Here is a 57,671-nt window from a genome sequence, read left to right on the forward strand (position 1 = left end):
ATTTCATACCTGTCACATAACAGTTCTTAGACATTAAAAATCTGTATAAAACTGCTGAACTCTTCTACATTTTTCCTACACTGTATCTTTATACCCAAAAAATAACCTTTTTCACAACAACTTAGAGAACTCTATACCAAGTGCGGGACAAAATGCAGAAATAATCGCTATAGATGTTTAGGTCACGGGTTAGTGGCTTTTATGTACAGCTATACATAGTTTTAAGAGTTCGGATAATATAAAAAAGCCTCATAGTTTACACTATGAGGCTCGGAAGATTATGTGCGGTTATCGTCGTTAGTTTTCAATGCCGCGTGATTTAAGGAATTCAGAATACGTGCCCTTAAAGTCACTAATCTTGTTGTCTTTGATCTCGATGATGCGTGTCGCCAAAGAGTCAACAAATACACGGTCGTGAGACACGAAAAACAGTGTGCCTTTGTAGTTTTCAAGCGCCGTGTTAAGTGACTCAATTGATTCCATATCCATGTGGTTGGTTGGTTCATCCATTAGCAACATATTAGGTTTGTGCATCATCAACTTGCCTAAGAGCATGCGACCTTGTTCACCACCAGAAAGTACTTTGACTGACTTTTTGATGTCATCTTGCGAAAATAACATTCGTCCAAGGAAGCTGCGTATGACTTGCTCATCATCACCTTCCTGACGCCACTGCCCCATCCAATCCATAAGATTGAGGTCTTCTGCGAAGTCTTCCGCGTGATCCTGCGCATAGTAGCCAATATTTGAGTTTTCCGACCACTTAAATTCACCAGTACGCGGTTCAAGCACACCAGCTAAAGTGTTAAGAAGTGTGGTTTTACCCACGCCGTTTTCACCGATAATAGCGACACGCTCGCCAACTTCAAAAATCGCATTGAAGTCGCTAAACAGATCGTCTTCAAAACCTTGGCTTAAGTTTTCAACGATCAATGCATTACGGAACAGCTCTTTAGACTGTTCAAAACGAATGAACGGGTTTTGGCGGCTTGATGCTTTAACTTCAGCCAATTGAATTTTATCGATTTGCTTAGCACGAGACGTTGCTTGTTTTGCTTTCGATGCGTTAGCCGAGAAACGAGCAACGAAGGTCTGCAATTCAGCAATCTGCGCCTTTTTCTTTGCGTTGTCTGACAACAGTCGATCGCGAGCTTGTGAGGCTGCGGTCATGTATTCGTCGTAGTTACCCGGATAAACACGCAGTTCACCATAATCTAAATCAGCCATGTGAGTACAAACTGAGTTTAAGAAGTGACGGTCGTGCGAGATGATGATCATGGTACAGTTACGTTGGTTTAGCGTATCTTCTAGCCAGCGAATGGTATCCATGTCCAGGTTGTTGGTTGGTTCGTCAAGTAGCATGATGTGAGGGTCAGCAAACAGAACCTGAGCCAATAGAACGCGCAGTTTCCAGCCCGGGGCCACTTCACTCATCAATCCGTAATGCTGCTCTTCAGGAATGCCCACCGCTAGTAGCAATTCGCCCGCTTTGGCGTCGGCCATGTAGCCGTCCATTTCAGCGAACTGCACTTCAAGATCAGCCACCAGCATGCCTTCGTCTTCACTCATTTCTGGTAACGAATAGATACGGTCACGCTCTTTTTTTACTTCCCACAGTTCCTTGTAACCCATGATCACAGTATCGATAACGGTGAACTCTTCGTAAGCAAATTGATCCTGATTCAGTTTGGCAACGCGTTCATTAGGATCGTAACTTACATTACCGCCCGTTGGGTCAAGCTCACCACTTAGGATTTTCATAAACGTTGATTTACCACAGCCGTTTGCACCGATAAGGCCGTAACGGTTACCTTCACCAAACTTAACAGAGATATTTTCAAAGAGTGGCTTCGCGCCAAATTGTTGTGTGATGTTGTTAGTGGAAATCAATGTCGTTACCTATTTAATGTGAAAAACCGCGCCACACTACTGCTTCAAGCTAATAACTTCAAGTGTTGTTTTAGCTTTGCTCGATGAACACTTGATGACAACGAAAATTCACTTCTGAAAACGTCATCACATTTGCGAATCGGTTTAAGTACGACTCAATTGGCTCGCAATCAGCACCATTCTTGCTAAACTAACTCTAACTTTATAAGTTTTAAGAGATTTCATGAGCTATACGATACGTTTATTGCTGGTGGGCATCGCCTTTCTTGCGACTTATGCTCACGCGCAGTGGGATTATGACTTGGCGCCTACGCCGTCTGCCTCGTCAGTGGCTAGCGATATAAGTCATGAAGTCGAACAGTTACCCGATCCACTTTTCATAACCACCAGCGAAGCACAGAAAGTTGAGTTACTTTTAAATGCTGCTCTCCACGAACAAGCTAAGCAGCGAGCTATTTTTGACAACCAATTGAAAAACTACCGTGTTACGGGAACTGAAAACGCATGGTTTGATGTACAAAGCAGTTACCTGACCTTGTCGAGCTTAGCGCAAAGTAAACAGCGCTTACTCGAGTTATCCGACACCGCGACACGTAACCGTTTAACAGGATTCGGTCCCCTCGGCGTCACTGAGTTTAAAGGAGAGCTGTACCAAACTAAACTCAACATTCAATATTTGATTCATTTCCAAGTACGCAGCTTTCAGGCGCTGTTCAAAGACCTATTAATATCGCCCGTGCCAGTCATCTGGGCAGGCGTTAAAGTAATGTTCATCTATTTGACTTTAATCTGGTGGCTTGCGAATAATTCACGAATCATCCAATCATTCAAGAGCTCATCACTAGAAAGCAATTCCAATCCCCCCATTTGGGTTCGCTCTTTGTGGTACTTAAGCCGAGCGAATATCGCACTAGCTTGGTTGATAACGATTACCCTATCACTAAGGGTACTGGCAGAGATCGCCAGTTTGCAGCATCTCATTATCTTAGAAATTTTCACTTGGTGGATATTAGGCGGCGCTATAACGATCAGCTTTATCTTAGAATTTACTTATCATAATAGCCGCACTTCCAATCCAATGTTGACGGCACTGCGTTTATCAACCATTCGCCGTTATGTTTGGAGCATCATATTCGCCGGGGTCATACTGCAAATTTCAATTCGTACCTTAGGCAAAGGGACGATTTATTATTGGATCCACAGCGCGCTGCTTTTATGGTTCGTTTTGGTGACGATTTCTGCCCTTTATATGTGGCGAGAAACCGTTTTTGAGCGCGTGAAGCAGATAGCCGAGCGTCCTGTATGGATTCAATGGGCACAAGCAAAAAAAGAGACGTTCTTAGTCAATATCGTCGCAACAGCTCTCGCGTCGATATGGCTGTTGCTGCAGCTAATCCAACATAAAGTGATCGCTGCCCTGTCTCACTTTCAATTCTTCCGTCAGGCACTAGCGTATCTTTTTCGGGTCGAAGTCGCCAAACAAACCAATAGTGACCTCAATAATCAGCTCGTACGCCTGCGCGGTGACGCGGTATTTAATTATGTGCTTCCCGGCAGCAGTGACAGCCAGTTGATTGATTATGCAAATGAGGAAATCAAACAACTTTCCAAGTATCTGCTCACCGATAGTCCAGCGGTATGCGTTGTGACGGGCGAACGTGGCGTCGGAACGACAACTTTACTTAGGTCACTGCTCAATCGCGTCAAAAATGCCGAGCCAATTTACTTAAACTGCCCTTATGCTGGCTACAGCGCTCTGCTGACACATTTAGCCGTCAGTATTGGTCTTGACGAAGACGCGAGCGACACACAAGTACTCGCCCACTTACGCAAAAGCGACTCTACCTTTTTAATCGCGATCGATAACAGCCAGCGCTTAGTCCGGCCTATGGTTGGTGGGCTAAGTGATCTTATTCGCATCACTAACCTTTTACGCCGTTCACGCAAAAATCATCGCGTGGTGTTTGCTATCGAGAAAGCAAGCTGGCGCTTTGTGGATAGAGCGAGAGGCGAACGTTTGTTGTTTGATTTAGTCTCGTTTCTGCCCCCTTGGTCAGAAAGACAAATCGGCCAGCTACTGGATACTCGCATCAACCAAGACGACCAATATCCGCTGAGCTTTGAAGGGCTATCGGTACCAAAACAATGGGATCAAGAAGACTCAACCGAAGAGCAGCGGGCGAAAAAAGGGTTTTATCGTATTTTATGGCACTACTCCGACGGCAACCCCACGGTAGCGCTACGCTTTTTCCGCTTTTCTCTGCATCGTGATAAGGAGACAGAACAAGTCTATGTACGACTGTTCAGTACCCCCGAGTCACAGGAATTAGAGAAAATGCCCAAACCCATGTTGGCGGTGCTGCGCTCTATTCTACAACTTGAGATCGCATCTCCCGATATTCTTTCTGAGTGCACCCAGCTTACCATTGCCGAAATCACCGGCATACTGCGCTATTTTCAAAGCCGCGGATATATAGAGTGGTCGGAAGACAAAGCGAAAATTTCAGACCACTGGTTTCGCCACATTACCAACGTTTTAGACCGTCAACATTTATTGGTGAAGTAGTATGATTCGATATTTATCTGTTCTTTTTGCGTTAATGTTTTGTGCGACTTCGCTTGCGTCTGAGTCAACAACAGGTGTCGACAACATTGCCCAAATCGCAAGTTTGGTTCGATGGAGTGGCGTGCTGTTTTCACTGGTGATTATCGCCGCGACTTGGTTGTTACTCAAGTTCATGAATTCACTGGTCGAAAGTGTCGGCGGGCAATTCGCTCAATATCGTCTACCTCTGCAAAAGCTACAGTCTTTCATGCAGTTTTTTATCTACATGGGAGCAGGTATTCTGGTGTTCATGTTGAGTTTTCGCATTAACGATCAAATTCTCGCTTTGATAGGCGGGACGCTTGCGGTGTCAATCGGCTTTGCGCTTAAGGACTTAGCGGCTTCTTTCATTGCTGGCATGACCGTTATGGTTGATCGTCCCTTTCAAGTTGGTGACCGCGTCACGTTTGAGGGCAATTATGGTGACATTATTACGATTGGCTTACGCTCAGTCAGGATGCGTACCTTAAACGATGACATCATCACTATCCCGAACAACAAGTTTTTGAATGAGGTCACTGTCAGTGGCAACTACGGCGCTTTAGATATGCAGGTGGTGATCCCCTTTTTCATCGGAATGGATGAAGACATCACCCTCGCCCGAGACCTAATTCAAGAAGCGGCCTCTTCCAGTCGCTATATTCATCTGCCCAAACCTGTCACCGTACTTGTTAAGCAAACCATCACAGATAACTACCTCGCTATTCAACTGACGTGCAAAGCGTATGTGGTTGACACTACTTACGAAAAACTGTTTGAAACCGACATTACGCTAAGAGTGATGAAGGAATTTAGAAAGCACTCGATTAAACCGCCTCAGATCGCCGTCCAGAGCCAGCCCTAACGTATCCATTGCACACAAAGCTTAAAGATTCATGACTTTAAGCTCAGGTTCGGCGCGCTCTGGAAGAAAAATACTGAATTGGCTGCCTTTGCCATATTCAGAGCTCACTTTAAGTTCTCCGCCGGATTGGCTCAAAATACTTTGCGATACCGACAGGCCAAGACCAGTGCCTTCCCGCTTAGTCGTATAGAAGGGGGCAAAAATGCGCTTCAAATTTTCTGGCTTAATACCGCAGCCCTCATCTTGGACATGAATCACCGCGCCCCATGTTTTGTCATCTTCAACCCAATCCTCACTTGAAATGGTCAATTTTCCCTTTCCGCTCATCGCATGAATCGCGTTCATCTGCAGGTTAACCAATATTTGTAGCAGTTGATGGCGATTGACTTCGACACACGTCTCAGCATTCAACGCAGTATCAAATTGGACTTCACGTTTTTTCGATCCTGTTTTGACCAGAGTAATACTCTCTTCAATGATGGGATTGATGTGTTGCCAAGTGATCTCATCCTGTACACCACCCTGGCGACTGTATTGCAGCAAACTGCGTGTGATATTACGAATGCGATCAATTTGAGCGTGGATGGCATCTATTTCTTCGCTCACTCGCGCTGAGTCAGCGCCTAACTCAAATTGGATCAATTCAACATTGCCAAGTATCACCGCTGTCGGGTTATTAATTTCATGCGCGATGCCCGCGGTCAACTCCCCCAACGCAGCCAGTTTTTCATTCACCACCAGTTTATCTCTGGTTTGATTGAGCAGTTGAATGTGCAGCTCAAGCTGTTGGGTTTTCTCTTTAAGGCTCGCCGTTCTATCATGCACTTTGCATTCGAGCTCATCGGCAGCACGCTGAATTTCGGTGTTGCGCTGTTTAAGTAGGTCAAGCATGTTGTCAAACTGCTTAGCTAGCAATGCCAGTTCATGGCCATCATCAAGACCGAGCGGCCCAATACGGGTCTCTTTGCCTAACTGTATTTGTTTAATGACCCGATGAATATGTTCAATAGGCACAAACAAATCGCGCGAACCTCGATAAACAAGCAAACTCGATAGCAGCAGCAGTACCACAGTCGTGATTGAGATTTCAGCAATATTGGTCATGTAGGTCGCGATAAACGGCCACAGTAAATAGCCAGTGTAAAGCATGCCGATTTCGTTGCTGTATTGATCATACAGCGGAGTGTATGCGGTGATGTACCAAGCATCATAGACGAAAGCTAGGTTGGTCCAATCATGCCCTTCAATCAACACGGTTTGCTTAACTTCGTCCGATACCCGCGTGCCGATTGCGCGTCCAAGTCGATCGTTGCTGTCTAACGGAACATTGGTACTGATGCGCAGATCGTCCAAAAACACCGTTAAAGTACCGACAGGCCGGAGGTGATCTTGCTTAGACGGATAGATAAGGTCACGTATCGCATCGACCAGACCGGTACTGTTATTAAGCAGTAGACCGCCATCAAGAAAACCGATGATGTCGTTGAGTTCATTTCGTACTGGAATCACAGTTCGACTGACCAAACCGCGTTTTTCGACGCTATCGTTACCAACGATTGGCGTCTGCGCCCGAGCCGCGAGACCTGTGTCCAACTCAAGCAGCTCTTGTTCTGATAAGACATCAAAAAAAGATTCTCGATGAGTGAGATCCATAAAACGAAACTTATTGTCTATGCTGTCAACACGATGAAAACGGAGGAAGTCGAGTTTATACTTCTCTCTTTGCTGGGCGACCCATATCTCCAAATCAGAGTCCGCGAGATTAGCTTGACGTGCGCGGCGAATAAACTGATATGAACTGGCAAAGGCCTTAACATGATTGGCTTGTTTCTCTTGAATAAGCGCAATGCTGTTTTCAGCGAACCCAAGCCGTTCTGATACATCGACAAGGGCACTTTGCCAAGTGTAATGGATAGACCAATAAATCGTTATACCAATCAGTGCAAGCAGCGTTAATACAATCGGTGCAGAGGTTAAAATCATCAACCGATAACGCACCATGGTTTTGAATCGATAGCGCCATTTTGACCATATATTGGGACTATTCGGCATAGCTTGATTCCTCACTATCCCACTCTTTGAATTTACGCTCTAACGTTTTACGCGCTACCCCAAGAACGCGAGCGGCGGCTGATTTGTTGCCATCATGATGATCAACTAGCTGCTGAATATGAGCTTTTTCCACTTGTTTGAGCGACCAGCTATTCGGGTATCCCTCATTTTGCCAATGACTTCCCGTCAGCTCGACGACCTCAGCGCCACTGGATACCGATAGAGTGACCGAAGGTTTCAGCGTATCGCCATGGATTTCACGCCAATAATGCGCAGGCGGCTTGCCTAGCAGAATGCAACGCTCGATTAAGTTTTTCAGCTCACGAATATTGCCTGGCCAGTCGTACTCTCTCATCGCGAGAATATCTTCATGGGCCCAGTTGGGATTTGGCATACCTAACTCAGAGGCGAGCATTTTAGTAAAAAACGGCACCAAGTCGATTAAGTCAGCTTTACGCTCTCTAAGTGGTGCGACATCGATCTTAAGCACATTCAGGCGATAAAACAGATCGGCGCGGAAACTTCCTTTACTAACCTCCTGCTGCAAATTTCGGTTGGTTGCTGCCACAACTCTTACGTCGACAGCTATCTCTTTTTCTCCCCCAACAGGGCGAATGGTTCTTTGTTCTAACACTCGCAGCAAGGCTGACTGCATAGCCAGAGGCATTTCACCGATTTCGTCTAAAAATAAGGTTCCGCCACTTGCGACACGAAATAGTCCCTCGCGGCTTTTTTTCGCGCCGGTAAAGGCACCAGCGTTATGACCGAACAATTCACTCTCAAGCAGCTCAGGGGCTATCGCACCGCAGTTTATCGCGACAAAAGGACCACTGCGTTGGCTGGCTTCATGGATTCCCCGTGCCACCAGCTCTTTACCTGTGCCTGATTCGCCCTCGATTAATACCGAAGCTCGCGATGGCGCAAACTGGGCAATCAGTTGCTTTAGCTGCGCAGTCTTTTCAGAACTACCGACCATATCTGTCGCAATGTGGCGTTTAAATTCATGACGTAGCGCAAATTGATGTCTTTGCGCCAACCGCTTGTCAACACAGCGCTGCACTGCTTGCAACATCTGCTCTAAGTTGAACGGCTTGAGGATAAAGTCAGATGCACCAAGTTTAAGCGCCGAGATGGCTGTTTCGAGATCCGCGTAGCCTGTCATGAATATGATATCGGCCTTCTTGTCGGGATCGGTAAAGGCTTCTTCCCATTCAATACCAGAGCGACCCGGCAAATTGATATCTAAAATTATCAGATCATAGTGGTTTGTGCAGCGCAGCTCCTCTGCGTGTTCAATGCTGCCGACACAATCCACTTTTGAAAACCATTTGCTTAGCGCTTTATTAAGGATCGTTTGCATCCCTATTTCATCATCGACAACGAGAACAGCAAAGGCTTGATATTGTGTGGCTTTATTTAGATTGGTTGATGTCGGCATGATACCCACTTTCTTATTATGGTGATTAGGACAGAGTGTACCAACTTTATTCTGCCACGACCCAACAAATGTGAGACATTTTGTCCGTCATCAAACTTTAGTGACTCACCTCATGCAAAATTCCTTTGAAAACAGTGACTAATTCTTGGCATTAAGATTGCTATTTATGCGAACCAGCCAATAGAATGAATCTAATCGCATAGGCTCACATTGTTAACTTTTATCAAGCCCAAGTGGCAAAAATGGATTAATGACACTATGAAAGCTATTACTGTCGCCTTAGCGACCGCCTCACTCAGCCTGTTTTGTTACTCAGCCTCTGCCGAAGAGGTTCAACACGTACGTTTAGCCACCACAACCAGCACTTATCACTCAGGGCTGTTAGATTACCTGTTACCAGAGTTTGAACAAGACACAGGTTACAAGGTAGATGTGGTTGCCGCTGGTACTGGCAAATCATTAAAAATGGGCGAAAACGGTGATGTGGATTTGGTGATGACCCATGCACCTAAGGCGGAAGCTAACTTTGTCGAGCAAGGATTTGGCGTGTTGCCGCGTAAATTGATGTACAACGACTTTGTCATCGTCGGCCCACACGCTGACCCAGCTAAGGTGGCGCAGCAAAAAGATATTGCCGAGGTATTTAAAAGCATCGCAACAAGTGACTCTACCTTCGTTTCTCGCGGTGACGACTCTGGCACACACAAAAAAGAAAAAGGCATCTGGCAACAAACTCAAATGGAGCCCAACTTTGCAGGCTATCGCAGCGTTGGTCAGGGTATGGGGCCAACCCTAAACATGGCCAATGAGATGCAAGGGTATACCATGACAGACCGTGGAACTTGGCTTGCTTACAACAATACGCTTGATCTCGAGATCCTATTTGAAGGCGATAAGAATTTATTTAACCCTTACCAAGTGATTCTGGTCAATCCACAGCGTTACCCGCGCATTAACTACCAAGGAGCGAAAATTTTCAGTGATTGGCTAGTTACCGCCAAGGGTCAGCAGTTGATCAATGAGTTCAAACTCAACGGTAAACAATTGTTCGTTGCCAATGCGAACGAGCTATAACGCTGAATGAACCTGTGGCAAACAACCCTTGATGCACTAGCCTTATTGGTCAGTTTTGACCAAGAGCTGTGGGAGATCGTCGCGGTCTCCTTCAGCGTCTCGGTCTCGGCGATTTCTATAGTGCTGTTTCCAGCCATACTATTGTCATTCGTCTTGGCTTATAGCGACTTTACAGGCAAGTGGTTGTTGCTGTCATTGATCAATACCCTCCAAGCGATCCCGACCGTGGTGATAGGTTTGCTACTCTATATGTTGCTGTCTCGCGCAGGTCCACTGGGAGATTGGCAGATGCTGTTCACTCAAAAGGCAATGATTGTCGGGCAAATGTTGATTGGTTTTCCAGTTCTGGTTTCGATGATGCACGGGGCTTTGCAATCGAGTGACCGACGCGCGATTGAAACCTCGATAACACTCGGTGCTTCGGTGCCACGTACTGTCGCTACCATGATATGGGAGACCCGATTTCCTTTGCTTGCGGCGGCGATTGCGGCGTTCTCGCGTATCGTGACAGAAGTGGGCTGCTCGACCATGGTGGGCGGCAATATTATGGGCATCACGCGTAACATTCCGACAGCGATTGCGATGGAAAGCCACAAAGGCGCCTTTGCACAAGGTGTGGCGCTAGGCATTGTCTTGTTGACGCTCGCCCTCGTGCTCAACTTTATGTTAACCAGCATGCGCGGCAAGGGCTATTTAAGGACGTAGGCGAACGATGACAATAAAAATCACAGCCGAGCAACTCTCGATGCGTTTCAAACAACGTGTGCTGTTTCACATCCCGAGTCTCTCCATTGGTCCTAACGACGCTATCTATCTCAAAGGTGATAATGGTGTGGGCAAAACCACCTTGTTAAAAATACTATCTGGGTTAATCAAACCGACTACGGGCGTGGTGACTGCGCCTAGTGATACTTGGTTGCAACGCCTATTCTCTCGCACCGGCCGTAAAGGCGTTATCTATCTTCACCAGTCCCCCTATTTATTTGATGGTTCGGTTTATGAAAATGTCGCTTATGGGCAGCGATTTGAACGAGACGCAACAAAAGATAAGCGAGCGCAAGTTATCACAGCATTACGCATGGTAGGCTTAGAAACCTTAGCTGACGAACATATCTCTGTATTGTCTGGTGGTGAAAAACAACGCGTTGCAATGGCAAGAGCTTGGATACTCAAACCTTCGATTCTACTGATGGATGAGCCAAGTGCTTCGCTTGACCAAGAATCTATCGAGCGCCTAGTGACGATGGCAAAAGACCTGCTAGAACGCGGCGCGAGTTTGGTGATTACCAGCCATCAGCAGAACGCTCTTACTGCACTGTGTAACAAGCAGTGGCTAATTCACGCGCATCAGCTCACAGAGTACGCTAACAATGAGCGAACCTCTAGCAATGTCGTTGTTTTAAAAGACAAGTCTCATGACGTTAAGCTAAAATTGCGCTAAACAATAGGGTAATTTTACATTTCAGATCCTGTCGGTATCGAAAATTAGCTAGCGTTCCAAAATTAATAACATAAGGAGTCAAAGACTTCATCTATGCTTCAATCAAGACAGACAAGTTGGATAATCTTAGCTGGCGGTCAAGCGAGTCGCATGGGAGGACGAGACAAAGGTCTAGTGCTACTCAACGACAAGCCACTGATTCAACACGTCATTGATCGCCTATCACCGCAAACTGAGCACATTTTGATTAACGCCAACCGCAACCAAGATGCGTATCAAGTGTTTGCACCGGTTTTCTCCGATCAATTTCAAGACTTTCCTGGCCCTATGGGTGGCATTCATGCTGGGTTGGTTAATGCCAGCACAGACTGGGTAGGTTTTGTGCCTTGCGATAGCCCACAAATTAATCCAGATTTAGTTGAGCGCTTTTGTCAGGCTGCAAGAAACGACACTGATATTCTTGTTGCTCATGACGGAGAGCATCAACAACCCGTCTTCACTCTCTACCATAAGCGTGTATTGCCTAAGTTGACGGCATTTCTCGAACGTGGCGACCGAAAAATCATCCTGCTTTACCAAGAATGCAGCACTCAATACGTCGATTTTAGTGACTCACCCAACTGCTTTGTTAACTTAAACACACCCGAAGAATTGGCCCAATTTGGAACCATCCGCGATGATATTTGATTTACCCATTCCTATTTTAGGTTTCGCTGCTTATTCAGGTACCGGAAAGACAACCCTGCTCGAAGCTTTAATGCCAAAACTCACGCAAGCAGGGTTGCGGGTTGGCATGCTCAAGCACGCGCACCATAATTTTGATGTTGATAAGCCCGGCAAAGACAGTTATCGATTAAGAAAAGTAGGCGCCAGCCAAATGGTGATCTCTTCGCGTAACCGATTTGCTCTAATGACAGAGACACCAGAGCAAGAATCAGAATTTAGTTACCTGCTAAGTCGTTTCGATTGCGACAAGCTGGATGTGATTTTAGTCGAAGGTTGTAAGAACATTGCCTTCCCTAAAATAGAACTTCATCGCGAGGCCGTAGGTAAACCTTGGCTGTATGACAATGATGGTAATATTATCGCGATTGCTGCCGACACTCGGGTTGAAAGCTGCCTCTTGCCACAAATGGACATCAACGATCTTGATGCGATAGCAAGGTTTGTCCTCGATTACGTTAATAGTGCCCAAGATGTAGATAAAAACGTCGCGGCATGTTGCGATACCCTTTCGCCCGCTTATTTATCTGTCGAACAAGGCCGAGATAAGATCCTCAACTTGGTCAGCCCGATTGCCGAGCAAGAAACGTGCGCCATCGAACGTGCTTTCGGACGAGTTTTAGCCCGAGATATACTCTCACCAATAGATGTGCCTCAATATACCAACTCAGCCATGGATGGCTATGCCATTCGCGGCGAAGACATTGGCTTGGAAAGTTTTGAGGTTGCGGCACAAGTGATGGCTGGAGAGGCTTATGAGCAACCACTTGGCAAAGGGCAAGCAGTAAAGATCATGACAGGCGCACCTACCCCATCCAATGCTGACACGGTAATTATGCGTGAACAGGCCAAGCAAACTGGTCAATCAGTAACGTTCACGGCGAGTGCGAAGGTTGGACAGAACGTGCGCTTAGCGGGGGAAGATCTGGCCAGAGGCGCCGAAGTCTTTTCAACTGGGCAGCGCATCGGCTCTGCCGAAATGGGGATGCTGGCATCACTCGGCTTTGCGTCCTGTAATGTGACTCGTCGCTTAAAAGTGGCAATTTTTTCGACGGGTAATGAAGTTCAAGCACCCGGTGGCGAACTGCAATCGAACACCATTTATGATTCCAATCGTTTTACCTTAATTGGGATGCTGCAAAATCTTGGCTGCGAGGTGTTCGATCTGGGTATCATTGAGGACGATGAATCTTTGATGATTGAAGCAGTGCAAAATGCAGTGAGCCAAGCCGATGTAGTCATTACTTCAGGTGGAGTGTCTGTCGGTGACGCGGACTACATTAAATTTGCATTGGAAAAACTCGGCCAAATTGATTTTTGGCGGATCAATATGCGGCCTGGTCGCCCGCTCGCTTTTGGTCAAATTGAGGGGAAACCCTTTTTCGGTTTGCCGGGGAATCCCGTCGCAGTTATGGTCTCGTTTATCAACTTTGTCGAACCAGCGCTGCGTAAGATGCAAGGCCAACTAGGCTGGCAACCGCTTAAGTTAAGCGCTATCGCCAGCGAGCCACTGCGCTCTCGCCAAGGACGTACCGAGTTCAGTCGCGGGGTTTATCAGTTAGATTCACATGGACAACTGACTGTTCGAACCACAGGTAAACAAGGTTCTGGTATTTTACGCTCAATGAGTGAAGCAAACTGCCTGATCGAGATTGCACCGTCAATTGATATAGTAAAAGTCGGTGAAAGCGTGACAATCATCCCACTTCAAGGCAGAATCTAACCCTTCAAGCACAAGGTCAGCCTAGCTGGCCTGTTTCGTTTTATCGATTTGGACACATTTATGGCTCGCACAATCCTATACACCTATAAGGAAGAAGAGAAAACGCTGACCTTCTCTTACCAACAGCACCGAAATATTCATGAAGCGGTAGCAGAAGCAGAAGGCATTGATATCTCAGGCTATTTGAAGATGGAGCAACAAATCGAAGCGATATCGGATACGAAAGCGGTCAGAAACTATCGTGATAATCATTTCAAAAAGCTTGGCTTTGGTCGTATCACTCTACAGCAGAAAGAGAACCTAGGTGTGGGTAAGAAAAATAGCTAGAATGAGCGATTAGCAAATTGATCAAAAAGGGCTGCATACGCAGCCCTTTGTATTTGAGGTGTTAACTTTTTACTTGATGTTTAAGAAAGCAGCACCACGGACACCGCCTGAATCACCGTGCTTAGCTTTGATGATTTTTGGACACTTGGCGACAGATAGCAGGTATTTCGGGATACGCTTTGGCATCTCTTCATAGATCAGTTCAAAGTTTGACAGACCACCACCTAGCGCAACCACGTGCGGGTCATTGGCAGTAAAGATGTTGGCGAAACAGATAGCAAGCAACTCCATAAAGCGCTCGACATGCTCAACCGCCTTAGCTTCGCCCGCTTGGTACGAAGTAATAATATCGATCGCTTTCTTCTCTTCACCAAAGTAATGAGCATAAATTAACTCAAAACCACGTCCCGACAGGTAGCTGTCTAAACAGCCTTTTTTACCACAGCCACAACCAAGCAGCGGAGCGTTATCACCTAGGTGGAACCAAGCATCAATTGGTAAACGCATATGGCCAAGTTCGCCAGCAACATGGTTTCGGCCAGAGAAGACTGTACCATTGTAAACCAAACCACCGCCGAAACCGGTGCCAAGAATTAAGCCCATGACAGAAGGCTCATCTTTCAATTCGTCGTCCCAAGCTTCAGAGAGAGCAAAACAGTTGGCATCATTTTCGATCTTTACGCTACGGCCAATCTTCGCTTCTAAATCTGCACGTAGTGGCTTACCTTTTGCCGCAGGAACATTCACCGTCAGCACGGTAGCGTCTTCTGCATCTTCCATTCCTGGAAGACCAAGTCCAATTTTACCTTCGCAACCAAACTCTTGATCGTATTTATTCACCAGACCCGCAATCGTATCAACCAATAGCGCGTAGTCATCCGTTGGCGTTGGTACTCGCTCAGTTGCAACTCGCTCCAGTTGTTCGTTAAATGCACCAAATTCAATCTTAGTGCCACCAACGTCAAAGCCGTAGTACATCTCTTCTCTCCCAGAAAATAACTCAAAAAATTGATTTAATTGATGCATTATCCATATAGCTACGCCTACAAACTGTGATTTAGTCGAGATTTAAGCTTGAGGTGCGGCTAAGTGCGCAGCGTCTGTACAACCAGATGCCAATAATTAGAGGAATTTCTCGTTTCTTATCTGATTGATGAAATGATTCAGTGCTGGCCTTGTCTCATCTGGCCTATTACGAGTTTTGCTGTTCATATAGCTTTCACGAAAGACCGCAAACCAAGTGGCCAATGTATGCGACAGTTGTTGCTCATCCAATGCACCAAACACTAAGCTGGCGACCTCTGCAGTGGCGAGGTGTTGTTCATTGTCAGAGCGACGCATCATGTACTGAGAAACCGAGTCGGGGCTAATTGACATAACAGGCAAGGAGTCTAAATAAGGCGACTTATTAAACATTCTGCGTGCTTCTCGCCAACTGCCATCAAGAAAGATCAGCAACGGAGTTTTATCCTCGCACAGCGCGGCCACATTAGGTTCAATCAGTCTACTTGAGTCAGCTACATACTCTTCGGGAAAGACCACTATCGGCTGATACTTAGTATCGTTGAGTACGCTGAGCATCTCTGCGCTTGGTTCGGTTCGGCTCCATTGATAGGCATAACCATTTTTAACAACATCAAGGATCAAACGGCCGGTATTGCTGGGTTTGAAAACCTCATTGTCAGATAGCAGCAGCATTACGGCAACATCGCTGTCAATATCGGGCTGGTAAGCGCACAAGCAGTCTTTCTCTGCCACTTGACAGTAGCGACATCGAACCACCTTACTCCCGCGTGCAGCAAAGGGTTTGGTTGAACGTGCTAAACGTTGATGGTAGAGATGATGAAAGGCGTGGATTCTCATGGCTGATCGTAGATAATGATTTAGGCGAGCCAGTTTACTCACCCCACCAACAGTTGCAAGGAATAGGCAATGCAAAACCCCGAGATGATACGTCTGAGCTTCTTTCTCTCTGTGCTAATTTTGTGCGGATTATGGGAATGGGTGACGCCGCGTAAACAACTTACCCAAAATAAAGGTTGGCGTTGGTTAAATAATCTTGGCCTGATTGCTTTTAACTCGCTATGTTTGAGCATGTTAATGCCGATTGTCGCCTTTGAAGCGGCCATCTATGCATCCGACAATCATCTGGGCTTATTCAATCAACTCGCGTTACCTTTCTACGCTGAAATTGTTTTGGCGGTGATTTTGCTCGATTTTGCAATTTATCTGCAGCATCTTGTGTTTCATCGCGTACCAATACTATGGCGCCTGCACAGAATGCACCATGCTGACCAAGATATTGATGTCACCACTGGCACGCGTTTTCATCCGATTGAGATCATTTTATCGATGTGGATTAAGGTCGCTTTGGCTATTTCGCTTGGCATATCACCGCTGGCTATAGTGGTGTTTGAAGTTATTCTCAACGCCAGTGCCATGTTTAATCACAGTAATGCCTACCTGCCGCTTAAGCTTGATCGATGGCTGCGAAAAGTGATTGTGACACCTGACATGCATCGAGTACATCATTCTGTCATCAGCAAAGAAACCCATTCTAATTTTGGTTTCTTTTTATCGATTTGGGATCGCGGGTTTAACACCTACCGGGCGCAACCTGAACAGGGGCACGATAAAGTAAAAATAGGCCTGCCCATTTTCCAAACCGCTCAAGAGCAACGCCTTGATAAAATGCTCACCCAGCCGTTTAGGAAGCAGTAAAAAAGGAGCATCTCGCTCCCTTTTCACTCGTCACAGCTTATTCTAACTCGCTGTTTACACAACATATTTGTGCAGCATCGCTTGTTGGTGACCAGCAATATCAGCGACTTGTTCGGAACTCTCAACCATAGATTCCAGTTGCAGTTTCGTCTGCTCACCCTGCTCAGACACACGAGTTATCGACTCACTGACATGAGCCGTTGCTCGCTCTTGCTCTTCAGTGGCGACAGAAACCTGTTCCACGCGCGCCTTAATATGCTCAACAGCAGTTTCGATATTAACGAAGGTCGCTTTAACCTGTTCGCTCGACTGCAACGCGTTGGCCATTTCAAGTCGTGACTCCTCAACGGCCACTCTCGAGCGCTCTGCTGCGCCAACCAATTGATTCATGCGATCGCGTATTTGAGTGGTTTGAGTGGACGTGTCGCTGGCCAACTTACGTACTTCGTCAGCAACGACTGCAAAGCCTCTGCCCTGCTCTCCTGCTCGCGCCGCTTCAATTGCTGCGTTTAGGGCGAGTAAATTGGTGTTTTCCGCAATCCCAGAAATCAAATCGACCATTTCACGGATCTGTTTGACTCGCTTATCCAGCTCAACCATTGAAGACTCGTTGGTGTTTAATGTGTTTTCTAATGCTTGCAAACGCGCCTGATTCTCTTCAATCGCCGAGACACCCTGGCTAGAAAGTACGGAGGCCGATTTAGATTCTTCGTATGACTCAGTAGTGACGCTCGAAATTTCACGAATCGAAGCTTCTAACTGAGTAATCGTGGTAACCATGCTAGCCAAAGATTCATTCTGTTCACTTAAACTCTGATTTGACTGCTCCGCTGCGCCATGACTGATTTCTGCGGTTTGATAGAGGGTTTCGCAGTTTCGAGTGACTGTTGCGATAGATTCATTGGTTGAAGCCATAACTTGATTAAGCTTACTTGCAATCTCTTTCATCTCCAACGGGCCAAGTAGCTGCGCCTGACCGGTTAAGTCGTGCGAGGTCATTTTATTAAGATTGTTTAAGATGTTTTTCAGCCCACGATTAATCCACTGACGAAGTAGCAGCCAAGCGATCAGAACAACCGCAACTAGCACGCCACCACTGATAAGCAAAACGTAAGTAATAGTCTGCATCGTCGTGGTGACAACGTTTTGGCTCTCTTGAATTAAAGATTCGGCGGTAGAAGAGATTTGATTTAGCGTCTCAATAGTTTGGTTCGCTACCAGCGCGACTTGCTCAACTTGGCTCGACTGTTTGGTAGCAAGTTCAAGCTTGGCTAAAATTTGATCGACCACACCATCGTTTTCAAACCCCGACAATACCATGTCATAACCCGCTGTGAGACTGGCGAAGTCAACCACATCTGGGTGCCATTCTTTAAAATCATCGTACGCTAAATTGATCCCTGCCAATCGATTCCTTATTTCACGAAATTCATTTTGCGCCTTGGTGAGATCCGTATGCATCATCAATTGCACAAACGAGCTTTCCATTGAGCTTACATTAGCAATAAATCGATTTGCTGCATCGGCTGATTCTGGGTTGTCGCCGACCAGAAACGAGGCGATGCGGTTCATCTCTGGGCCAACGGAACCCAGACCATAGCGGAAGCCATCAAGTTCAGAGTCGATTTGTTGCTGCTTTGTGATGATGTTGCTTTGCGTATCAATTACGCTAGCCGTCAAAGTGTTCAACTCTAAAATGGACTGTGTTAGCTGCTCGGTTTGTTGCTGTGAAATCGCCTCACTAAAGTGCGATGAAACGGCGAAAACTTGCTTGGTAAGTTGTTCGATTTCTGCCTCTAAAAGCGCGATTTTATCCTGATGCGCAGCTAACGTTACCTGATCCTGCGTCTGCGTCAGAAAGCTGAGCTGCTTAGCCTGCTCTAAAATATTTTGCGTCAATTGAGCATTAGTCAGTGCAAGTGGAAGTGCCTGCTCTGATAGCCCGTAAAACTGAAAGTTAATTCGTTCGAGACCCTTGATACTGGTGACAGAGAGTAGAATGACAAGTAAGGTGATAGTAACAAATACAGCACTGATCGTTTGTATCAGTGACAACTTAAATTTACCTTTATTGTGCGTTTCCATTTGGAATATTGTCCTAGTACTTAACTTTACAGTCGGGCATATTATGTCTGTATTGTTACACTTAGATTTCACTGAGGGGATAAATGAAGCAGTTAAAAATTTGTGCGGCTCACTTCAAAGTCATTATCATTTGCCTCGTGATTACTGGGTGTAGTACTTCGCCCAAATTTGAATCTAGTGCACAATTGAATCAGCCGCTCTCTGCACACGAAGCGATCACAAAAAATTCATTACTTGATGTGTATAAGGTATGGAAAGGCACGCCTTATCGTTTAGGGGGAAACGCTCTAAATGGTATCGATTGCTCTGCTTTTGTCCAAACAACATATAGCAAAGCACTCGGTTTACAACTTCCCCGCACTACGTTGGCGCAAACTAAATTAGGACAGGAAATTGAGTATGGGCAGGCCAACGTTGGGGATTTAGTATTTTTTAAAACCGCGCCAAAAGTGAGACATGTTGGCGTTTATTTGGGTAACCAACTGTTCATGCATGCTTCAACATCGAAAGGGGTGATCATTTCAAGACTCGATAACCCTTACTGGGCTTCGAAATATTGGCACTTTAGGCGAGTAAGTTACTCGCCTGAGGTCAATTGAGTGCTACGCGGGTCAGTCGTATTTCGCCACCGCGGAATCGAACAAATTTTTAACCAAGGCAATGTACTCATCCAAAAAGCTGATTTGACCATTGGTTGCGGGTTTCGCCCACACACCAGCGAGCACTTCACTTAAATCTTCCACCACCGAATCGGCTTCTTTTAATAGCTTGAAACGTACGCTGGAATGAAGTTCAGGGTTTTGTTCAAAAATCGCCATAATATTGCTCGCGACCATATCAGTAACGACATCTTCCACGCTTTCTGTCCCAGTGTCCCCTTCATCAGAAGCGAACACATCAAGATTAAAAGCCAAATGCTCAATTAAAGCCAAATAACCATCGGTTTCAACAACCACAGCTCATCTCCGTTATAAATTTATGTCGTTGACTAACATCTTTAATACTAAGTCATATCAATCAATAGTTACAACCAAAGCCGAGTAGGTTGCTGACTTCCTGCACAAATTCAGGTGCCTGACTTGAATAAAGCTAGCATAGCTTCAAAGTAATTGAAGGTGGTTCGCCGATAAAATTATCGATCTTCGCCCTTACCCCCGCACGAGAATCGACTTAGGTCACATTTTCACCTTGTTGATTCGCAATCAGTCTAAATGGTTGAATTTTTTGCACTATGAATCAGTATTCAGCGCAAGCATCTTCTACACTATTGTTAACGGCAATTAACTCTAGGATGAACTATGTGGCAAGCCATTTCTAAACAGCTTTCTGAAACCTTGATGTTTTCTTATGAAATTGTTGAAAAGGAAAAAGTGAATGGTGGCGATATTAGTGATTGCTACATGGTTTCCGATGGCGAACAACGCTATTTTATTAAGGTAAACAAGCGCAGTTTTCTGCCTAAATATGAGATAGAAGCAGAGAATATTCGAATCTTACGCGAGAGCAACACGGTATTTGTCCCCGAGTTGATTTTAACCGGAAAATCGAAGGAGCACTCGTTCATTATTCTTAACTATCTACCCACAAAGCCACTCGACGACAGCAAAAATAGCTTTGCGTTTGGTCAGCAGTTGGCGCGATTACATCAATGGGGAGATCAAAAGGAATATGGCTTTGATCAAGATAACTTCATCGGCGCAACCCTTCAACCCAATCGCTGGAACCGAAAATGGGCACGATTTTTTGCCGAGCAAAGAATCGGTTGGCAACTCCAATTGTTGCGAGAGAAAGGCATTAACCTTACTGATATAAACGAGTTTACAGAATTAGTCCATGACCGTTTAGCCAGCCACCAGCCGAAACCTTCTTTACTGCACGGTGATCTCTGGCATGGCAACGTTGCTAACTCGGTATTCGGTCCGATTTGTTATGATCCGGCTTGTTACTGGGGAGATCGCGAGTGTGATATCGCCATGACAGAATTATTTGAAGGCTTTCAACCTGAGTTTTATCAAGGCTACGAAAGCATTGCACCGCTCGATTTTAGCTACAGCGAACGGAAAGATATTTATAACTTGTATCATCTGCTTAACCACTACAATCAATTTGGCGGTCACTACTTAGATCAATCAGAACGACTAATAAAACAGATTCTTTCATATTAAATATGAATGATTTAGCACTTATAATACAATAAGTTACAATAACTCAGTTTCTTCGTTGTCAAATGTTTTCATTATCAATAGTGAAGTTTGCGGCAACGGAAAACTGATTTCCTTACTCGAGTCAAATTTTGTACTTAATTCATGTCGAATAGAAACTTCTCCGCTTAAAATAGAGACGTCTACAGGGGCTATCCTTGATTTCAGGGAAGCAGTTAGACATTCGTTTTCTATAAGTTGTAAGGAAAAATGTGATGAGAAAATATACAGAAAAGATGGTTTCATGCCCCCACTGCGGACATTCAATAAGTCTTACATTAGATGCTTCAAATGGAAGCCAAAACTTTTATGATGATTGCCCTGCTTGTTGCCATGCGATTCATTTAAGCATGACAGTCAATGAGCAAATGGACAAGATAGACCTTCTCATAGACGCAGACGACGAACAAATTTTTTAAAAAAAGCGCCTAGCGGCGCTTTTTTACTTGATTCGATCGGCTAATAAGCGCTCCACGGTATCAACAATCGCCTGTGTTTGCGGATCAAACTCGATATTGACTTTGTCTCCGACTTTTCTCTGACCAAAGAGTGTGCGTTGCAGCGTTTCAGGAATTAGGTGAACGGAGAAAGACGCTTCGTTGACCTCGCCAATCGTCAACGAACAGCCATCTAAGCCAATATAGCCTTTCGCTAGCACGTACTTCATTTGCTCTTGAGGAAGAGAGAACCAAATTGTGCGATTATTGGGGGTATCAATGACCTCGACCACCTCCCCCATTAGAGAGATATGTCCAGACATAGAGTGGCCACCGATTTCATCACCGAACTTGGCCGCGCGTTCAATATTGACTGAATCACCAATGGTTAAATCACCAAGGTTGGTCAGTGCCAATGTGGCTTGCATCAGATCAAAACTGATCAAATCACCATTTATTTGAGTCACGGTTAAACAGCACCCGTTATGTGCTACAGAAGCACCTATCGACAAACCCTGGCTCATTTCATCACTTAATTTTACAGTATGAGTTTGAAAGTTATGTTTTTTATCAATAGCAACGACTTGCGCCATTCCTTGAACAATTCCTGTGAACATTGATCATTTCCGCGAGTTTTTCATGGTGCTTAGTGTGACATTTCTTTATTATCACGCACAATCATTTTCTCTTTTGTTCGCTAGCGTTCGTTCGCCCTATCCGCTAGTGGTTCAGGCCATCAAAGTTTGGAGTTTTTCTTGCAGCGTTATAAAACAGAGGCCAATTCATTAGTCCGCCTCGCAACACCGGTACTTATTGCCTCGGTAGCACAAACAGGCATGGGCTTTGTCGATACTGTCATGGCTGGTGGCGTCAGTGCAACGGATATGGCCGCCGTATCCATTGCAGCGAGCATTTGGCTACCATCGATATTATTTGGTATCGGCCTATTGATGGCACTGGTACCTGTGGTGGCACAACTTAACGGTTCAGGTAAACAGCACAAAGTGCCATTTGAAATACAGCAAGGTATAGCAATGGCATTGCTACTTTCGATACCGACAGGCCTTGTCTTACTCCAGACAGAATCCATTCTTAATTTAATGAACGTCGAACCTTTGATGGCAAGTAAAACCATCGGTTACATGCATGCGGTGATCTTTGCCGTGCCTGCGTTCTTGTTATTCCAAGCATTACGCAGTTTAACCGACGGTATGTCACTGACTAAACCTGCGATGGTGATTGGCTTTGTCGGCCTGCTGTTGAACATTCCGTTAAACTGGATTTTTGTCTATGGGAAATTTGGCGCGCCAGCGTTAGGTGGCGTTGGTTGTGGCGTTGCAACAGCTATCGTGTACTGGGTGATGTTCCTTATGTTGCTGTTTTATGTGATGACATCGCAGCGACTGGCAAAAGTAAATCTATTTGGACAATTCCATAAACCCAACTTAAAAGCACTCATTAAGCTTTTAAAGCTCGGTTTTCCTGTTGCCGCTGCGATGTTCTTTGAAGTGACCTTATTTGCAGTGGTTGCCTTATTGGTTGCGCCGTTAGGCCCTTTGGTTGTCGCAGCGCATCAAGTCGCAATAAACTTCTCGTCAATGGTATTTATGCTACCAATGAGTATTGGTGCAGCGACCAGTATTCGCGTTGGTCATCGCCTTGGCGAGTCAAATGTCGAGGGTGCGACCATTGCCTCGCGAGTCGGTGTGATTGTCGCGGTGGCAACGGCATTGGTAACGGCGTTGCTAACCGTCCTGTTCCGCGAGCAGGTGGCCCTCTTATATACAGATAATCGCGGCGTTATTGATCTTGCGCTGCAACTGCTATTGTTCGCCGCCATTTATCAAGTTGCTGACGCGGTTCAGGTTGTGGCTGCGGGTGCACTACGTGGATACAAAGATATGGCAGCGATTTTCAACCGTACCTTTATCGCGTATTGGATATTAGGGCTACCGCTGGGCTACATTCTCGCAATGACAGACTGGCTCGTTGAGCCTATGGGCGCTCAAGGTTTCTGGATGGGCTTCATTATTGGTTTATCATCTGCTGCTGCTATGCTGAGTATTCGATTGAGATGGATGCATAAGCTCGGTGACCAAGTACAGCTAGAGTTAGCATCAAAATAATTAAAGGCCCACTCGGGCCTTTAATCCATCTAATCTATCCGTTCTCTGATATAGCGCGCAAACTTGGGAATGCCGTTATGAGTCAGTCCATTATAACGGAAGGTAATCTTAGCCCCCACTTGAGGCGGATTCACCCGCTGTGCATCACTAAACCCACTACCAATGTAAAACTGCCTTCCATCCGCCATCTGGACAAGCAAGGCACCCATTTTCCCTTTCAGTCTGCCGTTGCCAACTTTATAGCCCACCACTAACGCTTCGGCATCTTGATGTTTTTTAAGCTTCAAGAGGTCACTGCTTCTTCCAGCTTGATATCGACTGGTGATTTTTCGCAGCATGATCCCCTCTCCCATGGTATCTGCCACGCTATCTAAATATGAGAATAAGGCTTGTTCACTTTCTATTGGAGTGTGTTCAATGTATTGAATATGCTCCAAGCCAAGGTTGTCGACTAGGTGAACTAAATTGAAGTAGCGTTTTGGGTAATCACCGGCGGAATGAGGAACATCAAACAACATAAATTTTATTTGGCGCCAAGCCACGTGATTGGGCTCTTTGTCTAGAACGGTTTGCTGGACGAGGTGAAAATTTCCTCTGCCAGCCCAAAGTTCACCTTCAAGCGGATAGTCTGGAAGCTGACGAGTAAACCATGGCGGCGCAGAAATCACTTTTCCATTTCTGGTTGTTAACGCTTTCCCATTCCAGATTGCCCTTATCCCATCAAGCTTTTCACTTTGCCAATAGTCCGTAACATCGATACTAGCGTCATACACTGTCGCTAAAGTGACTGGCAGGGAATCTGCTATTTTTTCTGTTGCTTGTGCCGATGTGGCAAACGTTGATAATACGCCGATAGCAACCAGCGTTAACCTGATCTTCATACCCGTGTCCATACTGAATAGAGGAATAACAGAGTGCTACAGCTGGTCCATAGGTCAACGATTCACTCAACAACGCTCGACTCACCTCTAATTGGTTCTCAACTGACGGATTTCTCGATTACACCAAAATAGGGAATGTCATTGATGCGTTGTCATCAGAAATTAGCTAGCCACTCATCCAATTCAACGCTGCCTCACGACTAACAGAGCAGGATCGCGCTACAATCAAGATTTCAGTGAACTATGTTCGTGATTTGATGCACATTTTTCGTCAAACAACGCGTAAAACAACAACAATTCGATTAGTTATAAAGCAAACGAATCAAAAACGAATAAAATGCACTTGCACGATTACGGAACTCTCGGTAACATCCATCTCGTTCTTAAGGAATGGGTCCGTAGCTCAGTTGGTTAGAGTACTACCTTGACATGGTAGGGGTCGGCGATTCGAGTTCGCCCGGACCCACCACTCCTTACTGCATCGTAATGCGAAGAACAAAAATTTGGGTCCGTAGCTCAGTTGGTTAGAGTACTACCTTGACATGGTAGGGGTCGGCGATTCGAGTTCGCCCGGACCCACCAAATTTAAACAAAAAGCCCGCTTTATGCGGGCTTTTTGTTTGTTGAACTATGTGAATCCATCTCATTGACCTAAACGGATTAATCTACTCCTCATCCGCTACAGGTATACCGTTGCCCATTTAGCGGCAAATCCACCACATAAGCTTAGAGTGCAAGCAAGAAGAATATTTGCTAGGATGCGCCCCCCGACTGTTAGTGAGTGACATCATGAACCGTAAGAAAAAAATAAATAGCATCTTAAAAGCTAAACAGAAAAAGCAAAATGCCAAGCTGCATAAGAGCAATAAGCCGCGCTATATCTCTAAGGCTGAACGCGCAAAAATGGACGCGGAAGAGCAAAGCCAACAAGCAAGTGAAACAACTGAAGAGTGTGCAGTTGAGCCTACCGAGAGTTCGGCACAAGAGTAATATAAAGACATAAGTTGCGAAAAGCGCCAGATCAGTACTGATTGGCGCTTTTAATGACGGTGTTGACCACTAAAGAAACCGTATTAGTTAGCGCTTGATAAGTAAGTTTTGATCGATTGGAATATATCTATCACATACATCGATTAGTGCTTGAGCCGTTAAACCCGGCACGCCATACACATCTACTTTAGTAGCAAAGCGTTGTTGAATTCGTTCCACCAGCAGCTCAAAATCTCCATCGCCGGAGAGTAATATGACACGATCGACTTTGGCCGCTGCTTCAAACACATCAAGCGTAATACCAACATCCCAGTCCCCTTTTGCACTACCATCTTGTCTTTGAATATAGGGTTTAAGTTTAACGTTAAAACCTATTCCTCTTAGTATGTGATGAAACTGACGTTGTTTAGGATCATTTGAGGCAATGGCATACGCGTTCGCTTCAACAACTTCTTGCCCCTCAGTGGCGACGTACCAAAACTGGTTATAATCGAAATTGGTTCGATATTTGTCTCTAGTGGTGTAATAGATGTTTTGTACATCAACAAAGATAGCGACTTTTTCCATAATTGATTACCTTAATTTCGATGGCGAAACTTTATCAGAACAGTAATCGAATTACAGTAAAGCAAAGGCCCGAATTCACCATCAGGGTAAATTCAGGCCTCAAAGTATCTATTGAAAGGCGAGCTTTAACTGTCAGAATTTGGTGGCTGAAACCATTTCAGCTTGTCATGCAATGTGGTTACGTTACCAACGACAATCAAAGCTGGGCTGACAGCCTGCTCCGCCATCGTTGGTAAATCTTTCAGTAAACCAGTAAACACACGTTGTTCAGGCCGAGTCCCATTTTCGATGATGGCACAAGAGATGGTTGCATCCAGCCCTGTTTCTAGCAGCTTTTGAGTAATATAGCCGCTTTGCTTTAGGCCCATATAGAACACCAGCGTGTTGTTTGATTGTGCCAATGAATGCCACTCGATTTCACGTCCATCTTTTTGTACATGACCAGTAATGAACTGAACGCTTTGCGCGTGATCGCGGTGCGTTAATGGAATACCGGCATAAGCCGTTGCACCCGCCGCCGCAGTGATGCCTGGAACCACATCGAATTTAATACCAAATTGCGCCAGCTCTTCGAGCTCTTCCCCACCACGACCAAAGATAAACGAATCCCCGCCTTTCAAGCGAACAACACGTTTACCCTCTTGGGCTTTTTGTACCAAGATCTGGTTGATTTGATCTTGCGGTACGCAGTGAAAATCGAGCCTCTTACCCACGTAGATCATTTCGGCACTCGAATCGGCCAGCGCTAAGATCTCTTTAGACACCAATCGGTCATATACCACCACTTGCGCGGCTTGAATCGCTTTTAACCCTTTGACTGTAAGCAGATCAGGATCGCCCGGCCCGGCACCAACAAGTGAAACAAAGCCGCTGTTCAAAGATTCGTGGTGAGTAGTCATATCAATGCCTATCGAAAAATTTAGAGGTAAAGAGTAACACTCAAAAGATAAGCAAGGAGTATTACTTTTTATCGCTAAACCAAGAAAAGAATGTATAGATGCGAAGATTAAGAAAGGCCCCACCGAATCAAAGGTGAGGCCACACTCGATTATTTAGCTACAGCAGGTTGCGCTTTGACTTCTTGTTCAGCATTGATAGAAGGCGCTGTTTTTGCGTGCGTTAGGTAAAGTGGAATACAGGTCATCACTAGACCACCAACAATGTTACCTAGGATGGTTGGGATCAGGTTGAAGTTCAGCCAAGTCGCGATACCGAAATCCGCGCCTAGCAGCATGCCTAATGGGAATAGGAACATGTTAACCACAGTGTGCTCAAACACCAGCGCGAAGAAGATAAAGATTGGGAACCACATCATCATCACACGGCCAGCGACAGTGCGTGCCGTCATATTGCCGATAACACCGAGACACACCATTAGGTTACAGAAGATACCGCGCACGAAACAGGTGATCCAACCGTCCATGCCCATTGCTTCAAAGCCTGCACTACGAGCGGTAGAAGCGCCAATGAACGTTTTCGCTACGCCATTGAGTTCAAGCGTGAAGTTACCAGTTAATGAAACTGCGACTAGGTAAGCCACCAACAATGAACCAATCAAGTTGCCAAGCCCAACTAAGCCCCAGCAGCGCAAGATACGGCCCCAAGTGATACCCGGGCGACCATCAAACTTTGCTAACGGCGCAAGGCCAAATACACCAGTGACCAAGTCATAGCCCATGACTGAGAGAATAACGAAGCCCACTGGGAACACCAGCGCACCAACAAGTCCAATTCCCGTTTGAGTAATTGCGGTAATAGCTACCACAACCGCTAGCGAAAGAATAACACCCGCCATAGTGCCGCGAAGAATCAAATCGCGCGTACTTGTGTTGGTTTTTGCTTCACCGATATTGATCATGGTTTGCACAAATTCTGCAGGTTTAAAATCAGTAGACATGAATGTGTCCTTATCCAAAAGTGAAAGTTAAAAGTTGAAATCAAATAGTGAAAGGCTCGCTGTTGCTCTGTCCTCACAACGAAAAACAGCAAACCTTGAAGCTATTCAATCTCGTGACAACTCATTTAAGCTGCGACCTCGACTTTACCTTTGCTTACTCGTGCTTGGTACGATTTCACGCTCTTGGTTGCGTCTTCCATGCAGGCACCAGTAGCCAGGTTAAAACGTTGCTTCTTCAGCGGGCTAGCTACCCAAAGCTGGTCGTCGTGCTCAACAATTAAACCGCGTGATAATACGTTTGACTGGAAAAACGGATCCATGTTGTTAATTGCAAACACTTCTTCTGTCGCACGCGGGCGGAAGATCGCCACTTGTTGACCGTTAAGCAGTGCAACCACACCCGTACCAGGGATTATGTCGTCAATGCTACAAACTTTTGTAAATGCCATGATGTTGTCCCTACTTAAACAAGTTCAACATGAAGGATATCGCCCTTCACTTCTGGGTGTTTCTCAGTAAATGTCGCTGGGCGGTGCTGTGCACGCTCGGAAACGAATACCACGTTGTCATCACGTTCATCTGAGTTGATGAAGTGGGAAAAGCGTTTAAGCTGAGTTGCGTCATTGATCGTGTCAGTCCACTCACAGCGGTACTCGGCAACAAGCTTAGCGACGTCAGCTTCAAGCTGTTGGTTAATACCAAGTTTGTCTTCAATGATAACTTCACGTAGATAGTCGATACCACCTTCTAGGTTCTCGAACCATACCGAAGTACGTTGCAGCGGAGCAGCCGTGCGGATGTAGAACATCATAAAGCGGTCGATGTACTTGATCAGTGTCTCTTGGTCTAGGTCGCCAGCCAGCAGTGTTGCATGACGCGGCTTCATCCCGCCGTTACCACATACGTACATGTTCCAACCTGCATCAGTCGCGATAATGCCTAAGTCTTTACCTTGCGCTTCGGCACACTCACGGGTACAACCCGAAACACCGAACTTCATCTTGTGCGGGGTACGAATGCCTTTGTAGCGGTTCTCGATCATCACGCCAAGACCAACTGAGTCTTGCACGCCGTAACGACACCAGGTTGAACCAACACAGGTCTTCGCCATACGCAGCGCTTTTGCGTACGCTTGACCTGTTTCGTAACCCGCTTCGATCAGCTTCTGCCAGATGGCTGGTAGGTCATCTTTCTGCGCGCCAAATAGACCAATACGTTGTGCGCCGGTGATCTTGGTGTACAAGTTGTACTCTGCCGCGACGTCTGCCAGAGCAGATAGTGCTTGAGGCGTCACCTCACCGCCCGCCATACGAGGGATCACCGAGTAAGTACCGTCTTTTTGCATGTTGCCAAGGAAGTTATCGTTGGTGTCGTGCAGCTTCACTAAAGATGGTTTTAGGATGTGGTCACCCCAGCAAGACGCCAAGATAGAACCTGCTAGTGGTTTACACACTTCACAGCCATAGCCAGTACCGTGCTTCTCTAGTAGCTCTTCAAATGACTTGATTTCGCCGATGCGAACCAGATGGAACAACTCCTGACGCGAGTAAGCAAAGTGCTCACACACATCCGCTTTGACTTCAACGCCCGCTTTGGCAAGCTCTGCATTGAGCACTGAGGTCACGAGAGGAATACAACCGCCACAACCCGTTCCAGCGCCAGTTACCGCTTTGATATCACCAATTGTGTGATGACCTTCGGCAACCGCTTGGGCAATCTTGCCTTTTGTCACATCAAAGCATGAACAGATAACGGCGGAATCTGGCAGTGAATCGGCTCCCAGCATTGGTTTTTCACCGCCCGCATGTGCTGGCAAAATTAGCGCGTCTGGGTGCTCCGGTAGGTCGATTTCATTCAACATCAACTGAAGTAAATCACCGTAGTCAGAAGTATCACCAACCATCACCGCGCCAATTAGCTTTTTATTGTCTTCAGACACGATTAGGCGTTTATATACTTCTTGCTCTTCGTTGTGGTAAACGTAGCTCTTACAACCCGGTGTACGACCATTGGCATCACCAATTGAACCCACCTTCACGCCTAACAACTTCAGCTTAGCCGACATGTCCGCGCCTTCAAACTTACTGTCGTTGCCAACGAGATGGTCAACTGCAACCGTTGCCATCTTGTAGCCAGGAGCAACCAAGCCGTAGAAGGTTTCATTCCAAGAAGCACATTCACCGATCGCGTAGATGTTGTCATCCGAAGTCTGGCAAAAGTCATTAACTGCGATACCACCGCGCGGAGCAATATCTAGCTTCATCTCACGCGCGAGTTTGTCTTGAGGGCGAATGCCCGCCGAGAAGACGATAAAATCTGTTTCCAGCTCAGAACCATCAGCAAAGCGCATTACATTACGAGCATCTTTACCCTCAGAAGCAATTTCGAGCGTGTTTTTGCTGGTGTGAACCGTTACACCCATGCTCTCGATTTTTTTGCGCAGTTGGTTACCACCGGCTTGATCAAGCTGCTCAGCCATCAGTTTTGGCGCAAACTCAACCACGTGGGTTTCCACACCAAGTGCTTTCAGAGCGCCCGCGGCTTCTAGGCCAAGTAAGCCACCACCAATCACTACACCGATTTTGCTTTTCTTCGCGCACGCTTCAATCGCTTTGAGATCTTCGATAGTACGGTAAACAAAGCAATCTTTACTCTCACGGCCCTTAATTGGTGGAACAAATGGGAATGAGCCAGTCGCCATAATCAGCTTATCGTATTGAATTTCACGGCCAGTGCTTGAGTGTACGATGCGCTTTTCGCGGTTTACGTTAATGGCGCGTTCACCGATCAACATATTGATATCATGCTTGTCATAGAAGCCTGCTTTAACAAGCGATAACTCGTCTGCAGTGTGGTGAGAAAAGTAAGAAGAAAGGTGAACTCGGTCATAAGCGACACGTGGTTCTTCACAGAAAACCGTAATTTCATATTGAGAGGAATCGGCCTTCTCAACTAGGTCTTCGATGTAACGGTGTCCTACCATACCGTTACCAATAACAACCAGCTTCAACTTGCTCATAATACTTCCTAAGGGTTAGGTTCTTTATCTGAGCCAATTGTTATTTGTGTAAGAAAATTAATACATGATGTAAATCAATTACAGTTTTAAACTACCCTAAAGGGGTAGTCGATTAACTTAAGTCACAAAATATGTAATTGTTAGACATATTTGGTAATGAACATTCTTTATCCGTTGTACGAGTGAATAGTGTGAACACAGTAAAACACGCAAGCGAGCACCAACTAAAATCACACCAAAAATGAAAACAAGAAATTAATTCTCAATAACTAGACGAAATTCATTAAGTGTTGTGGTTTAAATGCCTAAGCGTGCGAAATTGATTCACATCATTTATGAATTGAAGTCGCCGAGGTTAGCATAGCGAGCGTCAGTTAAAGACACACAAGAATGACAACAACGCCAATTATTTAGATGCAATCTTGCCGACAACTGGGACTAATCATGACGAACTCGACAGTAAACAAGGATTACTGCGCTTCAGCAAATCTCATATCTACTACCGACGCTTCTAGCCATATCACACACGCAAACGACGATTTCTGTAATATTGCGGGCTATGACACTCACGAATTAATCGGCAACCCACACAATATAGTGCGCCATCAGGACATGCCTAAACTCGCGTTTGGCCAATTGTGGTCTTATCTCCAGCAGGGGAAAAGTTGGATGGGACTGGTCAAGAATCAGTGCAAAGACAACCAACACTACTGGGTGTCTGCATTTGTCACACCGATCAAAGATGCAGAGGGCAATACTATTGAATATCAGTCAGTACGTTCAAAACCCACACGCGAACAAGTCACACGTGCAGAGACTCTCTATGCAAAACTTTCTTCTGGCAAGATCCCGAAAAAGTTACGCTTACCCCTGCATACCCTTTCGATTATATTTGCCGCCTTGTTTACCGCCAGCTCACTCGCATCAGCATTTATCAACCCTAGCCTGACCACACTACTTAGCACCCTGCTTGGACTTACGGTGACCGCAAATACCATTTACCAGAGCAAGCGTTTTCGCAAGGTCGCTGAGTTAGCCCATGATGCCTATGCTAACCCGCTGATGGAAAAGCCGTACACCAACAAATTTGACGACTATTCGCAAATTGAACTGGCATTGATGATGAAAAAAGCCGAGTTACGCGCGGTGACCGCCAGAGCGACGGAGACTGCGGGGCAAATTCTGATTTCTGCAGAAGATGAATTTGGCACTATTCAATCAATTGGTCACAGTCTAGATCAACAATGCCAAGAGACCGAGCAAGTCTCTGCAGCCGTTGAAGAGCTAACTCAATCAATTACTGAAGTCGCCAATGCGGCCTCTGCGGCGTCAGCACTTGCTGAAGAGGCTGACCAAGAGTCGAAATATGGACTGGAGAGCATTCGCGCTACCATCGCCGAAGTTAATACGCTCTCTGAGGAATTGGCTCAAGCGCAGGAGATCATCACCCGGCTTTCTCACGATAGCCAAAAAATCGATAGTATCTTAGAAGTCATCACCACTATCTCTGAACAAACAAACTTGCTCGCACTCAACGCGGCTATTGAAGCCGCTCGTGCCGGTGAAGCAGGACGTGGTTTTGCGGTTGTCGCTGATGAAGTGCGCAACTTAGCATCAAAGACAGGATCATCTGCAAATGAAATCCATGAGATGATCAGCCATCTACAAACCACCGCAGGCAGTGCCGTCAATGCGATGGAAAAAGGCATGGTACTGTCACAACAATGCAAAACGCGCGCTGATGGCACGGGGCAAGTTCTAGACACTATTTCCTCTACACTAACCGAAGTAACAGATAGCAGTCTTCAAATTGCAGCCGCGGTTGAAGAGCAAGCGACGGTAACCAAAGAAATTAATCGTAATATCGTGAACATCAAAACCTTATCGGACGATACGCTATTAACCTCACAAACCTCCATTCAGCGGACCAGCGCTCTCGTTGACAAGCTAGAAGGATTACAGCGACTAATGAAACAGTTTCAAACCAGCTAGCCTCACACCAACTGGTTAGCTTCTCCGAAAAAATAGGGATTATTTGGAGTAAGCTAACCTCACATTATCGTATTCAAGGTCGAGGCGGTTATTTGCGCAACCCATGATCCAACACACACATCTCATAAAACGCATGTACAATTACCGCTCTGCAGTCTTAATAGCGTGATCTTGATTCAGTTTTTACCTTGATTCCATCCACGAAAAGCCTATGATGAGTCTCATATTCAAGCTTTGGCATATTTACTCTTACTAATATAGGCGACAAGGATGGAGCTAGACATTTTTAATCCTTCTCAGCAGTTGCGCCGAGCAGTATTATTCTGGCTAAGTTTGTTACTGGCTGTCGTCTCGCTGTCGATATCCAGCTACTACCTTGTCACGCAGCAATATACTACCCATCATTTTATCGAAACCGCTTTTGGACTGTTCTCTGCGTATATTGCTTACTACACATACAAGCAATCTATCTCCAAAGTTTTTAGTACCGCTTACGTTATAGGCTTGATTGGGGTGATTGGCTTTGCCACCTACTCTTACCCTATCCATTACGGCGTGTTTATTTGGGCATGTCTATTTCCTGTTCTCTCCTACTTGATCTTAGGTCGTCGTTCAGGCGTGATCGCGACTAGTGTCGGGTTCGTTACCTTGGTGTACTTAATTTCCAGCAAGCTTTTCTCAGGCGAGGTTGAAGGGAGTTACCAACTTGTGATTAATTTTACTTTAGCGTTTGTGGCGATTTGGCTCACCTCCCATGTGCTTGAAGTGAAAAGACGCGTCAGCGAATCATCATTGGGCCAACTCGCCTCAAGGGACGCTTTGACTGGTGTCTACAATCGCCATGCGTTAGTTCATAATTTTTCCCGCTATCGTAATGAGAGCGTCAAGCTACCTTTATCGCTGTTAATACTTGATCTCGATTTTTTTAAGGCGGTTAACGATCAGTACGGTCATGACGTAGGAGATAAAGTCTTAGTTCAAACCGCGGCCTTAATTGATGAACTTAGTGATGAGCATTTAGTTTATCGCATTGGCGGAGAAGAGTTTTGCATTGCGCTGCACAACACGGCAGTCAATGAATCGAAACAGAAAGCAGAGCAGATACGCAATACCATAGAAGGCTTTGCGTTTAACGACTCAAGTGAGCCTATTGCGTTAACAGCGAGTATTGGCGTGTACCAATGCGATCATTACGCCGATTTAGAGAGTGTCTTGAAAGAAGCAGATAAAGAGCTTTATCGAGCCAAACAGAATGGTCGCAACCAAGTTATGGTGTGCAACCATACATCAAATAGCCTGAGTTATAGCTAACTCTGTTCATCTTCTTCAAAGACGACATTGTAGTTTTCAGTGTACGTACAATGTGGCTGACGACTACACGTGAAGAAACGACGCCCTTTGTGCTCACCCTGACTGGCAACCTTAATCACCATCGGGCTACCGCAACGTTTACAAAATCTCACCTCTTTATCTGGTTCAATTAAATCGATATGAGCAGCGAGTAAGCGGCGTAATCTTCCAACCTGATAACTGTATTTAATATTCGCGCCAATCAGTGGAATACCAGCCGATTTGCTGACATGAATCAACAGCTTCTGTCTATCTACCTTACCCTTGTCGAGTTCTTTACCATTGTCTAGCTCAATCGCGACTCGAACCTCCATCGTTCGTGGATCGCACACAACAAAATCGTAATAACTTTTAGCGATGCGGTTGTTAGCAACAAACCACTGTTTTTTATCGGTAGCAAGCGGCAAAATGACGTTGGACAAGTTGACCTTGCACATCACAACACCATGCTGCCCCACCGCAGAAATTAAGGCATTGTAAAAAGCGGTCTCTTGAGCATTGAGAACCGGCCCTTTCTTTTTATAAGCGCTGTCTTTTAGCTCATCTTGCTTGAGATAGCGCTTTTGGATCACGACGAAAAATATCACCAATATGGCAACAACGATAAAAACACTTTCCATTGGCGTAACAACTTACTTTAACAAGTTCAATGATTTGATTATTCGACATTATACGCGCAGGGCAATAAGAGGTTAACGATTTTGAGATGTGTGATTTGGTAAGTCGAGTTTTATCACCACTCTATGTTCTGGGTCGATACGTTGCCATGATTCCCCCCAGTACTTTTTCACCAATTTATCGAGCATGCCGTTACTCTTCGCTTTCCGCAATGCCGTTTCTAAGATGTCTCGATACTTAGCCATCTCTGGCGACAAGTAGAATTTGAAGTCGCAGTCGTAAACCAGTAGTAGCCTCTCCTCAATCGCAAGGTGGGGGTTTTGTTTTGCTTCAGACAGCACCTCGTTCATTCCGCGTGGGAAATAATTAACTTCGCCATCAATCGTTAGTTTGTGGTAAAGCGAACGCCACTCTCCGTCTTCAACGTAGATGTTTAAGCCGTTTTCCTGCCAAACTTCAACATCAAACCAAAGTAAGCCTAACCCAGCAACGAGATGGGTATCTTGTAAGTCTTGGAGTGTATGCACTTCATTGAGTTGGGGTTGCAACTCAGGAGGTATCAACATCACTCTCTGCCCAATCAAACCGTTGGTTAACGGCACATTAACCACGGAATACTTTGCGTCTCTTTCTGGTGTTGCAAGTAACCAAGTGAGGCTCAATTGGTTATTCTCTACCATCCTGATCACTCGCTTTTGGGGGATATGCTCACTCGGAACAACGATTTCCACGGCGTAACCCTGCTTGGTCAGAGCCTCGTATAACAGCTCATGATAAAAACGATGACCGTTATCTAGCTGGGATGCTAATACTAGCGTAATTGACTCTTTCGCCAATGATTGGCTCGCCACCACAAGCAATAGTAGAGTCCAGAGTTTCATTGGCGCTCCTTTAGATATTCGGCCTCAATTCAATAACCACATAGCACAGGTGTGCACTACTTAAGCCACCCTCTCAGCGAGCTGACTGTTTAACTGGTAAATGACGTAAAAAGCAAAGATAACTCGAACAAGACTTATCCATAGCGGTTAAGTATTTCCGTTACATTTTTCATTTGCTTATAACAAATGTAGAGGGCGATGGCAGTTTCGTCTAGTTGGGTGATCGTCGATATGTTCTTTCTGGCCGACCGACAGATCCATAATTCAAGTCCGCTTCGAGCTCACCCGTGCTGATTAGGTATTCTAAGTAGCGCCTCGCTGTCGTGCGACTTGCGCCAATTTGTTCCCCGGCTTCATCGGCGGTCAAATGTGCATTCGCCTCAAACAACGACTTTATTTTATCTAGAGTCACCCCATCAATACCCTTCGGCAAACGATTTTTATGTGGCTCATTAGTTGTACTGCTTTGGAGCATTTTATCAACAATGGATTGATCAAGATCGTTAGCGTGGTTGAGCTGATGCTTTTGCAATACGTATTTTTTAAGCGCGGCTTCCAAGCGCGGGAAAACCACAGGTTTAAGTAAGTAATCAACCACACCGCCGCGCATAGCTTGCTGAAGGGTGTCAACGTCTCTGGCGGCAGTGATCAAAATCACGTCGCAACTAAGATTTTTGGTACGTAACTGTTGGAGAATTTCCAACCCTGTGCCGTCAGGTAGATAGACATCCAGCAACAAAAGATCGGGATGCAATAGTTCCAACTGCAGATTCGCTTCGAGTTTAGAGGTGGCGATACCAATAACCTGGTAGCCTTCCATTTGCTCTAAGTAACGCTGATGCAATTGAGCGATGCCGAGATCATCTTCGATGATCATTACTCGCGTCATCGAGGTCATAAATGTTCTTCCTTCGGTATGTAAACAGTCACTCTTGCTCCAAATTGTTTGTTGTTAACCATTTCCAACTGACCATGGTAGCGCGCTGCAAGTTGATGGGTTAAGAATAGCCCCACACCACGGGTTGCAGCATCTTTGCTTGATACACCTCTCTCGACTAACGCCTCTTTCTCGATGTTTTCAGGTAGCCCGCAACCTTGGTCAATCACTTCGAGTATGACTTCATTGCCGTAGTCGCTGATTGATACCTCCACCACTCGCCTGTCTGACGGCAGTATTGGGTCTTGCGTGATTGCGTCGCGCGCTGCATCAAAGGCATTATCAATTAAATTCCCGAGCATGGTGACCAAATCTTCTGGGTTAATACGTTGTGGAAGCGGTTCAAGTCTTGACCCCTCTTCAACTACCAATTTCAATCCCAACTCGCGCGCGCGCTCCGTTTTGCCCAGTAGCATTCCGGCGATTAACGGCTCTTTAATCGTCTCGCGCAGGAATTCGATTAATGCCTGGTAGTGCGCTGTCTCTTGGCCGATGAGATGCTGCACTGCTTCGAGCTCACCCATCTGCACCATACCACTGATCGTATTGAGTTTATTACGATGTTCATGGGTCTGTGAGCGCAACATATCTGCGTACTCTTTGGTTTTTGCAAGTTGCTCGGTTAGCTCGGTTAAATCATCTCGGCGACGAAAACTAGATACAGCCCCGACAACTTTACCATCGACTATAATCGGACTTCTGTTGGCAATTAATCTTTGATTATTTAGGTATAAATTAATGTCGTTATCAGTACGTGCTGTTTGTATCACTGTATGTAAATCGCTGTCAGGTAAAATTTCACTCAACGGACGATGAAGACTTTGTTCTTTATTGAGATTAAGAATTTGGCAGGCACTTTTATTGATCGAGCGGAGCTTACCTTGATCGTCGATAGTAAGAATACCCTCTTTGAGCGTTTCCAGTGTGACGTCAAGTTCGACGTATAGGCGACCAATCTCTTCTGGTTCAAAGCCCAAAATGGCTTTTTGGAACCGCCTTGACGCGTAGCTAGAAACAATAGCGTTCGCACCCACCACCACAAATGCCATCAGAACAAGGAAAATAACAAAAGGTTCGATTCTATCTTGCAATCGGTCAATCAGATAGCCAACCGAAACCACACCGATGATCTCGCCTTGCTGATTAAATATCGCCGATTTACCGCGTACCGAGTAGCCCAACGAGCCTTTTGCAATCGAGACGTAGGATTCTCCTCCTTGCAATGCCCGCTCGTTGTCTCCACCTTTCATCGGTTTGCCGATTCGTTCTTCCAGCGGATGAACAAGGCGTATTCCGTTGCGGTCACCAATCACAATGAAGGCTGCACCGATCAAACGAGTCAGTTGCTGATAACGCTGTTGGCTCTCTTCTGTCACGCCATTTTCCACGGTATCGATAACATAAGGAGATTTAGCCAAAAACGAAGCCACTCCGAGCGCTTTGAACCCCATTTCCTGTTCTTGGTCATGCTTGATGTAGAGAAAGCCCGCCGCAACGAGAATCAACAACTCAATCAGCCCCGATAGTGTCATGATAATCAGCATTCTTTTCCGAAAGCTGATACTGCTCCATTTCATATCTACTCCTATGCTCACCGCAGAATAACATTCGTTTAACATCACCACGATTATCCGTCGATCAAATTGTGATGTTTACAAAAGTTATTTATTGCTTGCGGTTATTAGCCAGAGACCAGTTATTCTACAATCGTTAGCTTTTCGTTCTCATTGCAAATTTTGTAAATAAAAGCGCCATAATTAGGGACTATGATCACGCCAATTTTAGATTATTTTTTATACGCACCAGTCACGAACCTCGTATAATTATGTGGTAAACAAAAAAGTTTATGCAGGCTTAAATAGCAACCAAAACCAATAACAACTCAATAACATTTGGTGGCTAACTTGTCAGAGGGAAAGACGATGGAACGTGACGTATTCGGTATTTGTTTGTCTAAAGGCATGTTGTCAAATAACCTATCAAGTACTTTTACGCACGTGAGGGCTTACCAAAAGTCAGAACAGGGTGAGGATGTAACTGTGATGCATGCATTCCCCCAGATGTCCGGTCGAGATCTATTGACCAATATGGAAGGGACAAAACGGCTATTGTGGCGAGCAGAATATGTATGCTCAAACCTTAAGTAGCTAGGATCTAAGGTGAACATTAAGTTCTCACGTAACAAAGAGGGAAGCAAATTAGCTTCCCTCTATTCGTTTAACTGTTTGAACTAGCAGAAGCTTGCCGCAATTGCGTGAGATATTTAATCCAGCTTTCTGCCTGCATAGAGGGGGCAACGTTATTTGCTCGCTTAGCTTCAATAAGCGCCTTTTCTAATCTGTCTAGCTTGTAGAGCGCACGGGTCTTTGCCAGTGCAACCTCAGCAGCTCGCCCTTTTACTTTGTTCAATACGTCCAATGCTGGTAGATAGTCCCCTTGCTGAACCATCAACTGAGCGACATTCCAATAGTACTTGTCATCGATTGTCGCTGCACGTTGCCAAATCGCGATCGCTTTGTCCCACTCTTTGGCCATTTGCCAATAAGTTGCCTGTTCGACGATAAGATCGACATCACTCAACGCATTGTCTAACTGGCTGATTTCAATCGCGGCACGCTCAGGAACCCCACGTTTAGCATAGAGTTGAGCGAGCATCCGCTTATCACTTTGACTCAATTCGAGTTGGTTCAGCTTGGCCAACGCAAGCGTGTCCAACGCATCTCCTTCTTTACCAAGTCGCATTTGCAGGCTAATCAGTTGTTTCCACCAAGTGACCTTCTGCGGCTGTAAAGTAATCAATTGTTCCAACGTCGGAATGGCTTGCGCCCACTTTTCAAGTTGAAGCTGAGCACCAAGCATCAATGATAGCGGTTGTATTGGATCTTGTTGGTCAGCTCTTAGATACGCTTTAGCCGCTGGAATCACATCTGCCCACTGTTCAAGTTGATAGTGTGCCTGAGCAATTCTAAGCCAAACATCGTCTACCTTTTGCGCTTTAGGTGGTGAATTTAACAGCAGATAATAGTGCTTGAGCGCATCACCAAACCTTTGTTCGCTGAGATAAAGGTCTGCCAGCATTCGTTGCGTTATCCAAGCTTGTTCATCTTGCAGTAAACCACTGCTTACCGCCTGTTCTAGATGGCTAATCGCTGATTTCGCTTGCCCCGCTTGCCAATAAAAAACACCGAGCATACGAGCGATATATGCTCGATCATACTCACGCGATGTTTCAATCTCGTTGAGCATTGTGATCGCTTGTTTGAGCTTCTCATCTTGCGCCAATTGGTGAGCCTTTTGCACTCTAGCTGCGGTTAACTGGCTAAGCTCCTGCGCTATCGAATGACTAGAAACAAGCAGCATACAAGCCAAGACTATTCGCTTAATCATTTTGCTATCTTAAACTCCAATCGTACCTGCTGGCTTAATTGAGCAATGGCGCTGCCGTCGACCACTTTAGGTTGATATTTCCATTTTTTCAGTGCAGCGACCGCGTCACGTTCAAACATTCGCTTAGGGTTCGCGTCCACTACTGTAATATCGACTGGCTTTCCTGTTGGATCAATCGTAAATGTCATCACAACATATCCTTCAGCCCCACGTTTAAGCGCTTTTGCTGGGTAACGAGGTTCAACACGGTACAGCGGCATCGCTTGTTGGTTAACGCCAAAATCACCAAAACTTGGCGCATTGATCGCCAACCCTTCAATTGCGGTATCGAGTCCTAAGGCAGGCTGAGCGACCGGCGAGATCTGGGCCAACTGTGTTTGAGTTTGAGACGTCGGCATTTGCTCTGGCACTTGCGGTGCTTGGGGTTGCTCTGGAAGCGTACGCTGGCGGCGCTGAATATCTTGTTCGTTTTCTACCATTACCATATTAAAGCTAAGCGCGCTAGTTGGCTCTGTCGCTCGGTGATGGCGTCCATCAACCATCCACGCCATTAAACTGAAAATAGCCACAACACAAGCCAATGCAATAGGCATAGCAATGAGCAATCGAAGCACTAGATTTTCTCCGCGGCGAGAGCAATATTCTTCACCCCAGCGCCTTTTGCTGCATCCATAACTTTCACGACGGTACCACTGTAGGCATGTTCGTCAGCCTGAATCACCAGCGAGGCGTCTGGTTTATCGAGTAAAAGATGCTCAAGCGTGGCTTCCACCCGCTCTACATCAACCACTCTTTTGTCGATATAGATGTCATTTGCAGACGTTATCGCCACAAAGATTCCCGCGTCTTTTTGACTAACGACATTCGCCGCGGTTGGTCGATTCACTTCGACCCCTGATTCACGTACAAACGAGCTCGTCACAATGAAGAAGATCAACATAATAAATACAATATCAAGCATAGAAGTCAGATCGACCTGAGCTTCCTCTTGTTTGTGATGACGTAGACCGAGTCTCATCGCTGACTCCTTAAAGATTGTTCAAGTTTGAGTTGTTTCATTTTGCATACTTTCACTAGGCGAGCGTGAAAAAACAGGCCAGTCAGTGCAGCGACCATTCCCGCCATTGTGGGTAACGTCGCTAAAGAGATACCCGATGCCATTAATTTAGGGTCGCTACTGCCTTGATTCGCCATCACATCAAATACCGAAATCATACCTGTCACCGTGCCTAATAAGCCAAGCATTGGACAGATTGTCACCAGCACTTTAATCACATTGAGGTTGTGATTTAACTGTGATTGCGCTTCACAAAGCCAGCCGTCACGAATTGCTCTCGCGTACCATGAATGCTGGTCACTACGATCCTTCCAGTAACCAATCCACTGCTGGCTATGTTTTGGAAACTGAAAACAAAGAAAAAGAATGCGCTCCACAATCAGTAACCACCCCATTAGCACAACAGCGAATAGCCACCAAAGTACCTGACCACCTTGCTGCATAAAGCCTTGCAAGCTCGTCATCCAGTCGCTAGCCATCACAGCTTGAGGCATTAAAGCGAATATCGCGTCCATTACGCGGCATTCTCCAAACTGCTGGAAAGCTTGTTACTCTCTTGTTCAGCTTGATTTGCCACTAGGGCAATCCCCTGCTTTTCTAGAATATTGCGGATAGTTTCAGCCTGTGAGCGGAGGATATTGTGTGCCAGCAGAAGCGGCATAGCAGCAATCAAACCCAGTACGGTGGTCACTAACGCCATTGAAATGCCACCCGCCATGACTTTAGGGTCGCCATTACCAAATTGCGTGATCACTTGAAATGTTTCGATCATCCCGGTGACGGTACCCAAAAGGCCAAGCATTGGCGCCAAGGCAGCAAGAAGCTTGAGCATTGACAACCCTCTTTCAAGACCAGCTTGTTCGTCAACCACAGCTTCGAGCAAACGTAGCTCTAACGCTTCTAAGGTGAGATTTTTCTCTTTGCTGTAGACAGCCAAAACGCGGCCTAAAGGATTGTCGCTTGGGGTTTGTGGTGTTTTTAGCTGGCGACGGATTTTTTGCCGTGCCATGGATAAACTCACACCACGTACTAAGGCGATCACAATGCCTATCATAAGCAAACCAAGAATAACTTTACCCACAGCACCACCGGCATGAAGCCTATCCATTAAGCTCGGTGTCAGGGCCAATTGCTCCAGCATTTGACCACGCGAAGGGTCGACAACAAGCACGACACGCTCACCGTTAAGCAAAGGCGCTAAATTACTAGATGTTGGCCCATTGGCCGGTTGTTTCACATAAGCTGTTGCATCTTGTTTGCTGTTGTTCCAATTAAGGTAGCCCGCGTCGCTAACGAGTCCAAACACACCAATACGTTGCGCTGTCACTTCTTTACTCAACCCTTCGCCATCAACATATTTGATCTGGCTAGATTGGATTTCCCCACTCGCGTTAATTTGCTCTTCTAGTGCAGACCATAGCCCGGTTAATTGAGGGAGAGAAGGCAACTTTTTGGCTGCAACGATATCATCAACGACTTCAGTATTGAGTTGAGCACCAGCTCCTGTCACAGATTGATCAAATTCAGATTGAAGCTCTTTCGCATGCTGGCGTACCACCCCAAACACTTCACCTAAGCTGCCGGTTTCGAGTCGCAGGTTCTCTTCCAAACGCGCAAGTCGATCTTCGTTAGCACTAAATTGGGCCGCGAGTTTATCGTTCTCACTCTGCAATTTTTGCTTTTGATCAGCAAGTTGCGCTTTCAACGCCGCCAATTCACTTTCGGTTTGCCTAAAGCCAGCTTCACGCTGAATGTTGTGCTGTGTTTGTGCTTTCGCATCGGCTTTCGCTGGGGCAGCAAGATCACCCGCTAGGGTACAAAAAGAAAGCGAGCTTAACGCGATAAGCGTGGCAATGATTGAACGTTTCATTACTGTGCCTCCGCGACTTTCAAAGAAACAGGTAGGGTGATTAAGCTCGGAGCGGCTTGTTTCAATGCAATACTAAACGCTTTATCAAGTTCGGATTTTAATGAGGAATCAACTTCTTGCCACTGATTTAAAGCCAGATCCCACGACCAAAACTTAGCGCCATTCAAACTGCGTGCGACCACTGAGATACGGCCTAAATACAACACATCTGTTTCTCGTGTTTGACCGTCAATGGATATTTCCCCCTGATAAACACCTAGCTTGGTGCCGTAATCGAGTTCAATTTGATACGCCTCAAGTATGCGGCGATACTTTTCGGCATCACTCACATCCGCTCGAGTCATCATAGATTCAAGCTTGCTAATACGCTCGTTACGTTGATCCAGTTTTATCGGTACATCTTCTGCAACGATCGCTTTTAGACCGTCGACCATTTGGTACATCAAAGGAACGATTCCCTGACGAGTTGACTTAATCTCATCAATTTGGCTATTGAGGCTCACAACCTCTTGCTCTTGGCTCGACACCAAGGCGGTTAAATGATCGCGATAGACTTTTAAGTTTTTGACTTCTTGTTCAAGCTGCTCAATTTCCGCTTTTAAACCCTGTGTGCGTTCGTCACTCACGTCGATGCGCTTCTGGCTCGCAGCGGAGGCTGCATTGGTTTTGCTTTGGATTGATTGGGCAGAATTGAGGTTGTTCGCTAGGGCCGCCGTTACTGACGTAGCAAGAACAATCGCCAAGCTGGTTTTAATTAAATTCATAACGTCTATTATTCAATGATGCGATATACGACTGAGAAACACTCTCATTTTCAATCGCGACATAGTACCGTGATTGAGAAAAATTGCAATTGTCCTTACACTTTATATAAAAAAAGGAGAAAGGCTAAGCCTTACTCCCCTATTTCAACAGGACAATTGTTTTACTGAGAATATCTAGGTACTTAACCTTTTCTAGCTGCCTCTCAATTAGACGACTTTCTTTGGCTGAACCCCAAACGCCACACCGCACCAACAAGACTTTTCAACTTAATTTTGGTCGCGCGCCAGTGTGTAGAAGGGGTTCTAGGCGCGGTATCGACTATGTGTTGATAAACTTGTTCATTGAACTCAACTTGGCCGCCATGCGCCACCAGCAAAACTTTAGGCTTGAGGTTATAAACACGTTTGAGCGACGCTTTGTATTTATTAGGATGAAAGATTGGAAAAGGCGAGATAAGCTTTTGTTTAACTTCAACCATTAGGTCCGCGACATAAAGGATATCTCGCTCTACATTGTGCAGTGACAAGTCTCTGTCTGTGTGGCCTGGAGTTTCTAGTACTTGCCAGTCCTCGAAATTGGGAATCTTTTCGCCATCACTAAGCTCTACATCAGCACGAAGCTTTCTTGAATACCACAAGTTACGTTTTGGCTTACGCTTTCGATTTGCCACCCAACGTGCCAGTGCAATGTCTGTCAAATGCATTAAAAACCCGTCTACCCCTGAATACCATTGCCTATCACATTTCGCCGAGATGATTTTACAACCAGTGATATCGCGAAGCTTGTGAGCTGCACCCGCGTGATCAGGATGCATATGTGTCACAACAACTGCCGTCAGATCGGTAAACGGGCGTTGCAGCTCGTGGGTAATGAAATGTTTGATTGATGAAACATCGGCCCGAGATGCACCATCAAGCAACATCAATTTGTCTGAATATTCAGCTAAGTAGATTTTTTGGATGTAGCCGTCAATCACATGAATTTTCATAGCATAATTTCAATTAACATACTGTTTACATCTCAATCTAACAATGTTTCACGCAATTGACAGAGTAATCACTCTAATCTGTGAACTCCAATGGCTTACTTTTTTTGCGCTTTTGTCATAGTTAACGACCCAAAAAAGGGCGACCATTGGGGCCCCCTCAGTCACTATTGCTTGGTATCTCATTTAACTTTTGGCCATTTTAAGCCCTGTTTTGGCTGCGACTTGGGCAACCACTTTATTAACTTCAGCAGCAATATCTGACAAGTTTGTCATCTCTTCTGAGGTAAACGGATGAATAAGGATAGACTCTGCGCCGTTTCTGCCGACCACGGTTGGTAAGCTCATCACCACATTATCTAGCCCATACTCACCACTTAGCAAAGTCGCAATAGGCAGTACGGAACGTTCATCGATCATGATCGCTTGGATGATGCGAAACACACTGGCCGATATTCCATGAGTGGTATTTTGCTTACGTTTAAAAATCTCATAACCTGCTTGCTTGACCGATTCCAGTAAATCATCGGCGCATATTCTGTTGATATGGTGAGCATCACAATAGAAATCCGCTGGCTGTCCCGCTATCGATATTAGGCTTTTCGGTGTAAAGCAATGGCTGCCATGCTCTCCTAACACGTAACCAAATACGTTTTTGGGATCTAGGTTGACACGATTGGCGACAATGGACATTAAGCGCGCAGTGTCAATCACACAGCCGCTACTGATCACTTTAGAACGCGGGAAGTTGGTATTGGTCGCGATAAAATGCGCCACCACATCGCATGGGTTGCTAACGACGATCAAGGTGGCATTAGGCGCAACGCGCTCCACTTGCATGGCAATTTCAACGCCGATGCGGCTGTTTATTTCAGCCAGATCAATCCGTGTTTGTCCCTGCTTGATTTGTGCACCCGCAGTAATCACGACAATATCGGCACCGATGAGGTTGAGATAATCATCGGTTGGCACTAGGTGGGTATTTTTAGAAAAAGTCAGTGCTGAAGTATGTCTAAAGTCAAACACCTCCCCTTCGGCACGCTGTAAGTCTTTATCGAGTAATACCAATTCACTCACGCTACCTAGGGTGAGAAGATAATTGCACACCCCAACCCCTACTGAGCCAGCGCCTATAACACCGATTTTCATGTTTCTTTCCCTGTAATGGTTACCTCTTAACTTTGGATTGTACTAACATTTAGCTCAATAGTTCTAATTTAATTTTATGCTCGAATTAAATGTCAGTGATTTCCACTATCAATTTGACTATTTTTAGTGCCTCCGCTTAAATAGACGCCCATCCGTTCGATAGAAAATTAAAGCGAGTAAAATTAGGCTACAGCCTATCGCCTTATTACGTGACAGTTGCTCTCCATACCAGAGTATACTTAGCACAACAGTCCAAATGGGCTCTAGCAGCATGATCAACGCCGCGTTAGCAGGGTTACAACCCTTTTGCCCCAAAGTCTGCATCACATATCTCAAGCTAGTTGCTAACAAGGCGCTCAAAGCAAACCAGCCCCATATCGAAGGCTCGACGCTGTCAGGAATGGCCTCAAAGGTCAGTGACGCCAATAAAGCTAGAACACCAGTGACGAATAATTGAATGCAAGTTAGCAGTAACACGGGCAGCTTTTGTGCGAGCTTACTATTAACATTGAAATGAAGTGCCAGTAAACACGCATTGGCTAGAAACCAATATTGACCAGCAGCGCTTTTCCATCCATCACTGAGTGACAACATGGCTAGGCCAGCGACCGCAATCGGCATCGACACCCAAAAGGCTCTTTTAGGCCGCTCTTTGTACAGTAGCCAAGCGATGATCGGCACAATAATCATCGATAGGCTGACAATAAACGCCCCCTCCCCTAAGGTTTCGCTTATAGAAATAGCGTATACCCAGGTCAATAGTGCGAGCGCAAGAATAGTTCCCCCGCCAAGCGCTTGAAGGGTGAGTTGTGTCGTCAAATCGCGAAAACGGCCATAACATAATGGTATTAGACAGGCCGAAGCGACAAGAAAACGCAAGCCAACAAAGCCGAATGGTGGCAGCCCTTGTATCGCCTCTTTAGAAAAAATCCACCCTAAACCTGCCAAGGCGGTCGTCATTATTAAAATCCAAGCGGCTTTACCTTCAGCGTTCAATATTCGTCTCAATTATAGTTGTTAGTATCCGTTTGATAGTGGCAGATTTGGCTATCGTTGGCTATGAATTCTCTATCCAAATTCTACACTTAGGAGTAACCTAACCCATTTCCCCTGCGAAGTAGTGAATATGATTATTGTTGGGCATCGTGGCGTTGCTGGTCGCTACCCAGAAAATACGAGAGCGAGCATAGAAGCGGCGATTGAGCTTGGACTCAATTGGGTGGAAGTTGACGTTCAGCCAACCAAAGACGGCCACCTAGTCATCTGTCATGACCACCGTATTGATCGCTGTAGTAACGGCAAAGGACGCATCGACAGTATGAACCTAGAGGAACTGCAGGGCTATGATTTTGGTGCTTGGTTTGATGATAAATTTACTGGCGAACCTATCCTAACATTGGGCGATTTGCTCGAACTGTCGAATACACATGACCTCAAGCTCAATCTCGAACTCAAAATTGACCGCCATGATCCTCAATCAGTGTGTCAGCTACTCAAACATCAACTAGAAGCTCATAACATCACCCCAGACCAAATCGTGCTTTCCAGTTTTAACCATGAGCTTATTCGCCAACTCCACCGACGACTGCCTAACTTCCGACTTGGCGTACTCTGCGAACGGCTGAACAAAAAAACCAAAGCACTGTTAAAAGAGGTTGGCGCATACAGCTGCAATATTCATTATCGTTGGGCGAATAGGAAACTGATAGAGCGCCTACATGCAGAGGGCTTCCAAGTATGGAGCTATACCGTAAATAATCCGAGTGCACTCACGCATCTCACCGATCTTGACGCGATTTTTAGCGACTACCCTGAACGATTCTTACCGTGGTAATTTTATCTGTGGCATACAGTACTACTGGATAATACGGTCTAGCACTGTATGCCATGACGTGCGGAGCATCACAATTTCTAAATTATCGCTCTGACGCTACCCTCAGCTTATTTTCTTTTCATTCCATTATAATTCAATTGGTTAACAACAAACCTCTTCATCCCCCGATCAACAACCCGATTAAAACCTGCACAAAAAGCTTGCCAACTCAGCCGAACAAAACTACTGTATAACTATACAGCATGTACAAAAGGACAGTAACCATGATTCAAGCACATACTCAAGCTAACACGTTCTCAAAATACAATGTTCTTGCTCAACCAACATCACCAATGAACATTGATAACGATACGCTAAGTCGCTTAGCTGGCCTTTCTGGTCAAAAGCAATGGATCCTGTTTACTGCCGAATGCCCACGTCCTAACTATGAGCAATTTGCCTCTTATCACGTTAGCTGTAAAAAAATCATTCAGATGAAACCATCACAAAAACAATCTGAATTTGAGATTGCTCAGAAAGCCATTAAATCTGGTAATGCCAGCGCTGTGATCGCCTCTACCAATATTCCAATGGTTGAGCAAAGCTTGTTGCGCAACCTAGCTAACCAGTTCCAGTGTGAAGTTTTTTTCGTTGAGGGCAGAGTTAACCAGTATCATTAGTAAGCTCAACCAAATCACTGTCTTTTGCCCCTTTATAAGGGGCTTTTTCAATTATGCCTTCCTGTAGTCGGGTTTTTCACCAATCATTTAAAAAACAAGGCAAACGTTTGCTTTTTCTCTGGCGACCTAAAATAGTTCTGGTATTATGCGTTGCAAATGAATTATCTGCTTAGATAATTCCCCTGTTGCTAAAGTATAGGAATGTCAAAATGAGTCTCGCTGATCAAGTTCTCGCTGTTAACGATGATCTTCCAATTCGTACCGATAAACCCGTGCATAGCGGTAAAGTCCGCTCTGTTTATTGGCTAACAGAGCAAGACAGTAAGCGTCTTATCCAAGAAAAAGGCTACGATGTTGCTCCTGATGCACCATTAGCGATTATGGTCATCAGTGATCGTATTTCTGCGTTTGATTGCATTTGGCACGCCGAAGGCGGATTAAAGGGGGTTCCTGGTAAAGGTGCTGCGCTCAATGCCATCTCTAATCACTGGTTTAAGCTATTCAAAGACAACGGATTGGCTGACAGTCACATTCTTGATATTCCGCACCCATTTGTATGGATAGTGCAAAAAGCCAAACCGATCATGGTTGAAGCAATTTGCCGCCAATACATCACGGGGTCAATGTGGCGCGCCTACGAGAAAGGTGAACGTGAGTTCTGTGGTATTGAACTGCCAGAAGGACTCGAAAAAGATAAACCTTTACCTGAGTTACTCATGACACCGTCAACAAAAGGCATTTTAAAAGGTATTCCAAGCGTACCTGAAGCTGACGATGTCAACATCACCCGTCAAAACATTGTAGACAATTTCGCCGCGTTCAATTTCTCTAAGGCTGAAGATGTCTCTCAATATGAGAAATTGCTCCGTGAAGGCTTTGTCGTCATCAGCAACGCACTGGCAGAAATCTCGCAAATTTTCGTTGATACTAAATTTGAGTTTGGTTACGTGCACGATGCGGCTGGAAATGAAAAGCTGATTTATATGGATGAAGTCGGTACACCGGATTCGTCACGGATATGGGATGAGAACGAGTACGACCAAGGTAGCATCGTTGAAAACTCCAAAGAGGGGTTCCGTCAATTTTTGCTTAACCACTTCCCTGACCCAGATATTCTGCTCAACAAATCACGCATGGATGAGCGTGAAGCTCTCGCCAGAGACAATGATTTACCTTTAGAAGCACTGATGGATATTTCAACAACCTACTTAGGCATTGCAGAGAAAATTACTGGCAATAAGATTCACCTCAGTGATAATCCGAAGCAAGAGATCATCGACATTTTAAGTCGCGATTACGGACTGATTGATTAGTGACTTGCTAGCAAATCTCGAAAAAGATAACGCCCTGAAAGTAATCAAGGCGTTTTTCAACTAATGAAACTACTTGTCTTTACCACCCTTGTTGCCGTTTCCGCCGCCACTTTTACCACCACCACGATTACCGCCACCCTTATTGCCCTTATTTTCGCTGCCTTGTTTGCCTTGGCTTTTAGTGGACATAGCGTTAGTCGTCTCGTCTTGTGCGAATCTCATCGCCTTCAATTCACCAGTCCCGTTACCAGGATTCGAGTACTTAGCGTACGCGTTCAACTCTTCTTGAGTAACAAAGCCATCTTTGTCTTTGTCGAATGAAGCAAAGGCACTTAATTTGGCCTTGCCTGCCATTGAGTCGTCGTTATCGAGATCTTGGGTAGTTACCTCATCGTTATCATCACCGCCTTTGCGAAACTGGTTGAACTCCTCAAGCGAAGCTTTTCCGTCTCCATCGGTATCCATTTCTGAGATACTTGGCGCTTTTTTGGTACGATTGTTTGTAGCCTCTCAGCCCTCTTCCTCTTCTGCGTAAGCCGTAGAAATCATTAGCGCGAGCATTACCGCGATCACATTAACTAGCTTGTTCATGTTCCACTCCTACTTTAGTTGACAATAAAAGTTTAGCGGAACTGGATTGTTTTGCCCGAAGCAAACACCCCCAAGCGATATTCTGACAAAAGATTGTCACGCCCCTTTCACAACCCAAACATAACCAGTGACATTGATTCAATGTTGAGTGTCAATTAAATGATCAAAAGATACCCAGCATACAAGCGCTACCTGTCATATAGTGATGAATTGCGAATAAAAAACCCCGATGGCTCGGGGTTATTTCGATGAAGAGATTACAACTTAAAGCGCTTAATCTCTTGTTCCAATTCATGCGAAAGTTCAGACAACTGGACGGCCTGTTTAGCCGCGTCATGTGCTTCATCGGCCAGCTCATTTGAGACATCACGTATACCGACGGTATTGCGCGTGATCTCAGAAGTTACAGAGGCTTGCTCTTCCGCTGCTGACGCAATTTGAGTCGCCATATCACTGATACGCTCTACAGCAGTTTGAATTTGCGTCAAACTGACAGCTGCGGAATCTGCGTCAGAAACACTGGTATCCGCAAGTTGGCGGCTATCACCCATTAAGTTAACGGCTTTACCTGTTGTTCCTTGCAACGTCTCAATCATCTGCTGGATTTCTTGTGTTGAAGCATGAGTACGTTGGCTTAAGACACGTACTTCATCCGCAACCACAGCAAAGCCCCTGCCCTGCTCTCCAGCACGCGCGGCTTCAATCGCAGCGTTCAATGCTAGCAAGTTAGTTTGCTCAGCAATATCCTGAATTGTCGACAAGATAGTGCTGATGCTATTACCGTGTACTTCGAGCTCTTGAATCACGTGTGTCGCAACTTGAACTTCCGTGGCGAGATTCTGGATCGATGTTTGCGTTTGGATAACTTGCTCACCACCATGCACACACGCTGTCACCGCTTCTGTCGAATTTTGCGCAGTATTATCAGCGTTGCCTGCGATTTCTTGGGTCGCAGCCGCCATCTCGTTAATTGCAGTTGCCACCATGTTGATTTCATCTTGCTGTAGACGAATACGTGCACTTCGCGCTTCAGCTTGCTGAGCTGTTTGTTTCGATTGCTCAGTCAATGATGCTGACACTAGGCTCAACTTAGATACCATTGTGTGCATATTGCCGACAAAGGTATTGAAGTTCTTCGCCAATTGGCCAACCTCATCTTCACTGCGTGGTTCTAGACGTTGTGTTAGGTCACCTTCTCCTGATGCAATTTCCTCCAATGCATCAGAGACACGAACGAGATCTCGGAATAGAAAGTTCACCAACCAAGAAACAAGAGCAATAACAATTAAGGTGATCACTAACGCTGTCAAAATCAGGCTTTGTAGCAATTCGGCATGAGCCGCTTGTTCAGTTGCACGATCCATTTCAATTGCAAAAATCCATTCGGTCTCTGGTACTTTGCTGAAGAAATAGAGTTTTTCTTGACCGTTACGCTCAATAGTTAAAATCGAGCCTGTATCAGCCGCGTGTTCAATCGTCTCTAACGTTAGCTGCTTTGACAATGTTGTCACGGGTTTTAGAGACAAGGATTTATCAGCGTGCGCAAGAAATGTGGCATTCTGTGCATCAATTAGCATCGCCGAGGCATTTTTCCCCGCGTCTAAGTTGATTACATCGGTGATGAGCTGGTCGATTAATACGTCAGCGCCAACCACACCCACCAATTTGCCATTCGTGCGGATTGGCTCTGCAATCGTTACAAGCAACGCGTTGGTGATCGCATCTTGGTATGCGGTAGTGATGATTTGCTGACCAGCCTTATTCGCATCTATATACCAAGGGCGAACTCGTGGGTCGTAATCGGCTCGGTTGCGCTCTGGGTGCGAACGATACATATCACCTTGAGGTGTACCTAGAAAGATATCGTCAAAACCGCCAGCTTTTCTCGCTTGTTGGAGAAAGGCGACAATATTCGGTTCTTCGCTGTAATCGTTAAACGCTGTGGCGATATCTTTGCGGATAGTGATCCAGTCTTTAATCCCTGCAGCCGCGGTCGTTGCAACACTTTCTGCGCGAGCTGATACACCTGCTTTCGTTTGATGGTTAAGTTGGTCGGCAGACAACCAAGTAAGAACACTTGCCATAAGCACGACAGCAAATAAGCTTGCGCCAATAAGTTTTTGTTTTAATGATAATTTCATATTTAATAGTAGAGGTTGTGGAACAGACAGAAGTTGCAAAGTTTATAGTCAAACTAAGTCATATGCACGCAATATTCGCTAGAAATTTGTGCAAGTTAAGTCATTGTTAAAACGGTATTTTCTTGACGTCAGCGCAATGTCACCATGTTTCATTTTTCAGCGTTTTTTACTTCACTAACCGTTGAAGGGGGATTATCTCGATAATATTGATCCAGTAACTCTTTGCCAAAAATAACTTCTGTCTGCATATGAAAAACAAGCAGGATAAGTGCGATAGTAGCAGACGCAAAATTGAACCATGTGGTAGCTCTTTTTCGCTTACTTGGTGAGTAAATCGCAATGTTAATTGCGACCAACAGGAAAGGATAAACAAGCATAATGACGAGTAAAGCACCAAGATAGCCAGAAATCGCCATCGGCGTATCGTAACCCATAATCAATCTCTCGTTCGCTGAAGAGGGACTTCACTTTATCTAAGTTACTTTCTTAAATGTTGGATTGAAGCAGCGTTTAGGTATGGGGAAGCAAAACCCTGAACTCACTCGCAGGAAGAGGTTTTGAAAACAGATACCCTTGGAAATGATGGCATTGCTCTTGGTGCAGTATCGCCAATTGCTGTTCTGTTTCAACCCCTTCCGCAATGACAGTCTTGCCTAAGTTTTGCCCCATCTGAATAATGGTTCGAACGATCATGTGGTCGGTTTTATTTTCAACACAATCATCGATAAATGACTTATCTATCTTAAGTACATCGATAGGCAGTTGCTTCAGGTAGTTTAACGAAGAGTATTCGACGCCAAAGTCATCAATCGCGACCGAAACCCCCATCTGACGAAGCTTGGCACATACCTCTGCAACCTTTGAGTGCTTCTCCATTAAAACCGTTTCAGTAATTTCGAGCTGGAGATATTGCGCAGGTAATGCGAACTGCTTAAGTGTTTGTTCAATATAGGGATAGATATCATCGTGGCAAAATTGCACGCTGGAAACATTGACTGACACCACAACATTGTTACCTCGTTGATACCAAATTGCCGCCTCTTGAATCGCTTGTTGTAACACCCAGCGCCCAATGGGGATAATTTGTGCGGTTTTTTCGGCAATCGCAATAAAGTCATTCGGTGGAACAACACCTAAATCTGGATGACGCCAGCGAATAAGAGCTTCTGCCCCAACCAATGCGCCAGAGTTGACGTCGAGTTTCGGCTGATACTCGAGATAGAATTGCGCTCTCTCTAACGCAAATTCCAACTCGACTTCAACCTGATGCAGCCGAATGGTGGCGTCCATTAACTCGTCGTCATACCAGTAGATCTTACCGTCACGATGATGTTTAGCTTTGGCAACCGCTGCGTCCGCATTTTTCCCCCACACTTTTACATTGTGATGGGCATCCTTAAGTAAGGCAACGCCACCACAATAACGTAAGCTATGGGACGTGCTATGGATATGGCACACTGAGTCATAGTCGCCTTCGAGATCTTCAATAATTCTTGTCAGTGGATATAGGTCTGTGTCGCGGCAAGGAATAAGAATCACCAGTTCATCTCCCCCAAGGCGGTATACTTCACCATCTTGCGCCACAACACTTTTAATATGCTGAGCGAAATTCTTTAGCAATTCGTCTCCATAACCATAGCCTAAATTATCGTTCACCCCTTTCAAGCTATCTAAGCCGATCTGAATAACCGCGTACTCCTCACCTTCTTTTGGTTCTTCTTTCTCGACGAGCTTAAGACGAGCGAAGAATGACTTTCTGTTAGGCACCTTGGTTAGGTGGTCAGTGAGGCTGGCCTTTTTATAGCGGTATGATTGCACTTTGGCAATTTGTTGGAAATATGTCATCACCGTCGCGAAAATCGTAATGAACACAACTTCGACTGCATCTTCAAAAAATTCACTGAACTCTTCTGGGGGTAAATCGATCAAGTAGCTGGCGACTAACAAAAAACCCACCGCAATCGGCCACAGCGAGCCGGGAAAAAGTATGATGTAGCACAGCGGAAGCATGAGAAAACTTTCTTCTATCGCATCTAACTCCCAAGGTTCTATCAAACAACCCGCAAATAGAACGACTAACGACAGAATAGCGCTGTATTTTTTTATATTTAGATTGGTGGCAAGGTAAGCAGCAGTCAGTAAAACTGGAAACAATAGATAGAGCCACCTTACTGACTGATATTCGGTGAGCAAGGCATGCGAAATAATGGCGATAGAGATAAAAAAGAACAGTCTCAAGCCGACATGGGCGATTTTAAATACTTTCTCTGTCTGCACTCTTTACCTCAGAAACGTTAAATAAATGCGACACCAAATGTTAAATCAGTATACAAGGACTCGAATCCGACTGTAATACCACTAAATGGTGACTACTTATTATTCAACTTTATCCCATCATTCGCAGTTAGCAATTAGTATGATGATTGATTTGGATCTAAGACAAAAAAAAATGCCAGGCTCAAAGTCTGGCATTTTTAACGATTAATCTCGATTACTCTTCAGTATCGTCACTTCCGCTTGGTGTCGTCACGTCAGGTTCAGCCGCTGGCGCTGCCTCACCTTCTGGCGCATCTTCACCTTCGGCTAACTCAACTTCTTCAACTTCATCGATACGCTGTAGACCAACAACGTTTTCATCTTCTGCTGTACGGATTAGAGTCACACCTTGCGTGTTACGGCCTACTTGGCTTACTTCAGAAACACGCGTACGAACTAGAGTACCAGCGTCGGTGATCATCATCATCTCGTCGCCTTCTTCTACTTGAACCGCACCAACAACTGGACCGTTACGTTCCGAAACCTTGATCGAGACAACACCTTGCGTTGCACGACCTTTGGTTGGGTATTCTGCTAGTTCAGTACGCTTACCGTATCCGTTTTGTGTCACGGTTAGGATATCGCCTTCGTTAGCAGGAACAATCAGTGATACTACTTGATCGTCATCGGCAAGTTTCATACCGCGAACACCTGCCGCTGTACGCCCCATTGCGCGTACTTTATCTTCTGCAAAGCGAACCACTTTACCCGCTTTCGAGAACAGCATAATGTCGCTTTCACCGTTCGTGATATCAACACCAATCAGTGAGTCGTCATCTCGTAGGTTAACCGCAATTAGGCCGTTTGAACGTACGTTCGCAAACTGTGTCAGAGGTGTTTTCTTAACCGTTCCATCACCAGTCGCCATGAAGATGAACTTATCTTCAGAGAATTCTTCAACAGGAAGAATCGCTGTAATACGTTCACCATCTTCAAGCGGAAGAATATTGACAATAGGCTTACCACGAGCAGTACGGCTGGCTAGCGGCAATTGATAAACTTTCAGACGGTAAGTCTTACCGCGCGTTGAGAAGCACAAAATGTTATCGTGAGTATTCGCGACAAGAAGACGTTCAATGTAGTCTTCATCTTTCATCTTAGTCGCACTCTTACCTTTACCACCACGACGCTGCGCCTCGTAATCGCTTAGGATTTGATACTTCACGTAACCTTCGTGAGAAAGCGTCACTACAACGTCTTCGCGAGCAATCAGCTCTTCCATATCGATATCATGGCTTGCTGCCGTGATCTCAGTACGACGAGCATCACCAAAGCTATCTCGAACTAGCTCAAGTTCTTCAGTAATGACTTCCATCAAGCGCTCAGTGCTTGCAAGTATGTGCATGAGTTCTTTGATTTCGTCTAACAGTGCTTTGTATTCGTCGAGGATCTTCTCGTGTTCTAGACCAGTTAGCTTGTGTAGGCGTAGGTCAAGAATTGCTTGCGCTTGAGTTTCAGTCAGGAAGTATTGACCGTCACGGATACCATACTGCTCTTCTAACCAGTCTGGACGAGCCGCATCAGTACCTGCGCTCTCAAGCATTGCCGCGACATTACCGAGATCCCAACCACGAGCCACTAAGCCCGCTTTGGCTTCTGCAGGAGTCGCTGCATTACGAATCAGTTCAATAATTTCATCGATATTAGCAAGAGCAAGTGCTAGGGCTTCAAGGATATGAGCACGATCTCGTGCTTTCTTCAATTCGAAGATAGTACGACGTGTTACGACTTCACGACGGTGATCAACGAAGCACTTCAGCATGTCTTTCAAGTTGAACAACTGTGGCTGACCGTTGTTCAGCGCCACCATGTTGATGCCGAATGTCGTCTGAAGCTGGGTATTCGCGTACAGGTTGTTTAGAACCACTTCGCCAACTGCATCACGCTTACATTCGATAACGATACGCATACCATCTTTGTCAGATTCGTCACGTAGCGCACTGATACCCTCAACCTTTTTGTCTTTAACCAGCTCAGCAATCTTTTCGATAAGGCGAGCTTTGTTAACTTGGTAAGGGATCTCAGTAACGATGATCGTTTCTTTGCCGTTCTTATCCGCTTCGACTTCCGCCTTTGAGCGCATGTAAATCTTACCACGCCCGGTTTTATAAGCATCGACAATGCCTTTTCGGCCGCTAATGAGTGCTGCGGTTGGGAAGTCAGGACCAGGAATGTAGTCCATTAGCTCATCAATAGTGATTTCTTCGTTATTGATGTATGCCAAGCAACCATCGATAACCTCAGTCAGGTTGTGCGGAGGTATGTTGGTTGCCATACCTACTGCGATACCTGAAGCACCGTTGACCAATAGGTTAGGAATTTTAGTTGGTAGAACCGCTGGGATTTGTTCTGTGCCGTCGTAGTTTGGCACGTAATCTACGGTTTCTTTATCTAGATCAGCCAAAAGTTCGTGAGCGATTTTCGCCATGCGAACTTCGGTATAACGCATTGCCGCCGCTGAGTCACCATCGATCGAACCGAAGTTACCTTGACCGTCGACCAGCATGTAACGAAGTGAGAACGGTTGAGCCATACGGACGATTGTATCGTACACAGCACTATCACCGTGTGGGTGATACTTACCGATTACGTCGCCAACAACACGGGCAGATTTTTTATATGGTTTATTCCAATCATTACCTAGTACGTTCATCGCGAATAATACGCGGCGGTGTACAGGCTTTAGGCCATCACGCACATCTGGAAGAGCACGACCAACGATAACTGACATCGCGTAGTCTAGATATGAACCTCGAAGCTCATCTTCAATGTTTACGGGCGTGAT

52 protein-coding genes and 2 tRNA genes (1 of these 54 running past the window's edge) are annotated in these 57,671 nt (G+C 45.5%); 22 read left to right on the plus strand and 32 right to left on the minus strand.

Features of this window, described 5'->3' with window-relative positions:
- Positions 1 to 297: 297 nt before the first annotated feature.
- Complete coding sequence (locus tag TW81_RS17545; RefSeq protein WP_045957042.1) at positions 298 to 1,890, minus strand: ABC-F family ATPase; 1,593 nt, start codon at positions 1,888 to 1,890, stop codon at positions 298 to 300.
- 223 nt (positions 1,891 to 2,113) lie between these two features.
- On the opposite strand from TW81_RS17545, the gene TW81_RS17550 reads away from it, so the two are divergent.
- Both TW81_RS17550 and TW81_RS17555 read left to right on the plus strand, forming a co-directional pair.
- Entirely contained in the window at positions 2,114 to 4,456 is a 2,343-nt protein-coding gene (locus TW81_RS17550; RefSeq protein WP_045957043.1) for an ATP-binding protein, read from the plus strand.
- 1 nt (position 4,457) lies between these two features.
- Positions 4,458 to 5,339 carry a mechanosensitive ion channel family protein gene (locus TW81_RS17555; RefSeq protein WP_045957044.1) on the plus strand — a complete coding sequence of 294 codons (882 nt, stop codon included), beginning with the start codon at positions 4,458 to 4,460 and terminating at the stop codon, positions 5,337 to 5,339.
- A 21-nt stretch (positions 5,340 to 5,360) separates the two neighbouring features.
- Here the strand turns inward: TW81_RS17555 and TW81_RS17560 are convergent, their stop codons facing one another.
- Positions 5,361 to 7,391 (minus strand): sensor histidine kinase, encoded by a 2,031-nt coding sequence (locus TW81_RS17560; RefSeq protein ID WP_045957045.1) that lies wholly within the window; start codon positions 7,389 to 7,391, stop codon positions 5,361 to 5,363.
- Positions 7,381 to 8,829 (minus strand): sigma-54-dependent transcriptional regulator, encoded by a 1,449-nt coding sequence (locus tag TW81_RS17565; protein ID WP_045957046.1) that lies wholly within the window; start codon positions 8,827 to 8,829, stop codon positions 7,381 to 7,383. The genes TW81_RS17560 and TW81_RS17565 overlap by 11 nt, the downstream gene beginning before the upstream one ends.
- Positions 8,830 to 9,087: 258 nt before the next feature.
- Here TW81_RS17565 and TW81_RS17570 point away from each other — a divergent pair, with 258 nt between their 5' ends.
- The 6 genes from TW81_RS17570 to TW81_RS17595 all read left to right on the plus strand — a co-directional run bounded on the left by TW81_RS17570 (position 9,088) and on the right by TW81_RS17595 (position 14,117).
- Positions 9,088 to 9,903, plus strand: a complete 816-nt coding sequence (locus TW81_RS17570) for an ABC transporter substrate-binding protein (RefSeq protein ID WP_045957047.1) — start codon at positions 9,088 to 9,090, stop codon at positions 9,901 to 9,903.
- A 6-nt stretch (positions 9,904 to 9,909) separates the two neighbouring features.
- Positions 9,910 to 10,608 carry an ABC transporter permease gene (locus tag TW81_RS17575; RefSeq protein WP_045957048.1) on the plus strand — a complete coding sequence of 233 codons (699 nt, stop codon included), beginning with the start codon at positions 9,910 to 9,912 and terminating at the stop codon, positions 10,606 to 10,608.
- 7 nt (positions 10,609 to 10,615) lie between these two features.
- Positions 10,616 to 11,344, plus strand: coding sequence for an energy-coupling factor ABC transporter ATP-binding protein (locus TW81_RS17580; protein WP_045957049.1), 729 nt, complete (start codon positions 10,616 to 10,618; stop codon positions 11,342 to 11,344).
- Between the two features lie 93 nt (positions 11,345 to 11,437).
- Entirely contained in the window at positions 11,438 to 12,031 is a 594-nt protein-coding gene (mobA, locus tag TW81_RS17585; protein ID WP_045957050.1) for a molybdenum cofactor guanylyltransferase MobA, read from the plus strand.
- The gene (locus TW81_RS17590) at positions 12,021 to 13,790 is read left to right on the plus strand and encodes a bifunctional molybdopterin-guanine dinucleotide biosynthesis adaptor protein MobB/molybdopterin molybdotransferase MoeA (protein ID WP_045957051.1); all 1,770 of its coding nucleotides are present in this window, start codon (positions 12,021 to 12,023) and stop codon (positions 13,788 to 13,790) included. The genes mobA and TW81_RS17590 overlap by 11 nt, the downstream gene beginning before the upstream one ends.
- A 60-nt stretch (positions 13,791 to 13,850) precedes the next feature.
- Complete coding sequence (locus tag TW81_RS17595) at positions 13,851 to 14,117, plus strand: DUF2960 domain-containing protein (RefSeq protein WP_045957052.1); 267 nt, start codon at positions 13,851 to 13,853, stop codon at positions 14,115 to 14,117.
- A 69-nt stretch (positions 14,118 to 14,186) separates the two neighbouring features.
- Here the strand turns inward: TW81_RS17595 and nagK are convergent, their stop codons facing one another.
- A complete protein-coding gene (gene nagK, locus TW81_RS17600; RefSeq protein WP_045957053.1) occupies positions 14,187 to 15,095 on the minus strand; it encodes an N-acetylglucosamine kinase in 909 nt (302 codons plus the stop codon).
- Positions 15,096 to 15,239: 144 nt separating this feature from the next.
- The gene (locus TW81_RS17605) at positions 15,240 to 15,980 is read right to left on the minus strand and encodes a tRNA-uridine aminocarboxypropyltransferase (RefSeq protein WP_045957054.1); all 741 of its coding nucleotides are present in this window, start codon (positions 15,978 to 15,980) and stop codon (positions 15,240 to 15,242) included.
- Between the two features lie 69 nt (positions 15,981 to 16,049).
- On the opposite strand from TW81_RS17605, the gene TW81_RS17610 reads away from it, so the two are divergent.
- On the plus strand, positions 16,050 to 16,838 hold the full coding sequence (locus TW81_RS17610) for a sterol desaturase family protein (RefSeq protein ID WP_045957055.1): 789 nt from the start codon (positions 16,050 to 16,052) through the stop codon (positions 16,836 to 16,838).
- Positions 16,839 to 16,892: 54 nt separating this feature from the next.
- Here TW81_RS17610 and TW81_RS17615 read toward each other — a convergent pair whose 3' ends face one another.
- Positions 16,893 to 18,923, minus strand: coding sequence for a methyl-accepting chemotaxis protein (locus TW81_RS17615; RefSeq protein WP_045957056.1), 2,031 nt, complete (start codon positions 18,921 to 18,923; stop codon positions 16,893 to 16,895).
- 83 nt (positions 18,924 to 19,006) lie between these two features.
- Between TW81_RS17615 and TW81_RS17620 the strand changes: the two genes are divergently transcribed.
- Complete coding sequence (locus TW81_RS17620; protein ID WP_045957057.1) at positions 19,007 to 19,522, plus strand: NlpC/P60 family protein; 516 nt, start codon at positions 19,007 to 19,009, stop codon at positions 19,520 to 19,522.
- Positions 19,523 to 19,534: 12 nt separating this feature from the next.
- On the opposite strand, the gene TW81_RS17625 is transcribed toward TW81_RS17620, so the two are convergent.
- Entirely contained in the window at positions 19,535 to 19,879 is a 345-nt protein-coding gene (locus TW81_RS17625) for a DUF3802 family protein (RefSeq protein WP_045957058.1), read from the minus strand.
- A 342-nt stretch (positions 19,880 to 20,221) separates the two neighbouring features.
- On the opposite strand from TW81_RS17625, the gene TW81_RS17630 reads away from it, so the two are divergent.
- Complete coding sequence (locus tag TW81_RS17630) at positions 20,222 to 21,088, plus strand: fructosamine kinase family protein (protein WP_045957059.1); 867 nt, start codon at positions 20,222 to 20,224, stop codon at positions 21,086 to 21,088.
- 251 nt (positions 21,089 to 21,339) lie between these two features.
- Entirely contained in the window at positions 21,340 to 21,543 is a 204-nt protein-coding gene (locus tag TW81_RS17635; protein ID WP_045957060.1) for a CPXCG motif-containing cysteine-rich protein, read from the plus strand.
- Between the two features lie 23 nt (positions 21,544 to 21,566).
- On the opposite strand, the gene TW81_RS17640 is transcribed toward TW81_RS17635, so the two are convergent.
- Positions 21,567 to 22,178 (minus strand): riboflavin synthase, encoded by a 612-nt coding sequence (locus TW81_RS17640; protein ID WP_045957061.1) that lies wholly within the window; start codon positions 22,176 to 22,178, stop codon positions 21,567 to 21,569.
- Between the two features lie 138 nt (positions 22,179 to 22,316).
- On the opposite strand from TW81_RS17640, the gene TW81_RS17645 reads away from it, so the two are divergent.
- Positions 22,317 to 23,687 carry an MATE family efflux transporter gene (locus TW81_RS17645; protein WP_045957062.1) on the plus strand — a complete coding sequence of 457 codons (1,371 nt, stop codon included), beginning with the start codon at positions 22,317 to 22,319 and terminating at the stop codon, positions 23,685 to 23,687.
- A gap of 29 nt (positions 23,688 to 23,716) precedes the next feature.
- Here TW81_RS17645 and TW81_RS17650 read toward each other — a convergent pair whose 3' ends face one another.
- On the minus strand, positions 23,717 to 24,568 hold the full coding sequence (locus TW81_RS17650) for a DNA ligase (protein WP_045957063.1): 852 nt from the start codon (positions 24,566 to 24,568) through the stop codon (positions 23,717 to 23,719).
- A gap of 392 nt (positions 24,569 to 24,960) precedes the next feature.
- On the opposite strand from TW81_RS17650, the gene TW81_RS17655 reads away from it, so the two are divergent.
- The 3 genes from TW81_RS17655 (at position 24,961) to TW81_RS17665 (ending at position 25,558) form a co-directional block, all read left to right on the plus strand.
- Positions 24,961 to 25,037, plus strand: a tRNA-Val gene (locus tag TW81_RS17655).
- 36 nt (positions 25,038 to 25,073) lie between these two features.
- A tRNA-Val gene (locus TW81_RS17660) sits at positions 25,074 to 25,150 on the plus strand.
- Positions 25,151 to 25,357: 207 nt separating this feature from the next.
- On the plus strand, positions 25,358 to 25,558 hold the full coding sequence (locus TW81_RS17665) for a DUF2986 domain-containing protein (RefSeq protein WP_045957064.1): 201 nt from the start codon (positions 25,358 to 25,360) through the stop codon (positions 25,556 to 25,558).
- 87 nt (positions 25,559 to 25,645) lie between these two features.
- Here the strand turns inward: TW81_RS17665 and TW81_RS17670 are convergent, their stop codons facing one another.
- The 5 genes from TW81_RS17670 to nirB form a co-directional block, all read right to left on the minus strand.
- Entirely contained in the window at positions 25,646 to 26,125 is a 480-nt protein-coding gene (locus TW81_RS17670; protein WP_045957065.1) for a LabA-like NYN domain-containing protein, read from the minus strand.
- Positions 26,126 to 26,250: 125 nt separating this feature from the next.
- The gene (cobA, locus tag TW81_RS17675) at positions 26,251 to 27,024 is read right to left on the minus strand and encodes a uroporphyrinogen-III C-methyltransferase (RefSeq protein ID WP_045957066.1); all 774 of its coding nucleotides are present in this window, start codon (positions 27,022 to 27,024) and stop codon (positions 26,251 to 26,253) included.
- Positions 27,025 to 27,173: 149 nt separating this feature from the next.
- On the minus strand, positions 27,174 to 28,022 hold the full coding sequence (locus TW81_RS17680; protein ID WP_045957067.1) for a formate/nitrite transporter family protein: 849 nt from the start codon (positions 28,020 to 28,022) through the stop codon (positions 27,174 to 27,176).
- A gap of 125 nt (positions 28,023 to 28,147) precedes the next feature.
- Positions 28,148 to 28,471, minus strand: coding sequence for a nitrite reductase small subunit NirD (gene nirD, locus TW81_RS17685; protein WP_045957068.1), 324 nt, complete (start codon positions 28,469 to 28,471; stop codon positions 28,148 to 28,150).
- Positions 28,472 to 28,485: 14 nt separating this feature from the next.
- Positions 28,486 to 31,041 (minus strand): nitrite reductase large subunit NirB, encoded by a 2,556-nt coding sequence (gene nirB / locus TW81_RS17690; protein WP_045957069.1) that lies wholly within the window; start codon positions 31,039 to 31,041, stop codon positions 28,486 to 28,488.
- A gap of 444 nt (positions 31,042 to 31,485) precedes the next feature.
- Here nirB and TW81_RS17695 point away from each other — a divergent pair, with 444 nt between their 5' ends.
- Positions 31,486 to 33,033 carry a methyl-accepting chemotaxis protein gene (locus TW81_RS17695; protein ID WP_204244013.1) on the plus strand — a complete coding sequence of 516 codons (1,548 nt, stop codon included), beginning with the start codon at positions 31,486 to 31,488 and terminating at the stop codon, positions 33,031 to 33,033.
- Positions 33,034 to 33,303: 270 nt separating this feature from the next.
- Entirely contained in the window at positions 33,304 to 34,344 is a 1,041-nt protein-coding gene (locus TW81_RS17700; protein ID WP_045957070.1) for a GGDEF domain-containing protein, read from the plus strand.
- On the opposite strand, the gene TW81_RS17705 is transcribed toward TW81_RS17700, so the two are convergent.
- The 4 genes from TW81_RS17705 to TW81_RS17720 all read right to left on the minus strand — a co-directional run bounded on the left by TW81_RS17705 (position 34,341) and on the right by TW81_RS17720 (position 38,396).
- The gene (locus TW81_RS17705; protein WP_045957071.1) at positions 34,341 to 35,003 is read right to left on the minus strand and encodes a DUF2726 domain-containing protein; all 663 of its coding nucleotides are present in this window, start codon (positions 35,001 to 35,003) and stop codon (positions 34,341 to 34,343) included. The two genes, TW81_RS17700 and TW81_RS17705, sit on opposite strands and share 4 nt — an antisense overlap.
- Positions 35,004 to 35,075: 72 nt before the next feature.
- The gene (locus tag TW81_RS17710) at positions 35,076 to 35,882 is read right to left on the minus strand and encodes a hypothetical protein (RefSeq protein WP_045957072.1); all 807 of its coding nucleotides are present in this window, start codon (positions 35,880 to 35,882) and stop codon (positions 35,076 to 35,078) included.
- A 211-nt stretch (positions 35,883 to 36,093) separates the two neighbouring features.
- The gene (locus TW81_RS17715) at positions 36,094 to 36,780 is read right to left on the minus strand and encodes a response regulator (protein WP_045957073.1); all 687 of its coding nucleotides are present in this window, start codon (positions 36,778 to 36,780) and stop codon (positions 36,094 to 36,096) included.
- Positions 36,777 to 38,396 (minus strand): ATP-binding protein, encoded by a 1,620-nt coding sequence (locus TW81_RS17720; RefSeq protein ID WP_045957074.1) that lies wholly within the window; start codon positions 38,394 to 38,396, stop codon positions 36,777 to 36,779. Before TW81_RS17720 ends, TW81_RS17715 begins: the two co-directional genes overlap by 4 nt.
- Before the next feature lie 345 nt (positions 38,397 to 38,741).
- On the opposite strand from TW81_RS17720, the gene TW81_RS17725 reads away from it, so the two are divergent.
- Complete coding sequence (locus tag TW81_RS17725) at positions 38,742 to 38,966, plus strand: hypothetical protein (protein WP_045957075.1); 225 nt, start codon at positions 38,742 to 38,744, stop codon at positions 38,964 to 38,966.
- Positions 38,967 to 39,036: 70 nt separating this feature from the next.
- Here the strand turns inward: TW81_RS17725 and TW81_RS17730 are convergent, their stop codons facing one another.
- The 9 genes from TW81_RS17730 to TW81_RS17770 form a co-directional block, all read right to left on the minus strand.
- Positions 39,037 to 40,206 (minus strand): BTAD domain-containing putative transcriptional regulator, encoded by a 1,170-nt coding sequence (locus TW81_RS17730; protein ID WP_045957076.1) that lies wholly within the window; start codon positions 40,204 to 40,206, stop codon positions 39,037 to 39,039.
- A complete protein-coding gene (locus TW81_RS17735; RefSeq protein ID WP_045957077.1) occupies positions 40,203 to 40,820 on the minus strand; it encodes an energy transducer TonB in 618 nt (205 codons plus the stop codon). The genes TW81_RS17730 and TW81_RS17735 overlap by 4 nt, the downstream gene beginning before the upstream one ends.
- Complete coding sequence (locus tag TW81_RS17740; RefSeq protein WP_045957078.1) at positions 40,820 to 41,224, minus strand: ExbD/TolR family protein; 405 nt, start codon at positions 41,222 to 41,224, stop codon at positions 40,820 to 40,822. Before TW81_RS17740 ends, TW81_RS17735 begins: the two co-directional genes overlap by 1 nt.
- Positions 41,221 to 41,778, minus strand: a complete 558-nt coding sequence (locus TW81_RS17745; RefSeq protein ID WP_045957079.1) for a MotA/TolQ/ExbB proton channel family protein — start codon at positions 41,776 to 41,778, stop codon at positions 41,221 to 41,223. Before TW81_RS17745 ends, TW81_RS17740 begins: the two co-directional genes overlap by 4 nt.
- Complete coding sequence (locus TW81_RS17750; protein ID WP_045957080.1) at positions 41,778 to 43,133, minus strand: MotA/TolQ/ExbB proton channel family protein; 1,356 nt, start codon at positions 43,131 to 43,133, stop codon at positions 41,778 to 41,780. Before TW81_RS17750 ends, TW81_RS17745 begins: the two co-directional genes overlap by 1 nt.
- Positions 43,133 to 43,897 (minus strand): DUF3450 domain-containing protein, encoded by a 765-nt coding sequence (locus TW81_RS17755; RefSeq protein WP_045957081.1) that lies wholly within the window; start codon positions 43,895 to 43,897, stop codon positions 43,133 to 43,135. The genes TW81_RS17750 and TW81_RS17755 overlap by 1 nt, the downstream gene beginning before the upstream one ends.
- Before the next feature lie 203 nt (positions 43,898 to 44,100).
- A complete protein-coding gene (locus tag TW81_RS17760; protein WP_045957082.1) occupies positions 44,101 to 44,886 on the minus strand; it encodes an MBL fold metallo-hydrolase in 786 nt (261 codons plus the stop codon).
- Positions 44,887 to 45,069: 183 nt separating this feature from the next.
- A complete protein-coding gene (locus tag TW81_RS17765) occupies positions 45,070 to 46,032 on the minus strand; it encodes a lactate/malate family dehydrogenase (RefSeq protein WP_045957083.1) in 963 nt (320 codons plus the stop codon).
- A gap of 123 nt (positions 46,033 to 46,155) precedes the next feature.
- Positions 46,156 to 47,028, minus strand: a complete 873-nt coding sequence (locus TW81_RS17770) for a DMT family transporter (RefSeq protein ID WP_045957084.1) — start codon at positions 47,026 to 47,028, stop codon at positions 46,156 to 46,158.
- A gap of 130 nt (positions 47,029 to 47,158) precedes the next feature.
- Between TW81_RS17770 and TW81_RS17775 the strand changes: the two genes are divergently transcribed.
- The 3 genes from TW81_RS17775 (at position 47,159) to TW81_RS17785 (ending at position 49,838) form a co-directional block, all read left to right on the plus strand.
- The gene (locus TW81_RS17775; RefSeq protein ID WP_045957085.1) at positions 47,159 to 47,866 is read left to right on the plus strand and encodes a glycerophosphodiester phosphodiesterase family protein; all 708 of its coding nucleotides are present in this window, start codon (positions 47,159 to 47,161) and stop codon (positions 47,864 to 47,866) included.
- Between the two features lie 263 nt (positions 47,867 to 48,129).
- Positions 48,130 to 48,525 carry a hypothetical protein gene (locus tag TW81_RS17780; RefSeq protein ID WP_045957086.1) on the plus strand — a complete coding sequence of 132 codons (396 nt, stop codon included), beginning with the start codon at positions 48,130 to 48,132 and terminating at the stop codon, positions 48,523 to 48,525.
- A 209-nt stretch (positions 48,526 to 48,734) separates the two neighbouring features.
- Positions 48,735 to 49,838: a phosphoribosylaminoimidazolesuccinocarboxamide synthase gene (locus TW81_RS17785; protein WP_045957087.1), complete on the plus strand. Its 1,104-nt coding sequence runs from the start codon at positions 48,735 to 48,737 to the stop codon at positions 49,836 to 49,838.
- Between the two features lie 69 nt (positions 49,839 to 49,907).
- Here TW81_RS17785 and TW81_RS17790 read toward each other — a convergent pair whose 3' ends face one another.
- The 5 genes from TW81_RS17790 to gyrA all read right to left on the minus strand — a co-directional run.
- Entirely contained in the window at positions 49,908 to 50,303 is a 396-nt protein-coding gene (locus TW81_RS17790) for an EF-hand domain-containing protein (RefSeq protein ID WP_239424409.1), read from the minus strand.
- A gap of 383 nt (positions 50,304 to 50,686) precedes the next feature.
- Complete coding sequence (locus tag TW81_RS17795; protein ID WP_045957088.1) at positions 50,687 to 52,570, minus strand: methyl-accepting chemotaxis protein; 1,884 nt, start codon at positions 52,568 to 52,570, stop codon at positions 50,687 to 50,689.
- A 149-nt stretch (positions 52,571 to 52,719) separates the two neighbouring features.
- Positions 52,720 to 53,004: a hypothetical protein gene (locus TW81_RS17800; RefSeq protein ID WP_045957089.1), complete on the minus strand. Its 285-nt coding sequence runs from the start codon at positions 53,002 to 53,004 to the stop codon at positions 52,720 to 52,722.
- A gap of 76 nt (positions 53,005 to 53,080) precedes the next feature.
- Positions 53,081 to 54,847 (minus strand): putative bifunctional diguanylate cyclase/phosphodiesterase, encoded by a 1,767-nt coding sequence (locus TW81_RS17805; protein ID WP_045957090.1) that lies wholly within the window; start codon positions 54,845 to 54,847, stop codon positions 53,081 to 53,083.
- A gap of 214 nt (positions 54,848 to 55,061) precedes the next feature.
- On the minus strand, positions 55,062 to 57,671 hold the 3' portion of the coding sequence (gene gyrA, locus TW81_RS17810) for a DNA topoisomerase (ATP-hydrolyzing) subunit A (RefSeq protein WP_045957091.1). 21 nt of this gene lie beyond the right edge of the window; the window shows 2,610 of its 2,631 coding nt (coding positions 22–2,631); its start codon lies beyond the right edge, outside the window — the gene reads right to left on this strand; the stop codon is at positions 55,062 to 55,064.

The sequence above is a fragment of the Vibrio galatheae genome (assembly GCF_000967545.1).
Lineage (GTDB): Bacteria > Pseudomonadota > Gammaproteobacteria > Enterobacterales > Vibrionaceae > Vibrio > Vibrio galatheae.

What these genes read in the sequence shown, in the direction of transcription:
- TW81_RS17550 (WP_045957043.1), top strand. Translation starts at nt 2,114, where the DNA reads ATGAGCTATACGATACGTTTATTGCTGGTGGGCATCGCCTTTCTTGCG.
- TW81_RS17555 (WP_045957044.1), top strand. Translation starts at nt 4,458, where the DNA reads ATGATTCGATATTTATCTGTTCTTTTTGCGTTAATGTTTTGTGCGACT.
- TW81_RS17560 (WP_045957045.1), bottom strand. Translation starts at nt 7,391, where the DNA reads ATGCCGAATAGTCCCAATATATGGTCAAAATGGCGCTATCGATTCAAA.
- TW81_RS17565 (WP_045957046.1), bottom strand. Translation starts at nt 8,829, where the DNA reads ATGCCGACATCAACCAATCTAAATAAAGCCACACAATATCAAGCCTTT.
- TW81_RS17570 (WP_045957047.1), top strand. Translation starts at nt 9,088, where the DNA reads ATGAAAGCTATTACTGTCGCCTTAGCGACCGCCTCACTCAGCCTGTTT.
- TW81_RS17575 (WP_045957048.1), top strand. Translation starts at nt 9,910, where the DNA reads ATGAACCTGTGGCAAACAACCCTTGATGCACTAGCCTTATTGGTCAGT.
- TW81_RS17580 (WP_045957049.1), top strand. Translation starts at nt 10,616, where the DNA reads ATGACAATAAAAATCACAGCCGAGCAACTCTCGATGCGTTTCAAACAA.
- mobA (WP_045957050.1), top strand. Translation starts at nt 11,438, where the DNA reads ATGCTTCAATCAAGACAGACAAGTTGGATAATCTTAGCTGGCGGTCAA.
- TW81_RS17590 (WP_045957051.1), top strand. Translation starts at nt 12,021, where the DNA reads ATGATATTTGATTTACCCATTCCTATTTTAGGTTTCGCTGCTTATTCA.
- TW81_RS17595 (WP_045957052.1), top strand. Translation starts at nt 13,851, where the DNA reads ATGGCTCGCACAATCCTATACACCTATAAGGAAGAAGAGAAAACGCTG.
- nagK (WP_045957053.1), bottom strand. Translation starts at nt 15,095, where the DNA reads ATGTACTACGGCTTTGACGTTGGTGGCACTAAGATTGAATTTGGTGCA.
- TW81_RS17605 (WP_045957054.1), bottom strand. Translation starts at nt 15,980, where the DNA reads ATGAGAATCCACGCCTTTCATCATCTCTACCATCAACGTTTAGCACGT.
- TW81_RS17610 (WP_045957055.1), top strand. Translation starts at nt 16,050, where the DNA reads ATGCAAAACCCCGAGATGATACGTCTGAGCTTCTTTCTCTCTGTGCTA.
- TW81_RS17615 (WP_045957056.1), bottom strand. Translation starts at nt 18,923, where the DNA reads ATGGAAACGCACAATAAAGGTAAATTTAAGTTGTCACTGATACAAACG.
- TW81_RS17620 (WP_045957057.1), top strand. Translation starts at nt 19,007, where the DNA reads ATGAAGCAGTTAAAAATTTGTGCGGCTCACTTCAAAGTCATTATCATT.
- TW81_RS17630 (WP_045957059.1), top strand. Translation starts at nt 20,222, where the DNA reads ATGTGGCAAGCCATTTCTAAACAGCTTTCTGAAACCTTGATGTTTTCT.
- TW81_RS17635 (WP_045957060.1), top strand. Translation starts at nt 21,340, where the DNA reads ATGAGAAAATATACAGAAAAGATGGTTTCATGCCCCCACTGCGGACAT.
- TW81_RS17640 (WP_045957061.1), bottom strand. Translation starts at nt 22,178, where the DNA reads ATGTTCACAGGAATTGTTCAAGGAATGGCGCAAGTCGTTGCTATTGAT.
- TW81_RS17650 (WP_045957063.1), bottom strand. Translation starts at nt 24,568, where the DNA reads ATGAAGATCAGGTTAACGCTGGTTGCTATCGGCGTATTATCAACGTTT.
- TW81_RS17665 (WP_045957064.1), top strand. Translation starts at nt 25,358, where the DNA reads ATGAACCGTAAGAAAAAAATAAATAGCATCTTAAAAGCTAAACAGAAA.
- TW81_RS17670 (WP_045957065.1), bottom strand. Translation starts at nt 26,125, where the DNA reads ATGGAAAAAGTCGCTATCTTTGTTGATGTACAAAACATCTATTACACC.
- cobA (WP_045957066.1), bottom strand. Translation starts at nt 27,024, where the DNA reads ATGACTACTCACCACGAATCTTTGAACAGCGGCTTTGTTTCACTTGTT.
- TW81_RS17680 (WP_045957067.1), bottom strand. Translation starts at nt 28,022, where the DNA reads ATGTCTACTGATTTTAAACCTGCAGAATTTGTGCAAACCATGATCAAT.
- nirD (WP_045957068.1), bottom strand. Translation starts at nt 28,471, where the DNA reads ATGGCATTTACAAAAGTTTGTAGCATTGACGACATAATCCCTGGTACG.
- nirB (WP_045957069.1), bottom strand. Translation starts at nt 31,041, where the DNA reads ATGAGCAAGTTGAAGCTGGTTGTTATTGGTAACGGTATGGTAGGACAC.
- TW81_RS17695 (WP_204244013.1), top strand. Translation starts at nt 31,486, where the DNA reads ATGACGAACTCGACAGTAAACAAGGATTACTGCGCTTCAGCAAATCTC.
- TW81_RS17700 (WP_045957070.1), top strand. Translation starts at nt 33,304, where the DNA reads ATGGAGCTAGACATTTTTAATCCTTCTCAGCAGTTGCGCCGAGCAGTA.
- TW81_RS17705 (WP_045957071.1), bottom strand. Translation starts at nt 35,003, where the DNA reads ATGGAAAGTGTTTTTATCGTTGTTGCCATATTGGTGATATTTTTCGTC.
- TW81_RS17710 (WP_045957072.1), bottom strand. Translation starts at nt 35,882, where the DNA reads ATGAAACTCTGGACTCTACTATTGCTTGTGGTGGCGAGCCAATCATTG.
- TW81_RS17715 (WP_045957073.1), bottom strand. Translation starts at nt 36,780, where the DNA reads ATGACCTCGATGACGCGAGTAATGATCATCGAAGATGATCTCGGCATC.
- TW81_RS17720 (WP_045957074.1), bottom strand. Translation starts at nt 38,396, where the DNA reads ATGAAATGGAGCAGTATCAGCTTTCGGAAAAGAATGCTGATTATCATG.
- TW81_RS17725 (WP_045957075.1), top strand. Translation starts at nt 38,742, where the DNA reads ATGGAACGTGACGTATTCGGTATTTGTTTGTCTAAAGGCATGTTGTCA.
- TW81_RS17730 (WP_045957076.1), bottom strand. Translation starts at nt 40,206, where the DNA reads ATGATTAAGCGAATAGTCTTGGCTTGTATGCTGCTTGTTTCTAGTCAT.
- TW81_RS17740 (WP_045957078.1), bottom strand. Translation starts at nt 41,224, where the DNA reads ATGAGACTCGGTCTACGTCATCACAAACAAGAGGAAGCTCAGGTCGAT.
- TW81_RS17745 (WP_045957079.1), bottom strand. Translation starts at nt 41,778, where the DNA reads ATGGACGCGATATTCGCTTTAATGCCTCAAGCTGTGATGGCTAGCGAC.
- TW81_RS17750 (WP_045957080.1), bottom strand. Translation starts at nt 43,133, where the DNA reads ATGAAACGTTCAATCATTGCCACGCTTATCGCGTTAAGCTCGCTTTCT.
- TW81_RS17755 (WP_045957081.1), bottom strand. Translation starts at nt 43,897, where the DNA reads ATGAATTTAATTAAAACCAGCTTGGCGATTGTTCTTGCTACGTCAGTA.
- TW81_RS17760 (WP_045957082.1), bottom strand. Translation starts at nt 44,886, where the DNA reads ATGAAAATTCATGTGATTGACGGCTACATCCAAAAAATCTACTTAGCT.
- TW81_RS17765 (WP_045957083.1), bottom strand. Translation starts at nt 46,032, where the DNA reads ATGAAAATCGGTGTTATAGGCGCTGGCTCAGTAGGGGTTGGGGTGTGC.
- TW81_RS17775 (WP_045957085.1), top strand. Translation starts at nt 47,159, where the DNA reads ATGATTATTGTTGGGCATCGTGGCGTTGCTGGTCGCTACCCAGAAAAT.
- TW81_RS17780 (WP_045957086.1), top strand. Translation starts at nt 48,130, where the DNA reads ATGATTCAAGCACATACTCAAGCTAACACGTTCTCAAAATACAATGTT.
- TW81_RS17785 (WP_045957087.1), top strand. Translation starts at nt 48,735, where the DNA reads ATGAGTCTCGCTGATCAAGTTCTCGCTGTTAACGATGATCTTCCAATT.
- TW81_RS17790 (WP_239424409.1), bottom strand. Translation starts at nt 50,303, where the DNA reads ATGGATACCGATGGAGACGGAAAAGCTTCGCTTGAGGAGTTCAACCAG.
- TW81_RS17795 (WP_045957088.1), bottom strand. Translation starts at nt 52,570, where the DNA reads ATGAAATTATCATTAAAACAAAAACTTATTGGCGCAAGCTTATTTGCT.
- TW81_RS17800 (WP_045957089.1), bottom strand. Translation starts at nt 53,004, where the DNA reads ATGGGTTACGATACGCCGATGGCGATTTCTGGCTATCTTGGTGCTTTA.